This is a genomic window from Staphylococcus sp. MI 10-1553 (assembly GCF_010365305.1).
Classification (GTDB): Bacteria; Bacillota; Bacilli; order Staphylococcales; family Staphylococcaceae; genus Staphylococcus.
The window spans coordinates 1-57,671 of sequence record NZ_CP048279.1; the positions used below are offsets into that span (position 1 = coordinate 1).

Genomic DNA, 57,671 nt, shown 5'->3' on the forward strand with positions numbered 1-57,671 from the left:
ATGTCAGAACAAGAAATTTGGGATAACGTTCTCAACTTATGTAAAGAAAATGTCACTACTGTTTCATATGACACTTGGCTCAAAGACACAACACTCTATGCTCTATCTCATGATGAAGCTATCGTCATTGCAGCACAACCTTTTATTGCGAATTGGCTTACTACCAACTATACAAAGCTGATTAAGCAATATTTAGAAGCTGTCACGCAACAAACAATTAACAGCATTAAGTTCATTACTGAAGAAGATCTACAAGAACTTAATGTCGCTTCGTCATCTCATCAAGCAGGCCATACAACACCTGTTGAACCTGTTGTGTCTGGTGAGCAGTTCAATACAAACAACACTTTTGAAACGTTTGTTATTGGACCTGGTAACCGGTTCCCACATGCTGCAAGTCTTGCTGTTGCGGAATCACCAGCCAATGCCTACAATCCACTCTTTATCTATGGTGGCGTAGGTTTAGGAAAAACGCATCTCATGCACGCCATTGGGCATTACGTGTTAGAAAATAATCCAGATGCGAAAGTGCTTTACACATCAAGTGAAAAGTTTACGAACGAATTCATTCAATCCATTCGAAACAATGATACTGAGTCATTTCGCGAAAAGTATCGTAACATCGATATTCTATTGATTGATGATATTCAGTTCATCCAAAAGAAAGAACAAACGCAAGAAGAGTTTTTCCACACTTTCAACGATTTACATCAAAATAAGAAGCAAATCGTCATCTCTAGTGATCGCCCGCCAAAAGAAATTTCAACTTTAGAAGAACGTCTAAAATCACGCTTCCAATGGGGACTTATCGTGGACATTACACCACCTGATTTCGAAACACGTATGGCAATCTTACAGAAAAAAACTGAAGAAGAAAATCTCGATATTCCAATTGAGTCTTTAACTTATATTGCCAATCAGATTCAGACGAATATTCGTGAACTTGAAGGTGCTTTGACACGTGTCTTAGCCTATTCAAAACTTCAAGGAAAACCCATCACAACAGAACTGACTGCCGATGCATTAAAAGATATTATTCAAGTGACTAAAACTAAAAAAATCACAATTCAAGATATCCAAAAAGTTGTCGGCGAATATTATGGTGTGCGTATTGAAGACTTTGTAGCCAAGAAAAGAACGAAATCTATCGCATATCCGCGACAAATTGCAATGTATTTATCACGAGAGCTAACAGATTTTTCATTACCTAAAATTGGAGAAGAATTTGGTGGCCGTGACCATACAACAGTCATACATGCACATGATAAAATTAAAAAAGATATCGATAATGACCCAACTTTACGTCAAGAAATCGAAAGTTTGGAAAAAGATATCCGAAGTTAATTTGTGGATAACGTGGAAAAGTTGTACACATGATACACAGGTTATCCACATGTGAATAACCTTTATTTTCACGATTTTTTAAAGTTATCCACTAATCCACAGCACCTATGACTATTATTATGAATTTAATTAATAACTATTAACTATATAAACGACTGAAAGGAGTTTATAGATGATGGAGTTTTCTATTCAAAGAGATTATTTTATCACTCAATTAAATGACACATTAAAAGCTATTTCACCAAGAGCAACTTTACCCATTTTAACGGGGATTAAAATAGACGCGACGAATGAAGGTATTGTTTTAACAGGATCTGATTCTGAAATCTCAATCGAAATCACAATTCCTAATCAAGTCGATGGTCAAGAAATTATTAACGTGGTTGAACCTGGTTCAGTCGTGTTACCAGGCCGCTTCTTTGTAGATATTATTAAAAAGCTACCAGGTAAAGAAGTTAAACTTTCAACAAACGAACAATTTCAAACATTAATCACTTCAGCACATTCTGAATTTAACTTAAGTGGACTTGATCCAGATCAGTACCCACTTTTACCACAAGTTTCTAGTGATGATGCACTACAATTACCAGTAAAAGTACTGAAAAACATTATTGCACAAACGAATTTTGCAGTGTCCACCTCAGAAACACGTCCAGTACTCACAGGTGTGAACTGGCTTATACAACAAAATGAATTAATATGCACTGCGACCGATTCACACCGCTTAGCTGTAAGAAAGTTGAAGCTTGAAGAAGAAATTCAAGATAAAAATGTCATCATTCCTGGTAAAGCATTAGCTGAGTTAAACAAAATTATGACTGACAGTGAAGATCATATCGATATTTTCTTCGCATCGAATCAAGTTTTATTTAGAGTAGGCAATGTCAACTTTATTTCACGTTTATTAGAGGGACATTATCCAGATACATCTCGTTTATTCCCTGAAAACTATGAAATTAAGTTAGGGCTCAACAACTCTGATTTTTATCATGCGATTGATCGTGCGTCATTACTTGCGCGTGAAGGTGGCAATAATGTTATCAAATTAAGCACAGGTGACACGCAAATCGAATTGTCTTCTACATCACCAGAAATTGGTACGGTTAAAGAAGAAGTCACTGCCAATGATGTTGAAGGTGGCAACTTAAAGATTTCTTTCAACTCGAAATACATGATGGACGCACTTAAGGCCATCGATAACGAAGAAGTTGAAGTAGAATTTTTCGGAACGATGAAACCATTTATTTTAAAACCGAAAGATGATGACACTGTTACACAACTTATTTTACCTATCCGTACGTACTAAACCGCTACGACGTTATAAAAAAGCAGTTGGCTACCAAACCAACTGCTTTTTTTATGCTTAGCTAAACCATTAAGATTTTCCTAATAGTTTGCACAAAATATGTGAAAATTCTGCGGGACAAAGTCAAAAGCAAAATCCACCAACATTTCAACAGTGTCACCATTTCAATGCGTTGCAAAAAAATGACAAAATTTTAAAGTCATTTGCTGAACTTACACGTGTAATTATTCAAAGTGATTTAACTTTAGTATAATTAATATAACTAATGAATGGAGGAATGGACCTATGTTAAAGAAAAATAAATGGTTGATTGTATTCATTGTTGTCGCACTCGTTGCAGGTATCTTTTTAAGCTTTGCCACTTTTAAAACATTGAACAAAGGAAATAGCAGATCAGGAGAAACACTTGCAGCAGAGACTAAAAAGCAACCGACACAAGGTAAAAAAGATTCTAAAGTGTTACTTGTAGAATTTGGAGACTTTAAATGCCCGTATTGCGGAGCTTTTGAAAGTAAAATTAAACCTAAATTAGAAAAAGAATATATCGACAATAACAAAGTTGAATTTCGTTATGTCAACGTATTAATCCATGGGGACGAATCTGAACTTGGTGCCAAAGCAGCACTCGCAGTGAATCAATATGCCCCTGAGAAATATTGGCAATTTCATCATGCACTTTATGAACAGCAACCTAAAAATAAAGATGATGTCGGTAGTCAACATTGGTTAACAGACGATTTAATTCAAAAGCAATTACAAAAATTAGATTTGAGTGAGCAAGAACGTAAACAAATTACGACAGCTTATCGTGATAAAAATGGTGAGATTGCTAAACGCGCGCAACAAGATCATACATTAGCGAAAAAAGAGGAAGTCCCATACGTACCTGCACTATACGTGAACGGTAAACAGATTGAAGACGAGACAGATTTCGACGCGATTAAAGATGAAATCGATAAAGCGCTTGAAGAATAAAATTGATGTACATCCATTGAAACAGATTCAGATGTTCCACATGAAACTTTTACGTGAAAATTCCTTTCTAGAGCATGAAATTTTCGCAATAAAAATGTATAATATATAAGTGAGCAAATATGAATGGAGTGATGAATTTGGCTGAGGAAGTAATCGTTGATGGCGCACTAACTTTAGGACAATTTTTAAACTATGAAGGCATTATTGAATCTGGGGGCCAAGCGAAATGGTTCTTAAGTGAATATGAAGTCTTCTTAAATGGCGAATTGGAAACGCGTCGTGGCAAAAAACTGCAAGATGGCGATCAATTAGACATTCCTGAAGTAGGTTTATACATCATCAAATTCGGTGAGCAATGAAACTCAAAACACTCCAACTAGAAAATTATCGCAATTATGAACAGATAAGCCTGGATTGTCACCCAGAGGTCAATATCTTAATCGGAGAAAACGCACAAGGGAAAACCAATTTATTAGAATCGATTTATACTTTGGCACTCGCAAAAAGCCATCGTACAACGAATGACAGGGAATTAATTCGCTTTAATGCTGAGTATGCTAAAATAGAAGGTGAGCTTAATTTTCGTTATGGCATGATGCCGCTCACGATGTTTATTACGAAAAAAGGAAAAAAAGTCAAGGTGAATCATTTAGAACAGAGTCGTTTGACCCAGTATATTGGCCATTTGAATGTCGTCCTCTTTGCCCCGGAAGATTTAAGTATCGTCAAAGGTGCACCACAAGTGAGACGACGTTTTATTGATATGGAGCTCGGTCAAATTTCGCGCTTGTATTTGAATGATTTATCTCAATATCAACGCATTTTAAAACAACGTAACCATTATTTGAAGCAACTACAGCTTAAAAAGACACAAGATACGACGATGCTTGAAGTATTGAATCATCAATTTGTGGAATATGCGGTTAAAGTGACTCAGCGTAGGCAGCAATTCATTAAAGAGTTAGAATTGCTTGCCGCGCCGATTCATTCTGGCATTACGAATGAACGCGAAACTTTGACACTGCAATATTTACCAAGCATCAAAATAGAAGACGTCTCGCAGTCTGAGGACGTCTTAATTCAACAAGTGCTAGAAGATGTGCAACACCATATGGAACGTGAAATTGAGCGAGGTGTGAGTTTGTATGGACCGCACCGCGACGATTTAGCATTTCAAGTGAACGGCATGGATGCACAAACTTACGGCTCTCAAGGTCAACAACGCACGACGGCACTTTCGATAAAATTAGCAGAAATAGAATTAATGAATCAGGAAGTGGGGGAATACCCCATTTTATTACTTGATGACGTTTTAAGTGAGTTGGATGATGCACGTCAAACACATCTTTTGAGCACCATTCAACATAAAGTGCAAACTTTTGTCACAACCACGTCAGTAGATGGTATTGATCATGAAATTATGAAGGATGCAAAGGTATATCGGATTACACAAGGAAATATAAAGCAATAGGCAGAAAGTGAAGGTGGAAGTTTTGGCTGATGTGAACAACTCAGAAAACTATGGCGCAAGTCAGATTCAAGTATTGGAAGGTCTTGAAGCGGTACGTAAGCGACCAGGTATGTATATTGGTTCAACTTCAGAACGCGGTCTGCATCATCTCGTTTGGGAAATTGTCGATAACAGTATTGACGAAGCACTTGCAGGATATGCTGATAACATAGAAGTAGTCATTGAGAAGGATAATTGGATTAAAGTTACGGACAATGGACGTGGGATTCCTGTTGATATTCAAGAAAAGATGGGACGTCCTGCAGTCGAAGTTATTTTGACAGTATTACATGCCGGTGGTAAGTTCGGCGGCGGTGGATACAAAGTTTCAGGTGGTTTACACGGTGTGGGCTCATCAGTAGTAAACGCTTTAAGTGACACATTAGAAGTTTATGTGCACAGAGACGGTCGTATTCATCATCAAGCGTACCATAAAGGTGTCCCTGCTTTTGATTTAAAACAAGTGGGCGATACAGATCAAACGGGAACAGTCATCCGTTTCAAAGCGGACGGTACGATTTTCCAAGAGACAACAGTTTATAACTATGAAACATTGCAAAAACGTATTCGTGAATTGGCGTTTTTAAATAAAGGTATCCGTATTACGCTCACAGACGAACGTAACGAAGAAAACGTGCGTGAGGATAGTTACTACTATGAAGGTGGAATTAAGTCGTATGTGGAGCTTATAAACGAAAATAAAGAGCCTTTACATGATGAGCCGATTTATGTACACCAAACACGTGACGATATTGAAGTGGAAATCGCACTACAATACAACAGTGGCTTTGCGACAAATCTACTGACATATGCGAACAACATTCATACGTATGAAGGTGGGACGCACGAAGACGGCTTTAAACGTGCATTAACAAGGGTGTTGAACAATTATGGTGCACAAAGCAAGTTGATTAAAGAAGATAAAGATCGTTTATCAGGTGAAGATACACGCGAAGGCTTAACAGCAGTCGTGTCGATTAAACATGGCGATCCACAATTCGAAGGTCAAACGAAAACAAAATTAGGAAACTCTGAAGTCCGGCAAATTGTTGACCGTGTGTTCTCAGAGCTTTTTGAACGCTTTTTATTTGAACATCCACAAGTGGCACGCATCATTGTAGAAAAAGGAATTATGGCATCACGCGCACGTATTGCTGCTAAAAAAGCACGTGAAGTAACGCGCCGTAAATCTGCTTTGGACATTTCAAGTTTGCCAGGTAAATTAGCTGACTGTTCAAGTAAAGATCCGTCTGAAAGTGAGATTTTCTTAGTAGAGGGTGACTCTGCCGGGGGGTCTACAAAATCAGGGCGTGACTCACGTACACAAGCGATTTTACCGTTGCGTGGTAAAATTTTAAACGTTGAAAAAGCACGCTTAGATAAAATTTTAAACAACAATGAAATTCGTCAAATGGTAACCGCATTTGGTACAGGCATTGGCGGCGAATTCGATATTTCGAAAGCACGCTACCATAAGATTGTCATTATGACCGATGCGGATGTCGATGGTGCGCATATTCGTACGTTATTACTCACGTTCTTCTATCGCTTTATGCGTCCATTGATTGAAGCGGGTTACGTGTATATTGCACAGCCACCGTTGTACAAACTGACGCAAGGTAAACAAAAGTATTATGTGTTTAATGATCGTGAGCTTGATAAATTAAAAGAAAAACTGAATCCTACGCCAAAATGGTCTATTGCACGCTATAAAGGTTTAGGTGAGATGAATGCAGATCAGTTATGGGAGACAACAATGAATCCAGAAAACCGTGCGATGTTGCAAGTGACGTTGGATGATGCGATTGAAGCAGACCAAACTTTTGAAATGTTGATGGGCGATGTCGTTGAAAATCGTCGTCAGTTCATTGAAGATAACGCCGTATACGCTAACCTGGATTTCTAGAATGAGAATTGGAAAATGAGAAGGAGGATATCTTGATGGCTGAAACACCTGAATCAAGAATTAATGAACGTAATATCAGCAAAGAGATGCGCGAATCGTTTTTAGACTACGCGATGAGTGTTATCGTATCTCGTGCTTTGCCAGACGTAAGAGATGGTCTAAAACCTGTACATCGTCGTATTTTGTATGGCCTCAATGAACAAGGGATGACCCCTGACAAGCCGTATAAAAAATCTGCTCGTATCGTAGGGGATGTCATGGGGAAATACCATCCACATGGTGACTCGTCAATTTATGAAGCAATGGTACGTATGGCACAAGATTTCAGCTATCGTTATCCACTTGTAGATGGTCAAGGTAACTTCGGTTCGATGGATGGTGATGGTGCCGCGGCAATGCGTTATACAGAAGCACGTATGACGAAGCTTGCACTAGAATTATTACGCGACATCAATAAAGACACGATTGATTTTATCGACAACTATGACGGTAATGAGCGTGAACCGAGCGTCTTGCCATCACGTTTCCCTAACTTGCTCGTCAATGGTGCGTCAGGTATCGCGGTTGGAATGGCGACAAATATCCCACCACACAACATGCGTGAAGTGATTGATGGCGTGCTGAGTCTAAGTCATAATCCAGACATTACGATTAGTGAATTGATGGAAGACATTCAAGGCCCAGACTTCCCAACTGCCGGGTTGATTCTTGGTAAGAGTGGTATTCGACGTGCTTACGAAACAGGTCGCGGTTCTGTTATTATGAGAGCTAAAGCTGAAATTGAATCTCGTGGTGGCGGTCGTGATCGTATTGTCGTGACAGAAATTCCATTCCAAGTGAATAAAGCACGTATGATTGAAAAAATTGCGGAGTTAGTCCGTGATAAAAAAATCGATGGCATTACAGATTTACGTGATGAAACGAGTTTACGTACAGGTGTGCGTGTCGTGATCGATGTGCGTAAAGATGCGAATGCGAGCGTCATTTTAAATAATTTATATAAACAAACACCACTTCAAACATCATTTGGTGTGAACATGATTGCTTTAGTCAATGGACGCCCCCAATTGATTAACTTGAAGCAAGCACTTTATCATTACTTAGAGCATCAAAAAGAAGTTGTACGCCGTCGTACTGAATACAATTTACGTAAAGCGAAAGACCGTGCGCACATTCTTGAAGGCTTAAGAATTGCACTGGATCACATTGATGAAATCATTACAATCATTCGTGAATCAGATACAGATAAAGTTGCGATGGAAAGTTTACAGTCACGTTTTGCCCTTTCAGAACGCCAAGCACAAGCCATTTTAGACATGCGTTTAAGACGTCTGACAGGCTTAGAACGCGACAAAATTGAACAAGAATATAATGATTTAATTGCGTATATTGCTGAATTAGAAGCCATTTTAGCGGATCAAGAAAAGCTATTAGAACTTGTCCGAGAAGAATTGACTGAGATTAAAGAGAAGTTTGGCGATGATCGTCGTACTGAAATTCAACTCGGTGGTATTGATCAATTAGAAGATGAAGATTTAATCCCAGAAGAGCAAATCGTTATCACATTGAGTCATAACAACTATATTAAACGTCTGCCTGCTTCAACATATCGTGCACAAAATCGTGGTGGTCGAGGCGTGCAAGGCATGAATACACTTGATGACGATTTCGTAAGTCAGTTAGTGACGACAAGTACGCATGACCATGTGTTGTTCTTTACAAACAAAGGACGTGTCTACAAACTGAAAGGTTATGAAGTGCCGGAACTCTCCCGTCAGTCTAAAGGGATTCCAATTGTCAATGCGATTGAGCTGGATCAAGATGAAGTGATCAGTACAATGATTGCAGTGAAAGACATAGACTCTGAAGAAGACTTCCTCGTATTCGTAACGAAAAAAGGTTTAATCAAACGTTCAGCATTGAGCAACTTTAACCGTATTAATCGTAACGGTAAAATCGCGATTAAATTCCGTGATGACGATGAACTGATTGCGGTGCGTTTAACGGATGGTGAGAAACATATTCTTATCGGTACAGCCCAAGCGTCACTCATTCGTTTTAAAGAAACTGACGTACGTGCGATGAGCCGTATCGCTGCAGGGGTGAAAGGGATCCGTTTAAGAGACGGTGATGAAGTCATTGGTTTAGACGTTGCAGACGATGACAATCAAAATGAAATTCTAGTCGTGACAGAAAAAGGTTACGGTAAACGTACATCGATAGAAGACTACCGTCTGTCTAACCGTGGCGGTATGGGTGTGAAAACAGCGAAACTGACAGAGCGTAATGGTCGACTCGTATGTATTACAACTGTTGAAGGTGACGAAGATTTAATGGTTGTGACAAACCAAGGTGTTATCATTCGTATGGAAGTCTCTAATATTTCTGTCAATGGTCGTATGGCACAAGGTGTTCGTCTCATTCGATTAGATAATGAACAATATGTGTCGACAGTAGCGAAAGTGAAGAAAGAGCCAGAAGACATCGAAGCGGATGAACATACAACAGCGTCAGAGGCAAGCGATGATATAGAAGTTGTTGTAGATGATGCGACACCTGGCGATACGATTCACACGGAAGCACCAGAACCTGAAGCATCACCAGAACGTGAAACATTAAGAGAAGACTTTATGGATCGCGTGAATGAAGATATTGAAAATGAAGATGAATAATATATAATTTGAAAAGGCGATGGTCTCGTGTAATTTAGAGATCATCGCCTTTTTACTTGGCAACCGTGTTACCGTCAGATTATTGAACCATGCGGCGCGTTTCTAGGAGTCTCGTCTCAACTTGCCAACGCTTTGATTGAATCGTGCTTCTATGTGCCTCACCTCTTTATTACATGATTGGTGACGTTGATGGCTTTTCGGCAACTGCACAGTATGTATTTCCCAATTAAAACAAAAAGACTCGGATAACATTGAAGTTTCCAAGTCTTTCTTCCTACGATTCGTAAAAAATTATTATTCCTCTAATTGCTTCATTGCATAAGGAATTTCATCAATAATTTTTGATGGGGGTACGACATACATATCCTCTGACAACTTATCTCCAATGTAACTGTGTGTATAAGTCGCACTTGTAATTGCATCAATCACGTCGTCAAATTGCCCCACAAAACTTGTAATCATGCCGGCAAGTGTATCCCCCATGCCGCCTGTTGCCATCGCTGGGCTACCAACCTCAAGCTTGTATGCGTCATTTTCAAAGTATATTTCTGTACCGTGTTTTTTAAGCACGACCGTACCACCTAAACGATCAACTGCTGCACGGTTTGTTTCATACGTTTGTTCCTCAATCGGAATGCCACTCAAACGCTCCCACTCTTTTTGATGTGGTGTGTAAATGACATTGCAAGCTGGAATTTCAGGTTTAAGTTTGCTTACGATTGAAATCGCATCACCATCCACAATTAAAGTATGGTGGGGTTGAATATTTTGCAGTAAAAATGTCATTGCATTGTTACCTTTAAAATCTAACCCTAAACCTGGTCCGATTAAAATACAATCAGAAGCTTCAATCATTTTCGTTAGTTTTTTCGTATCATTAATGTCAATGACCATTGCTTCAGGACAACGAGAATGTAATGCGACATGATTTGTTGGATGCGTTGCGACTGTAATTAAGCCACTTCCGCTATATACACAAGCGCGCGCTGCTAACATGATTGCGCCACCTAAATTGGCATTGCCACCAATTAACAGAATACGTCCATAGTCACCTTTATGTGTGTCATCCTTACGTTTAGGAATGTGAACAGCTGACAATGTTTTCACGTTTGAGACCTCCTATCTGGAATTTCCATTATTACAACAAGATATATTATACCTGGTTTGCTTGTTCGTCAATAGGAATTCCAAGGTTTCAATGCGACCATTTGTAATAGCCCTATGCAAAAGTAGGCGACCATGCATGCTCCCCTATTTTGTAGCGCTTTTATTTTTTTGAAAAAGTATCTTAAATTTCTATATTTACTTAAGTGAATTCATTTAGTACGTTAAAAGGTTAATTTGATACCATATTACGAGTTTGGCTGAAAGTATTGTGAAAACGATTTCCTAAAACTATACTTGAAAGAAATAGACATTTTTTGTGTCACGTGATGAAAGATGGGAGGATTACAATGACATTACGTTTAACAGGTGAGCAGCTGACGATTGAGGCTATACGACAGTTTTTAGCATATGAGGATAAAGTAGAAGTGACTGAGGAAGCACAAGCGCGCGTTGAAAGAAGTCGTGCGATTGTAGAACGGATTATTGCGAATAAAGAGACCGTGTATGGGATAACAACAGGGTTTGGTTTATTTAGCGATGTACTCATTGATCAACAGAAGTATAATCAATTACAAGTCAATTTAATACGTTCACATGCGTGCGGTATCGGTGCCCCTTTTGCATCGAATGTTTCGCTCGTGATGATGGTTTTACGTTTAAACACTTTATTGAAAGGTCATTCAGGGGTGACGATGGATTTAGTAGATCAATTGGTGTTTTTCATCAATCAACGTATCATTCCTGTCATTCCACAACAAGGTTCTCTCGGTGCTTCGGGTGATTTAGCGCCACTGTCACACCTTGCACTAGCGTTAATTGGTGAAGGTAAAGTCGAGTACCAAGGTGAAGTTTTAGACAGCTCGGACATCTTAAAACAGTTAAACCGTAAGCCTTTAACGTTACAAGCGAAAGAAGGATTGGCACTGATTAATGGCACACAAGCGATGACAGCACAAGGGGTCATTTCATGGATAGAAACTGAAAATTTAGCATATCAAGCAGAATGGATTGCCGCGTTAACACATCAAGCGTTACATGGTATTACAGATGCTTATCATGAAGCGGTTCATCAAGTGCGTAATTTTGAAGAACAGACGGCTGTAGCAAGACGGATGTCAGACTGGCTTGAAGGGTCAAAACTTACAACACGCCAAGGGGAAATGCGTGTCCAAGATCCTTATACATTGCGTTGTATTCCGCAAATTCATGGGGCCAGCTTCCAAGTGTTTCAATACGTTCGTGAAAAGTTAGAATTTGAAATGAACGCAGCGAATGATAACCCACTTATTTTTAATGAAGGTGACGAGACATTAGTCATTTCTGGCGGTAACTTCCACGGTCAGCCTGTCGCATTTGCATTAGACTTCTTAAAGCTCGGGACAAGTGAATTGGCAAACGTGGCAGAACGTCGTCTTGAACGTTTGGTTAATCCACAATTAAACGGGGGTCTCCCTGCCTTTTTAAGCCCAGAACCAGGATTGCAAAGTGGTGCGATGATTATGCAGTATGCGGCAGCGAGTCTTGTATCAGAAAATAAAACATTGGCACATCCGGCGAGTGTCGATTCGATTCCTTCATCAGCCAATCAAGAGGATCACGTCTCAATGGGTACGATTGCATCACGTCATGGCTATCAAATTTTAGAAAATACACGTCGCGTCATTGCGATAGAAGCGATTATTGCGTCACAAGCGGTCGAAATAAGAGGGATAGAACAATTGTCACCAAAAACACGCGAACAGTACGAAGCGTTGCGTAAAATCGTGCCATCGATTCAAGAAGACCGACCATTTCATCAAGATATTGAAAATGTGGCGAAATATTTAAAGAATCTGGCGTATCAGAAATAAGCTTGCTATTCGAAATTTTCTTTGTTATATTAAATGTGAAATCGAAATAAATAATTGTTTGTGGATTAAGTAGTATAGCAATGGAATTAGAGAGTTTGTGGTCGGTGAGAACAAATGTACAGACCTATACGAAATCTACCCACATTTGAAAACAATTCGGGTGAAACCGTTAACTTTTGTGAGAGTGCAGGCATATTCTGTCTGTTAAATAGGGTGGCAACACGTCAAACCACGTCCCTTGTGTGAGGGATGTGGTTTTTTATTTTGAGTCATCCTCCTTAAATTTTAATTTACTTTATGAAAGGAAGTCGACTTATGTTAGACATTAAATTATTCAGAAATGAACCAGAGAGAGTTAAGGAGAAAATCGCGTTACGTCAAATGGATCCGTCAGTTGTAGATGAAGTGTTAGCGTTAGACCAACAACGCCGCGATTACATACAACAAACTGAAGAGTTAAAAGCAGAACGTAACAAGGCATCTCAACAAATTGCTGAAAAGAAACGTAATAAAGAAAATGCGGATGACGCGATTAAAGCGCAACGTGAAGTAGGCGAAAAAATTAAAAATATCGATGCACAGTTAAAAGAAGCGGATACGAAATTAAATGACATCTTATCACGTATTCCAAACCTTATTCACGATGATGTACCTGAAGGTGAAGATGATTCTGATAATGTAGAACTTAAAAGATGGGGTACACCACGTGAGTTCGACTTTGAAGCGAAAGCACACTGGGACTTAGTAGAATCATTAGAAATGGCAGACTTTGACCGTGCCGCACGTGTATCTGGTGCACGTTTCGTTTATTTAACAAATGACGGTGCTAAATTAGAGCGTGCGTTAATGAACTTTATGATTACGATGCATACGACACAACACGGTTACCGCGAAATGATGGTGCCTCAATTAGTCAATGCTAAAGCGATGTACGGTACAGGACAATTACCTAAATTTGAAGAAGATTTATTTAAAGTAGAAAAAGAAGGCTTATACACAATTCCAACTGCAGAAGTACCTTTGACAAACTACTATAGAGACGAAATTGTACAGCCGGGTGTCTTACCAGCTAAGTTTACAGGTCAATCAGCATGTTTCAGAAGTGAAGCGGGATCAGCAGGCCGTGATACACGTGGTTTAATCCGTCTTCACCAATTCAATAAAGTTGAAATGGTACGTATCGAAAAACCTGAAGATTCATGGGACGCTTTAGAAGAAATGACATCAAATGCAGAAGCGATTCTTGAAGCATTGAACTTACCATACCGTCGCGTGATTTTATGTACAGGCGATATTGGTTTCGGTGCAAGTAAAACATATGACTTAGAAGTATGGTTACCAAGCTACAATGACTACAAAGAAATCAGCTCATGTTCAAACTGTGTAGACTTCCAAGCGCGTCGTGCAAATATCCGTTTCAAACGTGATAAAGATGCCAAACCTGAATACGCACATACGTTAAATGGCTCTGGTTTAGCAGTAGGTCGTACATTTGCGGCGATTGTAGAGAACTATCAAAATGAAGACGGTACGATTACGGTGCCTGAACCGTTAGTGCCATTCATGGGTGGACAAACTGTCATTAAACCTCTATAAGATGAAAATGAAGTTACGAACAATTAAATAAAGGTGAGTTGAAATCAAATCAGGAGCTCGTATTTTTAATATGCGAACTTCTGATTTTTTACGTCTGAAGAGGGCAAGGGAGGGTAAAAAGTAATAAAAGTAAAAAATAAGACATACCTCATCAATTGTTATCTCAATATTATTAAATCTATATAAACTCCTTTATAAAAGTGTTTTTACACGGTAGGTTAGGCTGAGGTACGTATGAGGTAAGACTGACTTGATAGCGTAATGAGATAAGTTGTACTATAATAAGAAAAATTTTCAAGGGGGTGAGTCTCAATGTCTTATACTACATTTAAACAAGGTATCCAAGATTGTCTCCCAACTGTACTAGGATATGCTGGGGTAGGCTTTTCATTTGGAATTGTAAGTGTCACATCAGGATTCAACATTTTAGAAATATTACTGCTCTCTTTACTCGTTTATGCAGGGGCAGCACAATTTATTATTATCGCACTCATTGCCGTACAGACACCGATTTGGGTCATTGTGCTCACTGCAATGATTGTCAATAGTCGTATGTTTTTATTAAGTATGACATTGGCGCCGAATTTCAAACATGATCATTTGATACATAGGGTAGGTGTAGGGTCTTTGTTAACGGATGAAACATTTGCTGTTGCTATCACGCCTTATTCGAAAGGGCACACGATTACATATCAGTGGATGTATGGCTTAAATTTATTGGCCTACTTATTTTGGGCATTGGTCACTGTGCTCGGGGGATTGTTAGGTGATTTCTTCCAACATCCAGAAGTATTTGGCTTAGACTATGCGATTACAGCGATGTTTATCTTTTTAGCAATTTCACAATTTGAGGGCATTACGAAATCGAAGTTACGTGTGTATCTCTACTTAGTTGCAATTGTTATTGTTATGATGTTACTACTCAGTTTGTTTTTGCCTTCATATTTAGCAATTTTACTTGCATCGACTTTAAGTGCGACGATAGGGATGGTGATTGACCGATGAGCATGTACGTATTTTGGACGATCTTTTTAGCAGGACTTGGCACTTTACTCATCAGAATCACCCCTTTTGTCATGATTTCGCGTATGGAACTGTCTGAAAAGGTGCTCAAGTGGCTGACGTTTATTCCGATTACTTTATTTACTGCATTAGTGGTGGATGGATTCATTCAGCAACAAGGAGGTGTGATGGGTTATACATTGAATTGGAACTTTATCATCGCGCTCATTCCGACACTTATCATTGCTTTTTGGACAAGGAGTTTAACGATAACAGTCATTGTCGGTATGGTCAGTGTGGCATTGTTGAGAACTATCGGATTATTCTAACAATCATTTGCATACGTGATAGGTTTGCGGTATGATTAAAGACACAACATAACTTTAATTAAAAATAAGCTTATTAAGAGAAGTTGAGGGATTTGGCCCAGTGACACTTCAGCAACCACTTATCGTTATAAGTACGGTGCTACAACCAACCACGTCATGTGGATGATAAGTTCATTTAAAAACTGACTTACGAACGTTGTATAGCCGTCAAAGGTTGTACAACTTTTTTAATTTTTAGAGGGAGGGCAGACTAAAATGGTGAATTATCACGTGGACACATTAGCATTAGGTGCATTTACGACAGAATCCGGTGAAACGATTGAAAATTTGAAACTTCGGTATGAGTATGTAGGTTATCCTGGCCAACCACTCGTCGTCGTATGTCATGCGTTGACAGGCAACCATCTCACTTATGGTACAGAAGACAATCCAGGGTGGTGGCGAGAGATTATTGATGGGGGGTATATGCCAGTTCATGATTATCAATTTCTAACATTTAATGTGATTGGTAGTCCATTTGGGTCGAGTTCTCGTTTAACAGATCCAAACTTCCCAAAAAAGCTCACAATGCGAGATATTGTGCGTGCCCTTGAGAAAGGCATCGAAGCGTTAGGTCATCAAAAAATCGACATTCTCATCGGTGGCTCATTAGGTGGCATGCAAGTGATGGAGCTCCTCTACAATCAAAAATTCGAAGTGAAAAAGGCTGTCATTTTAGCAGCTACTGAAAAAACGTCTTCTTATAGTCGGGCGTTTAATGAAATTGCGAGACAAGCTATTCATTTAGCAGGAGAAGAAGGGTTAAGTATCGCGCGGCAACTCGGCTTTTTAACGTACCGGTCCTCTAAAAGTTATGATGCGCGCTTCACACCTGATGAAGTAGTGTTATACCAAAAGCATCAAGGCGACAAATTTAAAGAACAGTTTGATTTGCAATGTTATTTAACACTCCTCGATGTATTAGATAGTCATGACATTCACCATGGTAGAGATGATGTCGCAAACGTATTCCAATCATTAGACACGAAAGTACTCACGCTCGGCTTTACAGATGACTTGCTGTATCCAGATGACCAAGTCGCTGCGTTAGGCTGTTATTTCAAATATCACCGCCATTTCTTTGTGCCTGATAATGTAGGTCATGATGGCTTTTTATTGAATTTTAACGATTGGGCACCGTACCTTTATCATTTCCTAAAAGTTTCACGATTTAGACGCTAACTTTAGACGAAAACGTTACCTTTTTGTTATAATTGCGTCAACTAAGAATACTAGACAAGAAGCTATATTTTAGGGATAATAGCTAAAATATAGCTTTTCTAATGTGTTTAAGAAAAGTGACGTTTTGTAATTCAATTGTAAGACGCGTGAAATCATGTGGCGCAAATTGTATTCATATTACAAAGCCTGTAAAATAGAATTTATAGACTATAATAGTTTGGAAGTGGCGTCTTTGTTTTCGAAAATTAATCCTAAAGCAACCCTAATCAGCATTGTGGCGTTGTTAGCGGTGACTTTAGTTATACATGTTATGCCTGGATTAGCAATTATTTTGGCATGCTTTAGTTTAATCCCAGGTATCGTTTTATGGTACCAATCTAAGCATTCGTTTGGCTTAGTCGCACTCATCGCGATAATTCTCTCAACGCTCACAGGCAACGTTTTTGTGATGACATTTTTAATCATTATTTTAGTTTTAAGTATGGTTATTAGTCAGTTATTAGTCCAACGTGCTTCTAAAGAGCGCATCTTATATTCAGTGACATTCGTGGCAAGTGTTTTAACATTAAGTGCGATAATGATTTTACAAACTTTGAAAAAAATCCCGTATGCTGATGACTTATTGCAACCGTATCGTGCAATTGTGCATCAAACTGCAGAGTTAGAAAATTTGGATCAACAAGCACAAGAGATTTTAAACAATTCGCTTCAACAACTCGCAATACAGTTGCCGGGGATGATTGTAGTAGCGATTGCAATTTATGCTATCATCACATTGCTCATCATTTTCCCGATTTTACGTAAGTTCAAAGTGGCAACACCTGTATTTCGCCCACTTTTTTTCTGGCAAATGAAGCGTTCAGTTTTCATTATGTATGCATTGGCATTATTAACAACGATTACAACACAACCTGCCACTACGCCGAATAGCATTGGCATTAATTTCCAAATCGTTTTAGGTTTCTTATTGGTTATTCAAGGTTTAAGTTTTATTCATTTCTTTGCATCTATTAAAAAAATGCCCGGCGCGTTAAAAGTGATTTTAGTGATTGTCGGTGTGCTATTTTATCCAATGACACGCCTTATTGGTTTACTCGATTTGGGATTGAATTTAAAACGTATGATAAAAAATGATAAGAGGTGACAAGATGAATCGTCATTCAATGAAGAAAGCGTTGATCGTACCTTTCTTAGTGATTACCGTTACAGCAATCATCATTGTAGGTCTATCCTTTTTCTTTAATCAGTGGCTTGCGTTTATCGCTGCTATTCTGTTATTTGTCATGCTCATTATCAGTATCTTTATTTTTAGACGTTTCTATCGTTATTTAGATCGTTATTTAGATGATTTGAGTGGCAAAATATCAGTAGGTAGTGATCGTGCAGTTAAGACGATGCCACTAGGTTTAATTGTGTTAAATGAAAATGATCAAATTGAGTGGGTCAACCCTTTCATGTCAGAACGGATTGAAAGGAATGTTATTTCAGATCCGATCAATGAAGTGTACCCGAATATTTTAAAGCAACTCGAAAAAGCGAAAGAAATTGAAATAGCAGATGGTGCTTACGCCTATCGCGTCCGTTATTCAGAAAAAGAACATATTTTGTATTTTATAGATATTACGGAAGAAGCAACCATCCAACAAGCGTACGATGATCAACAGCCGATTATTGCGACACTTTTTTTAGATAACTATGATGAAATTACGCAAAATATGAACGATACGCAACGTTCTGAAATCAACTCGATGGTGACACGTGTCATTAGTCGTTGGGCACAAGAACATAATGTGTATTTCAAGCGTTACAGTTCTGATCAATTTATCGCATACTTGAATCGTCGTATTTTACGTGAATTAGAAGAGACAAAGTTTGATATTTTAAGCCAGCTTCGTGAAAAAAGTGTCGGTTATCGTACACAACTCACTTTAAGTATTGGTGTAGGTGAAGGCTCAGAAAACTTAATTGACTTAGGTGAATTGTCACAATCAGGTCTTGATCTCGCATTAGGCCGTGGTGGTGACCAAGTTGCGATTAAAAATATGAATGGCAACGTACGTTTTTACGGCGGTAAGACTGACCCGATGGAAAAACGTACCCGTGTAAGAGCGCGTGTGATTTCCCATGCATTGAAAGACATTTTGTTAGAAGGCGACAAAGTCATCGTTATGGGACATAAACGTCCAGACTTAGATGCGATTGGTGCGGCGATTGGTGTGACTCGATTTGCGATGATGAACAACTTGGAAGCGTACATCGTGTTAAATGAATCTGACATCGATCCTACATTACGTCGTGTGATGGATGAAATCGATGAAAAACCAGAATTGAAAGAGCGTTTTGTGACGTCCGATGATGCATGGAATATGATGACATCTCGTACAACACTTGTCGTCGTAGATACGCATAAACCGGAAATGGTTATTGATGAGAACATTTTAAATAAAGCCAATCGTAAAGTGGTTATTGATCATCACCGTCGTGGCGAAAGCTTTATTTCAAGTCCGTTACTCGTCTACATGGAGCCATATGCAAGCTCTACCGCAGAACTTGTGACAGAGCTACTCGAGTATCAACCGACTGAACAACGCTTAACACGCTTAGAATCAACTGTAATGTATGCAGGTATCATCGTCGATACACGTAACTTTACATTGCGTACAGGCTCTCGTACATTTGATGCAGCAAGTTATCTCCGTGCGCACGGGGCTGATACAATCTTGACGCAACATTTCTTAAAAGATGATATTGAGACGTATATTAACCGTTCAGAGTTGATTCGTACGGTGAAATTACAAGAGAATGGTATCGCAATCGCACATGGTCCGGATGACAAAATCTACCATCCTGTGACCGTGGCCCAAGCAGCCGATGAATTGTTGAGTCTCGATGGTGTCGAAGCGGCGTATGTCGTTGCGCGTCGTGAAGAAAATCTCGTCGGTATGTCTGCCCGCTCACTCGGCGAATTCAACGTCCAACTCACTATGGAAGCATTGGGCGGTGGCGGTCATCTCACAAACGCTGCAACACAACTAGAGGGCGTGAGTGTTGAAGCGGCTATCGAAAAATTACAACAAGCGATTAATGAACAATTGGATAGGAGTGACGAATCATGAAAGTGATTTTTACACAAGATGTTAAAGGTAAAGGGAAACAAGGTGAAGTTAAAGACGTACCAGTGGGTTATGCGAACAACTTCTTAATCAAAAATGGTTATGCTGTTGAAGCAACACCAGGGAACTTGAAACAATTAGAACAAAAAAATAAACGTATTGAAAAAGACAAACAACAAGAGCTTGAAGATGCGAAAGCGTTGAAAGAGCGTTTAGCAGAGCTTGAAGTTGAAGTCAAAGCGAAATCTGGTGAAGGCGGTAAATTGTTCGGTTCTATTATTACGAAACAAATCGCTGAAGCATTGAAAGCGCAACATGATATTAAGATTGATAAACGTAAAATGGAATTGCCACACGGTATTCATGCGTTAGGTTATACCAATGTGCCTGTGAAGCTTCATAAAGAGGTTGAAGGTACGATTCGTGTGCATACTGTAGAGCAATAATGATAAGGTTGTGAGGAAAGCTGGTGCAGAGGTCACCGGCTTTTTTCATTACACATTTGTAATATCATAGAGAAAAAGAGTTTAAAAGGATTTGATAAGATGGAAAATATAGAAAAAGAGTTAAAAAGATATGTGTGGGTTTATATCATATCCATGATTCCAATGTTTTTCATTATCAATGTTTTACCTAAAGACAATCTTTTTGAAATAATAATGTCTCTTATTATTGTTATGCTATCTTCTATTGGATTATCCACGGTTATTATTTACATCTTATATTAGAGAAAGAAAAGGAAGTAATAAAAATTATGATGAGTATGTTAATTCATGAATCTCAAGACATGTGAGTATAGAAGCGAGATGCATTTGTGAACATGCTTAATCGTGTATTGTGATTCGGTTTAGGTTATTATAGAATATGTTAAGTATATGTCATGAAAGTGAGGAGGTCATTGGCATGGATGAAATGTATGAACATAATCGAATGCCACACAGTCATGAGGCGGAACAATCTGTACTGGGGGCGATTTTTCTCGACCCAGAATTGATGTCGTCCACGCAAGAAATTTTGTTGCCTGAATCATTTTATCGTGGTGCGCATCAGCATATTTTCCGTGCGATGATGGACCTGAATGAAGATGGCAAAGATATTGATATTGTGACTGTTTTGGATCGACTCACACAAGAAGGGGTCGTGAATGAAGCGGGAGGTCCCCAATATCTTGCTGAAATTACATCGAATGTACCGACAACGCGAAATATTCAATACTACACAGACGTGGTGTTCAAAAATGCAGTCAAACGCAAGCTGATTCACACTGCGGATAGTATTGCGAATGATGGCTATAATGATGAATTAGATTTAGATACCGTGCTGAACGATGCAGAACGTCGTATTTTGGAGCTGTCTTCTACGCGTGAGAGTGATGGTTTTAAAGATATTCGTGATGTATTGGGGCAAGTTTACGATAATGCGGAACAATTGGATCAAAATAGTGGTCAAACGCCAGGGATTCCAACAGGCTACCGTGATCTAGACCAGATGACAGCAGGCTTTAACCGTAATGATCTCATTATTTTAGCGGCACGACCTTCTGTGGGTAAGACTGCCTTCGCTCTTAATATTGCGCAAAAAGTAGCAACCCATGAAGATCAATATACGGTCGGTATTTTCTCATTAGAGATGGGTGCAGACCAATTGGCGACACGTATGATTTGTAGTTCTGGAAATGTCGATTCGAACCGTTTACGTACGGGGACCATGACTGAAGAAGACTGGAATCGATTTACAGTCGCAGTCGGTAAATTGTCTCGGACGAAAATTTTTATTGATGATACACCGGGTGTGCGAATTACAGATATCCGTTCAAAATGTCGTCGTTTAAAGCAAGAACATGGACTTGATATGATTGTGATTGACTACTTGCAATTGATTCAAGGAAGCGGTTCACGTGCATCGGATAACCGTCAACAAGAAGTGTCAGAGATTTCGCGTATGCTTAAAGCGATTGCCCGTGAGTTAGAGTGTCCGGTGATTGCGTTAAGTCAGCTATCACGTGGTGTTGAACAACGACAAGATAAACGTCCAATGATGAGTGATATTCGTGAGTCAGGTTCGATTGAGCAAGACGCCGATATCGTTGCTTTCTTATATCGTGATGATTACTATAACCGTGGCGATGGGGATGATGATGAAGATGATGGCGGATTCGAACCACAAACGAATGATGAAAATGGTGAAATTGAAATCATTATCGCGAAGCAACGTAACGGCCCGACCGGTACAGTGAAGTTGCACTTTATGAAACAATATAATAAGTTTACAGATATCGATTATGCCCATGCGGATATGGGATAATTGAACGTGTGTTTTAAACGGTTGGTGACATCAATCATCAGCCGTTTTATTTGTGATATTGCATCGAATAACAGAAAAGCAAAAAATAATTCCAAGGATTAAACCCGTATGTTTCATGATAGTAACTAATTAATGTACGGTTTTTACTTTATATTAACTTATTGATTTTGATGTAAGTTAGGATTTTAGACATGAGCGAAAGTACCTAATAGCACTTGTATAACGCGTGGTTGTAAGAGCCAGGCTATTTTAGGAAGAATCGAATGGCGTGACGCTCCATTCAATTTTTAATGTTCGTTTTTTGATTTGCATTCATGATGTGATACTGGTAGAATACAGTTTGGTTAATTGAGAAAACTTGGAGGTGCTCTTATGTCATCAATTGTAGTAGTTGGGACACAATGGGGAGACGAAGGTAAAGGTAAAATTACAGACTTTTTAGCGGAACAAGCAGATGTGATTGCACGTTTTTCTGGTGGTAATAATGCAGGACATACGATTAAATTTGACGGTGAAACTTACAAATTACATTTAGTGCCATCTGGTATTTTTTATAAAGACAAACTGGCTGTCATCGGCAATGGTGTCGTGATTGATCCAGTTGCATTACTTAAAGAATTAGACGGTTTAAATGAAAGAGGCATTGCAACAGATAACTTACGCATCTCAAACCGCGCACACGTCATCCTACCTTATCACATTCAACAAGATGAACTTGAAGAAGCGCGTCGTGGCGACAACAAAATTGGTACGACGAAGAAAGGTATTGGCCCAGCATACGTAGATAAAGCACAAAGAATGGGTATTCGTGTAGCAGATTTATTAGACAAAGAAGTTTTCGAACAACGCTTAAAAGAAAATTTAGAATATAAAAATGATTACTTCCAAGGTATGTTTAAACAAGCTGCACCATCATTTGAAGACATTTTTGAAACATACTACGCAGCTGGTCAACGTCTTGCACCGTACGTAACAGATACTGCAAAAGTGTTAGACGATGCTTTTGTAGCAGATGAACGTGTATTATTTGAAGGTGCACAAGGTGTGATGTTAGATATCGATCATGGTACATATCCATTCGTTACATCAAGCAACCCTGTCGCAGGTAACGTCACTGTAGGTGCTGGTGTAGGACCAACAAACGTTTCAAAAGTTGTCGGTGTATGTAAAGCTTATACATCACGTGTAGGCGATGGTCCGTTCCCAACAGAGTTATTTGATGAAAAAGGTCATCACATTCGTGAAGTAGGTCGTGAATACGGTACAACAACAGGTCGTCCGCGTCGTGTCGGCTGGTTTGATTCAGTTGTGTTACGTCACTCTCGTCGTGTGAGTGGGATTACAGACTTATCTATTAACTCTATCGACGTGTTAACAGGCTTAGATGAAGTGAAAATCTGTACAGCTTATGAGTTAGACGGAAAAGAAATCACAGAATATCCAGCGAACTTAAATGACTTAAAACGTTGCGAACCTATTTTTGAAACATTACCAGGTTGGACAGAAGATATTACAGGCGTACGTACAATGGAAGAATTACCTGACAATGCGCGCCGTTACTTAGAGCGTATTTCTGAATTATGTAACGTACACATTTCTATCTTCTCAGTAGGTCCAGATCGTAATCAAACGAATGTTGTAGAAAAATTATGGTAATACAATAGAGATGGGAAGTCTTCCGGGAACACTTCGGTAAGACTGACCTAAAATAAAAAAGACTGCCAAAATGATTTGGTGGTCTTTTTTATTGGCCTCTCATGTTTTAATTCTTAATGTTGTTTTATGTTCAGCATGTGTGTTCGATGTCACAAACTGCTGGCACGTATCTAGACATCAACATATTGCATTCTAAAAAGATGAACAAATATGAAATCACTAATGAATATCTCTTTTACGATGGTTTCCGCCCCGTACTTCTGAAACGTTACCGATTGAGAGGAAGGCTTTTTCGTCGATTTCCATAACGATATCTTTCAATTTTGCTTCTTCAAGACGTGTGATTACGCAGAAAATGACACGTTTATCTTCTCCAGTATACGCGCCTTCACCTTTCAAATACGTCACACCACGACCGAGACGAGAATTGATCGCTTCACCAATATCTTTATAGGCATCACTAATAACCCATACCGCTTTGGATTCATCAAAACCTAAAAGGACGGTATCAATCATTTTTGAGGCGATGAAATAAGCTACAACACTAAATAATGCACTCTCCCACGTGAACACAAAGCCTGCAATTCCAAATATGAAGAAATTAATAAACATCACAATTTCGCCCACAGAAAAAGGTAGTTTTGAGTGAACGAGAATCGATAAAATTTCTGTACCGTCTAATGAACCGCCATAACGTAACACAATGCCGACACCGACACCTAGGACAGCACCGCCAAAAATCGTAACTAAAAATTTATCGTTAATGACTGGATCGATAGGATGTAACACAATAGTCGTAACGGATAAGATAAGGATGGCATACAAAGTAGAGATTGCAAAAGTTTTACCGATTTGTTTATAGCCTAAAAAGAAGAAAGGCAAATTAAGTATAAAGATGAATACCCCTAATTTGAATCCAAGTAAGTGTGAAAGAATAATAGAAATACCTACAATACCTCCATCGAGCAATTGATTCGGTACTAAGAAAAGCTCCAGTGCCGCTCCCATCAACACTGCGCCTAACGTAATAAAGAAAAATCTTTTGAAAAATTGACGTGGCTTTTTAGGTTTTTCTTTTATGTAAGCAACGTTCGATTCTGCTTGAATTTCCATAGATGACCTCCTGAACAACTTTATATGAAAAATTATACAAAAAAAACCGAAAAAAATCTTGTCAACCCGATTGGGTGATGCTATAATCAATCTTGTGTTTAAGAAAGGCTCCTTGGTCAAGCGGTTAAGACACCGCCCTTTCACGGCGGTAACACGGGTTCGAGTCCCGTAGGAGTCACCATGATATGGTCCCGTAGTGGAGCGGTTTAACACGCCTGCCTGTCACGCAGGAGATCGCGGGTTCGATTCCCGTCGGGACCGCTAACAGGGCTGGGACGTAATTCCTGCCCTCTTCGCTAAAAAAGCTCTGATTAGATGTAAAAAAACATTTAATCAGAGCTTTTTTAGATATTATTTCAAAAAAATAAAGCACTTCCTGTATAATTATTAATAACGACAAAAATAATAGACAGGGGTGCTTTATATGTATAAAAATTATAACATGTTTCAACTTACACTTCCAATAGAAACTGAGATGTCTTTTCCTGAAAATGATATTGTATTCATTATTAACAAACTTGTAGAATCTATCCCCCAAGAAGCTTTTAATCCATATTATAACCAAAGAGGTCCTTCATCTTATCACCCAAAAATGATGTTAAAAATCATACTGTATAGTTATGCCAATTCTGTGTTTTCAGGACGAAGAATCGAGCATCTGTTAAAAGATAGTTGCCGAATGATGTGGCTTGCGGAAGGTCAAACGCCAACTTATAGAACCATCAATCGCTTTAGAGTGAACCCCCATATGATGGAATTTCTACATATTTTATTTGTCGGTTTAAGAGCACAATTATTAGAAGATAAACTCATTACAGAGGACGTCATTTATATTGATGGCACAAAAATAGAAGCAAATGCGAATCAATACACATTCCAGTGGCTAGCTAATACGAAGCGTTTGAGTCAGTCTGTCATTGAAAAATCAACGTCATTATATGAGCAACTCGTTTCTGAAGAGATTATTCCTGAAATCAAGCGTGAATCTGGGCATGAATTAACAAGTGAAGAACTGAATCAAATAGAGACGCATTTTAGAACATAAAAATGATGCGCTTAATTCTGAAATTGAAACGACTCAAGATGTAGAGACAAGAAAAACCCTTAGAAAAGAAAGAAGTAAGGTGAGACAAAGTAAGAAAGCCATCCAAGATTTTAAAAACCGAAAAATCAAATATGACAAGCAAATGGAAATTTATGGTGACAGAAAAAGTTATTCAAAGATCGACCACGATGCGACCTTCATGAGAATGAAAGATGATCATATGAGAAACGGCCAATTGAAACCGGGTTATAACCTACAAATCGCAACCCATAATCAATTCGTTTTAGCTTTTGGTGTTTATAGTCATCCAGGTGACATAAGAACACTTGAACCACTTTTAAAATCCATCCACAATTTATATGGTGACATTCCAGAGTATATTGTGGCAGATGCGGGTTACGGAAGTGAATACAACTATACCATGATACTCGATGAATTTGAGAAAACACCTTTAATCACTTATAGTATGTATCTCAAAGAGAAGCAGCGCAAATATAAAAACAATCCATTTATTACTGCTAACTGGGAATACCGTGAGATAGATGATTACTATATATGTCCTAACAAAAAGGAATTACATTTCCAAAGTTACAGAAAGAAAAGAGATGGATACGGTATTCAAAGAGATTTTAAATTATATGCATGTGAAGCGTGTGTGGGCTGTCCATTACGAAGTCAATGTATGAAGCAAAGTACGAACCCCAACACAAATAAACGCTTATTTAAAAATTTAACTTGGGACTATTTTAAAGCCTTCACAAATCAACAGCTTTCAGATCCAAAGACGAAACACATTTATCAAAAGAGAAAGATAGATGTTGAATCAACTTTTGGAAATCTGAAGGCTAATTTGGGTTTCCAAAGATTATCGGTTCGCACAAAATCAAAGGTTGAGTGTGAACTTGGCATCGCACTCATGGCAGTAAATATACGAAAACTAGCTAAAATAAGTGCTCGTTTTCGAACGCTAATAAGAAAACAACCGTTAAATTCTAAAAAAATGAATTTTAACGGCTTTTTCTTAAAGGAGCTGAAGGTCTATGTCCCAGCCCCTTTCCTACGATTTGTCAAGGGTTCAATAAGTGAAATTGACATTACTGAACTAGACCGTCCAATTTTTACTTTTTTGAATAAGGTGTTATGATGTATATGATTATGTGGTTTCGTTAGTGTGGTGCTTTCTGATAATCATATAATTTATCATTGACTATCAAGTAGTGAATGGTCTTTAATAAGCGATTGATACTCGCTATTACGGCAGTCTTGTGGGGTTTCCCATGAGGCTGCTCTCTTAATTTATAATAATAATCCACAATATGGCTTTGATAATGATTTCTTCCCCTAAGAATGTTCATAGTGATTAAATACAATAAACGCCTTGCTTTTTTATTTCCTCTTTTATTAATCGTATCTCGACTCTTTGAAGTTCCTGATTGGTAACGTTTAATATCAATGCCTACAAATGCATTCAGTTGTTTATTTGTTTTGAATTCTCTAATATCTCCAAGTTCCCCAATAAGCAATGTAGCTGTGAGTTCTCCGATGCCAGGAATTGAAATAATATTTTCAAACTCAGTTGTATTTTTAGCTAAATCAATCATTTCCTGATTAAATGCTTTCATTTCTTCTATCCCAATAAGCAGTTTGTCGCATAAGTATTGGACTTTTTGTAGGAGGAAAGAAGACTTGCGCACATTCGGAAAACTATTATTCTTTATTTCAATTAATTTTTTGGCATACTTGTGCGCTTTTTTAATTGAAATGCCTTTATCAGTTGAATGAAGTACTTTTTCCACCAATTCATCATGAGTCAAAATACTTACATAATCAGGATGAGGAAATGCTTTAGCTATATTTAATGCGATTTTTGAATATCTGTTAGTAAATAACTTTTCTAACCCTGGAAATGTTTGATGTAGTGTTTCGACTAACTCAACTTTGAGACAATTTTGGTTGATCTCCATTTCTAAGTGAAAGCGCGCACGTTCTCTCAGTTCAAAGTAGATCTCTTCAGGATGACGTTGTACCTTTGAATCTTTCATTCTAAAGGCAAGAAGTGCGAGTTTATGTGCGTCTGACTTATCTGTTTTCCATGATCTTAACGAATTTGTTTTAAACTTGGCTTCTAGGGGGTTCATTTCTAAGTAATTTATTTTGTGAATTTCACAAAAGTGTTTCATACCTCTTGAATAAACACCTGTTGATTCAAAGAGGATAAACAGGGAATCAAGATGCTTGATATCATTTTTAAGATAACGATAGCCATTTTGATTATTTTGAATGACCAATTCTTTAACGAAAACTTCATCCTTATAATGTGCGACCACACTTTCTGACTTACTGATATCAATACCTAAACAGTTAATAAAAATCATACCTTTCTCTATTGAATTGAGAAGATTTCAACTTTACTTAGCCTTTTTCATTTCATTTTCCTATACACGGTTTCTAAAACCCAACATACTTCAATCAAATTTCAAAAGGAGAGTAAAGCTGATCAGTTTACATTACGGATTCAAAGATCCAAGGGACTGCGCGATCTACTTCTCTCTACAACTATAAAAAATAGCTGTGAAGAAATCTATCGTCATAAATTTCTTCACAGCTAATCTTAGTATGTTTGGTCTTTAAAACAGTTAGGCTTGCGTAACTGATGATTGTAATACGCTGTTATGACAACTATGCAGTGTTAATCATAATTTAAGCAAAATACCTCTTTATTACTGTCAACAGGCATATACTGAAAGTGTATAGAGGAGGTGTTTTTAATGGTTAAGGCTATTATTGAATTTATTAAATTATTACTCTCAATTTTCGTATCTGGTGGTAAGCACTAGTGTGAATCAACTCTTTACGTGTTGCGTATGTGGCATGTAAGGAGTCTTTTTATGCTTTCTTTGATGCTTTTCAGAAGTCATTCGAATCATGTAAGAGAATTTTCTGAACGATAATGTAGTCCCCCCATCTTTTTGCTCCCCAATAGTCCCCTATTTCTTCTTTAAAAGTGAGTGTAGCCGTTTGTCTATGATTATGGTACAACTGAACTAAAGAGGGAATAACACCAATGATACTGTTACCAAGTAGTTTGTTTTTATTCTTATTAGCGATTGTGTTCCAACATATTGTATCTCAAAAAATCAATTACTTTTTTGGGTTTCGGACTAGAAAAACGATGAAAAATCAAAAGAATTGGGAAATAGCTCAAGTCTCCTTTGTCCGTCAACTAAAGGTGATTTTGGATATACGGCTTTATATTCAATTCTATTATGCATTGCGGATATCGTGCTCATTGTTTTAGACAACGATGCGTTACTTGTAACTTCGATGTACAATCGATAGTTCTCGTAGGTATATAGTTGGCCGTTTACCTCAATGTCAATAAAAAGCTGGATGCATAAACTGAATGCATGGATTTTGTGCCTTATCATACAAATGAAAATGGGTTAAATAGATAGAATTCACTTGATATTAGTGATACATTATAAGGTATAGTATTATGCCAGTTAGCAACCGATATTATGTACTTATTAAGAAATGGGGTCATTTTTATGGCAAGAAAAGTAGTCGTAGTCGATGATGAAAAACCAATTGCGGATATATTAGAATTTAATTTGAAAAAAGAAGGTTATGAAGTATTTGTCGCATATGATGGCAACGATGCGGTCGACTTAATCTATGAAAAAGAACCTGACATCGTGTTACTCGATATTATGTTGCCTGGCCAAGACGGTATGGAAGTGTGCCGTGAAGTGCGTAAAAAATTCGAAATGCCAATTATTATGTTAACGGCTAAAGATTCAGAGATTGATAAAGTACTCGGTCTTGAGCTTGGGGCGGATGACTATGTGACAAAACCATTTAGTACGCGTGAATTGATTGCGCGTGTGAAGGCTAATTTACGCCGCCATTATACACAACCGAGTCAAGAAAATCACATGCAGACGAATGAAATTACAATTAAAGATATTGTGATTTATCCAGACGCTTATTCTATTAAAAAACGCGGTGAAGATATTGATTTGACGCATCGTGAATTTGAATTGTTCCATTATTTATCGAAACATATGGGACAAGTGATGACGCGTGAACATTTACTCCAAACGGTATGGGGTTATGATTATTTCGGTGATGTGCGTACTGTAGACGTCACGATTCGTCGTTTACGTGAAAAAATTGAAGATGATCCTTCTCATCCAGACTATATTGTGACGCGTCGTGGTGTTGGATATTTCTTACAACAACATGATTAGAGGATGGCAAATATGAAGTGGTTAAAACAATTTCAATCCCTTCACACGAAACTTGTTATTGTCTATGTCCTGTTGATTATTATTGGTATGCAAATTATTGGTCTGTACTTTACGAATAGCCTCGAAAAAGAAATGACTGAGACGTTTAAGACAAACATTTCTCAAAATGCGAAACAAATCGAGCTCGGAATTGAAAAAATATATGCAGATGGCAATGATTCAGGTAATACACAAAAAGATATTCAAAATTTACTCAACGAATATGCCAATCGTAATGAAATGATAGAAATTCGCTTTATTGATAAAGATCAAATCATTATTGCGACATCAAAGCAATCGAATCGTACGATTATTAACCAAAAAGCGAATGATAGTTCTATTCAAAAGGCATTGTCGCTTGGGCAAGAAAATTCGGATACGGTGCTGAAAGATTACGGTGAAGGTAAGCAGCGTGTATGGATTAAAAATATGCCGGTGGTGACTGGCGATGGCATGATTGGTGATATTTATATTGAGTCGAATATTAACCAAGTGTATGATCAGTTAAGTAGCATTAACCAAATTTTTATCGTAGGTACAGGGATTTCACTCATTATTACAGTGATTCTCGGTTTCTTTATTGCGCGTACGATTACGAAGCCGATTACTGATATGCGAAATCAGACAGTCGAGATGTCTAAAGGGAACTATACGCAACGTGTGAAAATTTATGGTAATGATGAAATTGGCGAATTGGCGCTAGCGTTTAATAACTTGTCGAAACGTGTTCAAGAAGCACAGGCGAATACGGAAAGTGAGAAGCGGCGTCTGGATTCTGTTATTACCCATATGAGTGACGGGGTTATTGCGACAGATAGACGTGGCCGTGTGCGCATTATTAATGATATGGCGCTGAAAATGCTAGGGAAGTCTAAAGAGGAAGTCTCCGGGTACTTTATTTTTGATGTATTAGATTTACAAGATGAGTTTTCACTTGAAGAATTAAATGAAAATAATGATAGTGTCCTCATTGATATTAATGAAGAAGAAGGTATTATTGCACGTGTCAACTTTAGTACGATTGTGCAAGATACTGGCTTTGTGACAGGTTACATTGCAGTGCTACATGATGTCACTGAGCAACAACAAATTGAACGAGAACGTCGCGAGTTTGTAGCGAATGTATCACACGAATTACGGACACCATTAACGTCTATGAACAGTTATATCGAGGCGTTGGAAGAGGGCGCATGGCGTGATGAATCGATTGCACCTCAATTTTTATCAGTCACTCGTGAGGAAACTGAGCGAATGATTCGTCTTGTCAATGACTTGTTACATCTGTCTAAAATGGACAATGAGTCTGAAACGATTACGAAAGAGATTGTCGACTTTAATATGTTTATCAATAAAATTATTAATCGACATGAGATGGCTGCGAAAGATACGACGTTCGTGCGTGATATTCCGCGAGAGACGATATTTACAGAAGTGGATCCGGACAAGATGACGCAAGTGTTCGACAACGTCATTACGAATGCGATGAAATATTCGCGCGGTGAGAAACGTGTCGAGTTCCACGTGAAACATAATCCCGTCCATAGTCGTTTAACGATTCGAATTAAAGATAACGGGATTGGGATTCCGATTAATAAAGTAGATAAGATTTTTGACCGCTTTTTCCGTGTGGATAAGGCACGTACGAGAAAGATGGGGGGTACAGGACTGGGTCTTGCCATCTCTAAAGAAATTGTCGAAGCCCATAACGGTCGTATTTGGGCCAATAGTGTAGAAGGACAAGGCACATCCATTTTCATCACATTACCTTGTGAGAAAATTGAGGAAGGTGATTGGGATGCGAATTAGAGAATTGATTAAGTCAATTGTGTTAGCCATCCTCGTCCTATCGAGTATTGTGTTGACGGTGATGATTTGGAACTTTTCGCCTGATTTAACCGATGCGGACAATGTGCATACGAAAGATGAGACAGAGGCAATCGGGACGCGTTACGATAAAGCGTTTAGTCAAGTGGTGACGCCTTTACAGCTTGTGCATATTGAAAATGACGATGTAAAAGGTATGCCAGCAAATAAAGATGTGAATACATTAATGACCGTATTTCAAAAACACCGCATTATTGAAGTAGAAGATATTCAAAATGATGACGTCGTGTTATTGCGTGATTTGAGCAATCATTTCGTCGTGTTAGACTACCCGTCAGACATCCCGCTGTCGATGTATTTGAATGAAGTCATTGAAATTCCTGCGAAAGTGCCGACAAACTTTAAATTTAACCGACTTATTTTAGATGTCGATGATTCCCAACATGTGATCATTTATGCCATGCAGCCGAATCATCAACGTGCGATTAAGTTAGAAACGAATTTGAATACGAAATATGTGCAGCAGCGCATTCAGAAAATGAAAGCGGACTTGGAACCGTACTCAGATGTTGTGACGAACCGCAGTACGATTAATAAGGCGACGTATATGTATGCCTTGAAAGCGCCGAAAAACTTAAAAGCATACCGAACTATTTTTAATCGTATTAACGTGGAAGATTTGAACGCGATTCTGTTTGATAACACGCCGATTGTGCGTACAACGAATAGTGGGAACACGACATACAACAACAATACGGGCGTCGTGAACTATAATGCGAATCGTGAAACGTATGACTATACCAATTTGTCAGAAGATGAGCATAGTACGCGTAATATGAACGTCAACTTGCCACGTGCGTTTGATTTTATTAATAAACATGGTGGGTTTACGGATGATTTTCGCTTATTTAGTACGGACAGTGACCATGGACATATTACTTATCAAATGTTTCTGAATGGACGTCCAATCTTTTATCCGGACCAATTAAACGAAATTCGCGTCTTGTGGGGTGAACGTGGCTTGTATGAATACAGTCGCGGTTTATTAAAAACGAACGTGACGATTGATAACGGTGAAAAGCCTGAGTCGTTACCGGATTTGGAAGATGTGCGTTCTGTATTAGCTAGCAAAGGTGATATTGATTTTACGAAAGTCGAACAAATGGTCATCGGTTATCGCATGAATCCGATTAAAGGACCGGAAAATAGTATCGAAATTCAAGAAGGCAGTCAGTTTATACCGACGTGGTACATTCAATATGATCACGAGTGGTACGAATATAAAGACGGGGAGTTGATTGAGACATGAACTGGAAACGTGCAAAATCATTGTTCATCGTCGTGTTTCTCCTCGTTAATATTTGTTTAATCTTTGTGTATAATGATAAAATTAGTAAATCGAAAATTAGTGATGCAGAACAGCAAAATTCGGTTAACTTTGAACAAGAAAATATCAAATTGCCGAAAAATATGCCTGATGTGAGCCACGTGAAAATGCAGCTCATTACAGCACGTTCGAAAGACTTTAAAGATGATGCGGAAAAAAATGATAAAGCAGAAGCACGAAATAACGGGCACACATTGGACAAAGAAATGAGTGAAAGTGTCAATGTGAAACTCGATCCTATTTCGCATTTGAAACCGTACATCGATCAAAATATTTATAAAGGCAACGAGTATCAATATCACGATACGAGCGATGGCAAAATTAAATATGAACAGACGTATAAAGGCTTCCCGATTATGAATAACAATCGTGCAGAACTGACATTTGATGTGAAAGACGATACAGTCAAAGCGTATGAGCAGTCTGCAATGGAAGACGTCCTTCCGTCTAAAGGGGCGAATAATGAACCACGACAAGTCATTAGTGCCCATAAAGCTGTCGAAGCACTTTATTATAATCAGTACTTAAAACATGACCAAGAAGTCGAAAACATCCGACTCGGTTATTATACGGTGGTCAAAGAGACGAATATTCAAGTCTTGCAAGCCAACTGGGAAATAAAAGTGAAAGACGCAAATGGCACACATACGTATTATGTAGAGGCAATTTCGTCCAATCCACAAATTATTGAACAATAGAAAGGGTGGTCTCTTGATACGAATGAGTGTACTCGCAAGCGGTAGTACCGGCAATGCGACATATGTAGAAAGCGATAAAGGCAGTTTGTTGATCGATGTAGGACTCACAGGTAAAAAAATGGAGACACTTTTCGATCAAATCGACCGGAAAATTTCAGATTTAAGCGGCATTCTCGTGACGCACGAGCATAGCGACCATATTAAGGGGCTCGGCGTCATTGCACGTAAGTTTGGTGTGCCGATTTATGCGAACGAAAAAACATGGACGTGTATTGATAAAAAGGATTCTAAAATTCCGTTAGATCAAAAGTTTGTATTCAATCCATATGAAACGAAGTCTATTGCAGGTTTTGATATAGAATCGTTCAATGTATCACACGATGCGATCGATCCACAGTTTTATATCTTCCATAATAACTATAAGAAGTTAACGATGATTACGGATACAGGTTACGTCTCTGATCGAATGAAAGGGATGATTCGGGGGAGTGATGCCTTTATATTTGAAAGTAATCATGACGTCGATATGTTAAGAATGTGTCGTTATCCGTGGAAGACGAAACAACGCATCTTGAGTGATATGGGACATGTGTCGAATGAAGACGCAGCTCACGCAATGAAAGATGTCATCACAGGCCAGACGAAGCGGATTTATTTATCGCATTTATCACAGGATAACAATATGAAAGACTTGGCCCGTATGAGTGTCGGTCAGATCTTGCAAGAACATGATATTGATACTGTGAATGAAGTGAAGTTGTGTGACACGGATAAAGCGATACCTACACCAATATATACGTTATAATGAAATAATTGATAGATAGAAGCACATGAATTTCAAGTAAAAGTCTTGAGGTTCATGTGTTTTTTATGATTATGCAAAATAATAGAAGCATCAGTAGCTTAATAATAAGATATCTCCCTGTTTTAACAAGGTGGATAAAAAATTATCTAAGTAAGATGTATAAAAGTGCAACAAATAGAGCACTTATCCCCAAATGTGTGCACAAAATAATGCACTTACACACAATTCACACGTTAATAACCTACTTACCAACAAACTTATCCACATATCAACAGTCTTATGCACAATTATCTTGATATTTTCTAAAAAACTGTGTACAAACTTTATACAAAAAACGTTATAATGGGTATAAACCTGTGAGTAACTGAATAACTTGTGGATAACTTTGCGTTTATTCACAATGGAGGTCAAAATGAAAATTACTGTTGTCGCAGTTGGAAAACTGAAAGAGAAATACTGGAAGCAAGCTATTGCAGAGTACAGCAAAAGACTAGGGGCATACACAAAATTAGAAATTATTGAAGTTCCAGATGAAAAAGCACCTGAAACAATGAGTGATAAAGAAGTCGAACAAGTGAAACAAAAAGAGGGCCAACGTATTTTAAGTAAAATCAAACCACAATCTACAGTCATCACATTGGAAATCGAAGGTAAGATGGTTAGCTCTGAAGCCTTATCTACAACATTAAATCAACGTATGACGCAAGGTGCGAGTGACTTTACCTTTGTGATAGGGGGATCTAATGGCTTACATCAAGACGTCTTAAACCGAAGCAACTTCGCATTGTCATTCAGCAAAATGACATTTCCTCATCAAATGATGCGCGTTATCTTGTTAGAGCAAGTATATCGGGCATTTAAAATAATGCGGGGAGAAGCATATCATAAGTGAAGTTAAAAATGATTGATTTATTCGACATTGGAATATAACATTGATTTCATTTATGCAGGTGTCATTTTTATTCTTAAATATGAATTGAAATAATAAAGTATTAGTGATTAAAGAAAAATATTGGATCTATGTCAAGAAACCGGACACAGAAAAAAGAGAATTCTACCGCGCTTCGCTTGCTTGCCTAGCTCATCATGTACTTTTGAAAATCAAAAAGTACATGATGAGCTAGGTTATTTTGTTGCGTATTTCTTCTCAAATTCAATGGGCTCATATCATTTAACGTTGAATGCATGCTTTTAGAATTGTAAAAAGTAAGGATATATTCCACAATACTAAACATCGCTTCATTCCTCGTTTGATAGTTCTTATGATGTATCAATTCCTTTTTAATGATACTATGAAAAGATGCTATACATGCGTTGTCGTAACAGTTTCCTTTACGACTCATACTGCTCTGAATCCCTTTTTCACGTAGTAAATTTTGATATTCTATTGAGGCATATTGACTTCCTTGGTCTGAGTGGTGGATTAACCCCTCTCTAGGTTCTTGAATTGTATATGCTTTGTTTAAAGCTGATATCACAAGTGCTTTAGTCATACGAGGTGCCATCGCCCAACCAATGATTCTACGAGAAAACAAATCCATGACAGTTGCTAAATAGAGCCATCCTTCTTTCGTGTATACATACGTGATGTCAGCTACCCAAACACTGCCAGGTTGCGATACTTTAAACTGTTGGTTCAACAAATTAGGGTATACAGGAAGATGATGCTTTGAATGGGTCGTTGCCTTGTATTTCTTTTTTGTGATAGACCTTATACCGAGTTCCTTCATCAATCTACTGACAGTTCTTTGGGTTACAGTATGTCCATGACGTCTTAGTATTTGTGTGATTTTGGGACTTCCATATCGTTTTTGACTTTTAATATAGATTTGATAAATCTGCTTCTTCAAACCTTCACGCTTCACTATGCGCGCACTTGGCTTGCGATTTTTCCAATCATAATAACCACTTCTCGAAACACCTAGAACTTGGCACATCTTTACGACACGAAATTCATGTCGGTGTTCATAGATAAACTTGTATATTACTTCTGGTCTTTGGCAAAGATGTGCATAGCCTTTTTTAAGATTTTATTCTCTTCTTCTAAATCTCTTAATCGCTTCTCTAAATCAGCTTCTGTTTGCTTCTTGGACGTCCGTTTACCGCTACCGACAAACCCTTTTTCACCGTCTTTACGGTATATACTCAGCCATCTTGTTAAGGTTTGAATAGGAATATCTAGATCTCTAGAAACTTCTGAGGCACGTCTCCCTGATTCTACTCATTGAATTGCTTCCATTTTAAAGCTATGATCGTATTTTCTTCTCGCCATCATTGATACTCCTATAAATTGATTTCTTTTATTATACATTAAATTCTTATCAATTTACTGTGTCCGTTTCTTAGTCTAGCATCACTCCTACTCGATTGCAGCTAATATTACGCTTGCTTAGCCAATGCGAAAATAGTGCAATAACACATCCACTGACAATGGTGACAGCTAGCTGTACAAGGATTTCCTGCATAAATTAGACTTCCTCTCAAAGTCGATTTGACGCTTTGAGAGATAAACGACCCTCATCTCATTTCCTCTTTTTTAATCTTTAAAAAATGTCCAAAAACAAAGAACTCCATACATGGGGCTGGGACGTAATTCCTGCCCTCTTCGCTAAAAAAGCTCTGATTAGATGTAAAAAAACATTTAATCAGAGCTTTTTTAGATATTATTTAAAAAAATAAAGCACTTCCTGTATAATTATTAATAACGACAAAAATAATAGACAGGGGTGCTTTATATGTATAAAAATTATAACATGTTTCAACTTACACTTCCAATAGAAACTGAGATGTCTTTTCCAGAAAATGATATTGTATTTATTATTAACAAACTTGTAGAATCTATCCCCCAAGAAGCGTTTAATCCATATTATAGCCAAAGAGGTCCTTCATCATACCATCCAAAAATGATGTTAAAAATCATACTTTATAGTTATGCCCATTCTGTTTTTTCAGGACGAAGAATCGAGCATCTGTTAAAAGATAGTTGCCGAATGATGTGGCTTGCGCAAGGTCAAACGCCAACTTATAGAACCATCAATCGCTTTAGAGTGAACCCCCATATGATGGAATTTCTACATATTTTATTTGTCGGTTTAAGAGCACAATTATTAGAAGATAAACTCATTACAGAGGACGTCATTTATATTGATGGCACAAAAATAGAAGTAAATGCGAATCAATACACATTCCAGTGGCTAGCTAATACGAAGCGTTTGAGTCAGTCTGTCATTGAAAAATCAACGTCATTATATGAGCAACTCGTTTCTGAAGAGATTATTCCTGAAATCAAGCGTGAATCTGGGCATGAATTAACAAGTGAAGAACTGAATCAAATAGAGACGCATTTTAGAACATAAAAATGATGCGCTTAATTCTGAAATTGAAACGACTCAAGATGTAGAGACAAGAAAAACCCTTAGAAAAGAAAGAAGTAAGGTGAGACAAAGTAAGAAAGCCATCCAAGATTTTAAAAACCGAAAAATCAAATATGACAAGCAAATGGAAATTTATGGTGACAGAAAAAGTTATTCAAAGATCGACCACGATGCGACCTTCATGAGAATGAAAGATGATCATATGAGAAACGGCCAATTGAAACCGGGTTATAACCTACAAATCGCAACCCATAATCAATTCGTTTTAGCTTTTGGTGTTTATAGTCATCCAGGTGACATAAGAACACTTGAACCACTTTTAAAATCCATCCACAATTTATATGGTGACATTCCAGAGTATATTGTGGCAGATGCGGGTTACGGAAGTGAATACAACTATACCATGATACTCGATGAATTTGAGAAAACACCTTTAATCACTTATAGTATGTATCTCAAAGAGAAGCAGCGCAAATATAAAAACAATCCATTTATTACTGCTAACTGGGAATACCGTGAGATAGATGATTACTATATATGTCCTAACAAAAAGGAATTACATTTCCAAAGTTACAGAAAGAAAAGAGATGGATACGGTATTCAAAGAGATTTTAAATTATATGCATGTGAAGCGTGTGTGGGCTGTCCATTACGAAGTCAATGTATGAAGCAAAGTACGAACCCCAACACAAATAAACGCTTATTTAAAAATTTAACTTGGGACTATTTTAAAGCCTTCACAAATCAACAGCTTTCAGATCCAAAGACGAAACACATTTATCAAAAGAGAAAGATAGATGTTGAATCAACTTTTGGAAATCTGAAGGCTAATTTGGGTTTCCAAAGATTATCGGTTCGCACAAAATCAAAGGTTGAGTGTGAACTTGGCATCGCACTCATGGCAGTAAATATACGAAAACTAGCTAAAATAAGTGCTCGTTTTCGTTCGTTAATAAGAAAAAAGCCGTCAAATTCTAAAAAAATGAATTTTGACGTCTTTTTCTTAAAGGAGCTGAAGGTCTATGTCCCAGCCCCATGTGTAAAAATGATTTATTTGTAATTCATACAGAAATTAATCCATTTCACTGGAATTCTCTAAACATACATGATAACGGTACAATTTGATTTGTAACATAATAGACATGAATGATTAATGTGTATTTGAAACTGTATTTTGAAACAAATACTTAGATATTATAAAGCCTGAAATGCTTAAAAGGATAAATAAGATTATGCCCATAATTTGTGAGGGTAAGATGATTCCTATTAATATTGACAATCTGCCAATGAGTTCTGCCCCGGTAATTGAGAGCGATCTAAAAGCATTGTAAGCACCTCTTTTATTTGAGGGAATCAAATTAAGAATTTGGGCATTATAAGAAGGAGCGTATATTATTTCACCTATAGTTGCAATGATTATAAATAATAACAACACCCACCATATATTAGAAAAGATATTAATAGCGTAACCAATACTGTATAAAAAAATACCTGCTAAGAAAACTAATTTTTCATTATATTTTTCTAAATATTTTCCTAATATTAATGTTAATAATACCACAACAATAGCATTTGTGAATTGCAAAATTGAAAATAAAGTGACACCATTCAATCTATAAGAAAATATATTTATAGGATTAAATTCATTATTGAGCCGTATTGCGACGAAACTACTCATTATTATTTCGGCTGAGAATATAAACATCATACCTATTGTTACATAGACAAATTTTTTATCTTTACATACTTCTAAATAAGAATTTAAAAGCTCAAAAAAAGGGTTGATTTTGTTTGTTTTTTTTATAGAAACTTTTATATCCCTTACAAAAAAAAGATAAGTACAGGTTAGAATTAAAGAGCAAATAGTTGCTAACAAAAATAGTGTGCTTTTATGGTTTGAATATAAAGCACCTCCTATTAAGAAACCTACTGACATAGTTAGGTTTGTTAACCAATAATTTAAACGGTAAGTCAATTTTCTAGACTCATTTGTCACTGAATCTTGCATTAGAACTTCTAGGGATGGTCTTCGAAAAGATCCAGAAGCCATTAATAATATATAAAATACACAAAACAAAACATTATAAGAGAGAAATAAAAAAATAGTCAAAAATACAAAGATAATAAATTCACTGAATGATGACAATATCAATAATTTCTTTCTGGGGAGTTTATCAATAATATAACCGGAATATATGTTTATAAAAAAGCTTAAAATTATTGAGAAAGACAAAAAAATGGATGCAAATGAATTTGAAAACATGTCGGATAAGTATAGAGCAATGAAAGGGAATATAGCACTTGTAATTAATCTGTTTAAATTACTACCAACTAATATTACTTTAATATTCATTGGTAAATTGTTGATTTCATTCATAATATCACCTATATCTTTTTTTTGTTAATTATACAGAAAATTATCAATACTTGAAATATTTATGTGTCTTATTGTATTATTACTTATATATTGACATATAGGAGGTGAAATTTATGAAAAAGACATATAAAGCACCAAAAGTGAAAAAAGGTAGCGCTAAAGCTAACGCAGCGGCTAACGTAGCAGTTTAGTAATGTAATGAATGAAGGCAAATATTTATTTGACCTTCATTCATTATTAATATTTTCATTATTCAGAGGTTTCTAAAAATGTTGTTTTTATTATTGTATATATCTGTATTTATAATATCTACTTTTGTGGTTAAAGTAGCACATAAATACATCAGAGGAGGAATGATTGCAAGGGTAATACGGATTATTATAATTAATTTACCTTTCCTCTCTATATTTATGTTTACAAACCTACCATCCATAGAACTAAAAGTAAGTTTGGATTTTTTAACACTATCTATAATAGCAGCAATTATAATGATAATTTTTGAAATACCCAAAATATATTATTCTAATAAAAAAATTATGTTAAAACTATCTTATGATGTAAAGTTAAAAAACTTATTTTCGAGATTTTCGGAGGTAACACTAGTACCTATTACTGAAGAATTATTTTATAGAGGGGTACTGAGTTTTTCTTTATTAAATGTAAAGGCCCAATTATTAATGATTGTTAGTGTCATATTATTTAATATTGCCCACTTTGTTGGAAGAGGTGTAAAAAATCCAATATACTATCTAAAGTTAACGCTTTTTTCCATAATAGCTATTTTTATATATTTAAAAACTAAAAACATAATATATCCTGTAATTTTTCATATATTATATAACATTCCTTATTTCATAACAGAAATGAGAATATACTTATATAAAAGGAGATTTCAAAATGAATAGCGATTTATTAGTTAAAGAAACCAAAGAGTTTTTTGAATGTTATAATGACATTGAATTTTTGAATAATGAAAATGTATCAACAGTTTTTATCTCAGGATCTTTGTTAGAAGGTTTTGGAAATGAAAACTCCGATATCGATATATTTGTCATATTGAAGAATTCTCATTTTTTGAAAGAATTTATAAATAGAGTTAAAAAGAATGAGCTAATAAATATAATCGAGCGAAGAAATAAAACAATAATAACAGCTACATATGAAGAAAGAAATTTCGACATTGAAATTCTTGAATCAGGTTATATTACGGAATATATTCAGCAAGTTAATGTACTAAATGCATACGCAGCTGATGAAAGATATGATTTACTTCACAGAATGAAATATGGAAAAGTTATTTACAACGAGGAAAACTTTTATAAAATCTTTGAGAGTATAAACCAAAACAAATTTAGAAGGATACATACGCAAACTCTTAACACCTATTATGCGGTGAAAATGCATGATATTCATGGTGCATTTAAAGAGAAAGAATTTGTCACAGGTTATTTTATGGGGATTGATTTATTGAATTTGTGTATAGATGCTTATTTATCGATTAGGGGAGAAACTAACCCTAGTAGTAAGTGGAGGTTAAAAAAAATAAATAGATATGATATGAATAAGAAGCATAATGATTTAGATATAAAAGACTTCATATATGATGTATATAAAGGTTTAGATTTAAGAAACGACTTAATTATGAAAAAAAAATTAAAAAATGTTATTACTCTTTGTCAAAAAATCAATACTGAAATAGAGGTGCATAACTATGATTTATAGTAAAAATCCGTTTACAACTTTAAAAAAATTTGAAGATGATTATGTTCTTGTATATGAAGGAGAAGTATATTTTTTAGAAGGCATAGGTATAGAATTTTGGAAAAAAATGGATGGTCAAAAAAATAAAAAGGAAATATATCAAGAAATTTGTTCGGAATTTGATGTTGATGAAAAAAAGGTAGAAAAAGATGGTGAAAAATTTTTAAAAAAAATGCTTAAATACGATTTGATAGAATTGAGTGAAGAATGAGATGATTAAGGGGTTTGTTTTGGATATAGATGATACCATTATACGCAATGGTATTGTTGACACTAAACTTATTAATTTGATGAATCTATATAAAAGTAAAGGTCATAGAATAATTATAGCTACAGGAAGGTCCTTAAATGAATCAAAAGATATTATAAGCTTGTTCAAAGAAGTGGATGCAGCTATTGTTTTACAAGGTGCTCAAACATATGCAGGAAATAAATTGTTGTATCATGACCCTATAGATAAGGGGATATGTTTAGATATTTTGAGTTATTGCCAAAAAAAGAATCTGGCTACTGAAATATACTATAAAAATACAAAAATATCTTTAAAAAAAGAATACGAGGTGATTACAGAAGATATTTACAATATAAAAATACATTTTTATAAAATTAAAAAAATAAAAAAAGAATTTATTAGATTGTTTGGGAATAACCAAAATATAATGATGAGGACGCATAATGATAATATTGTAATACATAGCATTAATACAGATAAAGGAAAGGCATTAAGTAAATTCTGTAAATATATTAATGAGAAAAGTGTAGATTTCATTGGTATAGGGAACTTTCCAAGTGATTCTACAATATTTGATGAAACTCTATTAAATATTGTTCTTAATAAATCTTATGAGAAAAATGATATGGGAATTTTGCAATACTATACAGTTTCAAAAACAGTAGACATATTAAAAGAAATAGTAGAAAAAGCTGAAATTTTTAAAATAAATTACATTAAGAATCAAAAAGTTAGTATAAGAAAATTTAAAGATGAATTTTACGTAATTAATGGAGGTGAAATAAAAAAAGTTGAAGAACTAGATTATATATTATATAAAAATTATATTGATTCAAATAGTCATTGGGACACAGTGAAAATTCTTTTGAACTTTTATAATTTTTCTGAAATATCAGAAAGCTTAAAAAAATTAGAAAAAATTGAATGTATATTGGAGGAATAACATGAAGGTCATTAATGTTGGTATTGCTGGAGTAGGAAATTGCGCATCAAGTTTTGTCCAATTAATCGAAGGTATTAAATCAGGAAAATTAAATAATCATGAAGGAATTATGTTTGAAAGTATAGGAGGCTATAAATGTGAAAATGTAAATTTTACTTCTGCATTTGATATAGACACTAACAAAATAAACAAAGATTTATCGGAGGCTATATATCAATCCCCTAATAACTCTGTAAACCACGTAGATGTGTCTAAAATTAACACAATTGTAACACCTGGTATTTTAAATAACAGGCTTCCATCTACTGTTCTTGAAAAAATAAATATTAACGAGGAATGTAATGAAGTAACGGTAGATGATATTGCTAAGTCACTTGTAGAATCTAAAACACAAGTACTAATATGTTATCTTCCAACAGGATCAGAAAAAGATGTTAAATCATATGCTCTAGCTGCAGCTAAAGCAAATACTGCTTTTATTAATTGCACGCCAGAATTAGTGAGTAGAGATACACAAATAAGAGATATATTCATAGAATCTAATATTCCATTATTAGGTGATGATATGAGGAGTCATATGGGAGCTACCACTTTGCATACAGCACTTATAGAATTACTTCATAGTAGAGGAATAGAGATTAATAATACTTACCAATTAAATTTTGGTGGGAATATGGATTTTTTAAATCTTTCTGATTCGTCCAGAAATAGAAGTAAACAGATTTCTAAAAAGAATGCTTTATTTTCTGCAGGAATAGATGCAACAAATGTATCTGCAGGACCTAATGGTTACATTGAATACTTAAACGATACAAAGGTATGTTATTTAAGAATTGAAGGGACTTCAATATTAGGGTCTAAAATCGCAATGGAAACTAAACTTGAAGTAGAAGATAGCCCTAATTCGGCGGGAGTAATTGCTAATGCTGTCAGAATAGCAAAGGTAGCTATTGATAAGAAGCTTGGTATTAATGAAGTGGAAGAAACATGCGCCTTTTTATTTAAAAGCCCTGTAAAAGGAAAAAAGGAATCAGAATCATTAGATGCTATAAGTAAATTTATAGAGAGAGTGGAGGAAAAAGATGAGTAATATTTTAATACAAAAAAAAGTACGAGAAGAAAATATCGAGTTTGTAGAAAGAAAAGGTGTAGGGCATCCTGATACGATTTGTGATGCTATCGCCGAAAAGTGCTCCCAGAAATACTCAAGATATTGCTATGAAAAATTTGGTAGATTTGCACATCATTGGTTTGATAAAGTTATTTTAATCGGTGGAGAATCTAATATTGACTATGGAAAAGGGGAGCTATTAAAACCTTATAAAATTATAATTGCAGGAAAATGTGTGAAAAAGGTAGGAGCTGACTCGATACCTTTGGATAGTATTTTTAGAAATGCTGTATTAGAAGTTTTAGAAAATGTGTTAACAAATTTCAACCCTGATAAGCATATAGAAATTATTGATGAGACTGTAGATCATCAAGGAGCAGGTAGAAGGAAGTCTAGATATCAGCCAGAAAGTATTGATGATTTAGTAAATATTAATACTGATAAGTTTGTTTCAAATGATTGTAACTTATTATCTAGTCACTACCCACTTACAGATTTAGAAAGCTTAGTTATTGAAGCTGAAAGATATATAAATAGTAATGAATTCAAAAAAAAACATCCTTATTCAGGGTGGGATGTAAAAATAATAGGAACTAGAAATGATGACTCCTTTAATTTATTAATAAACATACCTATCTTGTCTGTATGTTTAGTCGACAGAGAAGATTATAAGGAAAAAGTAGCTATGTGTAAAAAGGATATTCAAAACTATATTAAGAAGAATTTTAGCTTTAGTGTTGGATTAAATGTTAATCCTCAAGATAGTACAGGAAATCCATATATAACAGTATTAGGAAGTGCTGCAGATACTGGAGATGTTGGTGTTGTTGGAAGAGGTAATAGGATAAATGGCCTTATTACTCCTATGCAAAGTATGAGTATAGAGGCACCATGCGGAAAAAATCCATTAGATCATACAGGCAAAATTTATGGAGTTTTAGCAGAAAGATTAGCAAAATCTTTATATATGGATTTAGGTATTAGGGTGGAAATTCATATATATACATATAAAGAAGCACCTTTAAAATCGCCAGATAAAATTATTGTGAATATTTTAGAAGAGTATAAAGAAATTAATGAAGATATTATAAAGGGTATAATATCAGATCATCTAGAAAATATAGACAATCTTTTGAATGATTTAATTTTTAAAGACAATATTATGTGGTAAGGAATGGTTTGATGCAAAAACTAGCTATGTTTGGGGGACATCCTATATTTAATGAAAAAATTGGATATGTTTGGCCTGTATTTAACAATAAAACTAAAATAAAGGTTTTGGATATGATTGATAATAATGAAATTTCGTTTAATTACAAGGATGACGAAATTTATAAACTTGAACAAAACTTTAAGAATTTATTTGAGGTGCCATATTGTATAGCATTAAATTCAGGAACTTCTGCAATATATACTTTTTTTAAGGCTATCGATTTACAAGAAAACGATGAAGTTATTGCTCCAACATATACTTTTCCAGCAAGCATAATGCCGCTTTGTGATATGAAAGTAAATTTAAAATTAATAGATACAATACCTGACTTTCCTATTACTTCATTAGATAAAACATTAGAAGCTGTGAGTGAAAAAACAAAATTAATTATCGTAACTCATATGGATGGTTTTCCTTTTAGAGTGGATATCTTAAAAAGTAAACTAAACGAGTTAGGTCTCAATCCGTATATCTTAGAAGACTGTGCACAAAGCTTTGGTGCCAAAATAAATGATAGATATGTAGGGACGTTTGGAGATGCTTCTATATTTAGTCTACAGCAAAAAAAACTTTTATCAGGTGGCGAGGGAGGAGTCATTCTATTAAGAGATAGGTATTTATACGAAAAATCCATCTTAATTAGTTATTTACAAAAGAGAGCTTTTTCAGAAGTGAAAAATTCTTCTTTAAGCATGTATAGATATGTCGGTTTAGGTCATAACTTTCGTATACATCCCTTTAGCGCAGGCATAGTTAATACACAACTTTCTTCCTGGAAATATTATATTGAACTAAGAAAAAATAATTTAGAAAGATTATATAATATACTCTCTGATATTCCAGAAATTAAAGTTTTAAAAAGTTTGGATGATTCAACTGATCCATCTTATTTTACTTTTAAAATGCTATATACTGCTGAAAAAAAACTAAATATCGATAAATACGTTGAAGCATTAAATGCAGAAGGTCTAGACATATCAGCTTCATCCACTATACCTCTGCACACTGACGAAGGAATTATTAAAATATTTGATATAAAAAATGCAGAAGATTTAAAAAATAGTGAAAAATATTCGAAAAATATTTTGAGAATGCCTGCATATCACTCTTTAACAGAAAATGAATTACACCTTATATATAAAGCTTTTCTAAAAATATCTAAGAATATTGATATATTAAAAAGAAAGAAGTGAGAATACGGATATGGATTTTCAAAGAAAAGTAGTTGTCATTACTGGAGGAGGAAATGGCATAGGAGCAACAACAGCAATTAAGTTTGCTAAAAAGGGGGCTTTTGTGGTTATTTTAGAGAAAAATGTAAAAGATGGCCTTTCAATTGAAAAGAAAATTAACTCTATTACAAGAAAATGTCTATTTATACATACTGATATAAGTAGCGAAAATTCAGTTAAGAATGCTATTGATATAATCTATGATAATTATAAAAATATAGATATATTAATCAATAATGTTGGCGTCTTTAACGATTCGGGTTTAAATGCTAGTGTAGAAGAGTGGAGTCATATATTAAATGTTAATATTATTGGTACATTTTTGTGTACGAAATACTCTAGAAAATTAATGAAAGAAGATTCTAATATAGTTAATATATGTTCTATTTCTGGCATGGTGGCTCAAGAAAATTACCTACTTTATAATACTACAAAAGCTGCTTTGATTAATATGACTAAATGTCTTGCGATGGATTTAGGTAAGTACAACATTAGAGTTAATAGTGTTTCTCCTGGAACGGTGTGGACAAATAATAATGAATATCATATAAGAAAGTCACATGGGATATCTAAAAAAGAAGCTGATATTCATCCGGATTTTGGGGGAGGCAATTTTCTACAAAGAGTAGCTGAACCTTCAGAGATTGCAAATGCGATTTTATTTTTAGCGTCAGCAAAGTCATCTTTTATTACTGGAGAAAATTTAGTTGTAGATGGTGGGTACACAGCAAAGTAAAGGGGGGGGATTATGAATAACATAATCAGTATCAGCAGATTAAATTATAAGGTTTATTTAATATCAGATTTAGACATTTTTGATAAAATATTCAATATATTATATCCTTATTATACTATTGAAAAAGAGGAATCAATAAATAATGATTTATGGAAAATTTATATTAATGAAGTGACATTGAAAGACTTTGAAATAATAACTTCCGAAATGAACGCTCTAAGTGAACCATTAAAAAAATTCAAAGTATCTAAATCAGAAAGAGTAATTTCAATATGTGAGCCCTTTAATATGGAATGGAAAATACAACAAGCTGTTCGCTTCATAAGAGATATATTCAGAAACTATTTAAACTATCGAAACATGCTATTTTTCCATGGAGGCTTAGTTTACGATAAGATAAATAATGTAGGGATATCAATTATGGGGGAAAAAATGTCTGGAAAAACGTCGACTATTTTATCTTGGCTTAACAAAAGTAGTTATTACGTAACAAATGATGACATTTCTGTCAAAAAAGAAGGCACCAATATAATGGGGTATGGATGGCCGAGAGCTGTTTCTGTAAGAAATGATACTTTTGATATGTTGGAAATGGATAAAGTGTCTATAGTTAAAAATTTAACTCATCCTTCAAATAAAACTAAATTAAAGAAGTCTGCTACTTTTCTATATCCTTATGAGCTTGCCAATGTTACTAATAGTATGATAAAAGATGAGTGTAGAATTAATTATATTATTTTTCCTAAGTTTGATGATGCCATTACAGATCCTCAAATCACAAGATTATCAAAAAGTGAATTTAAACAGAATCTATTAACAAATATAGAGCCTGATATTAATAAGCATTTTAAAGAATTTGAAAAATTTTTTCTTTTCAGTTCAATTCAATCGTCACCAGTAATTGACGAAATCTTAGAAAAAACAATTGGTTTAGAATTACGACAAAATTTTTTCTATATAAAAAAAACGCCACATTATATTAGGGGATATATTGAAAAATATGGAAAATAGAAAGATATGGATTGTAGGATCTCCGGGTTCAGGAAAAACAGTTCTTTCAAAAAAACTATCTCTAGAGACTGGAATTCCTGTATTTAGCCTTGATGAAATAAGGTGGGAAACTGGTTGGAAAATTAAAGATATAGACGTTTATAAGGAAGAATTAAAAGAAATTTTGAAACTTGATAGCTGGATAATTGATGGTTATTACAATGAAAAAGAAGATTTATTACAATTTTCTGAAGTAATAATTTATATAGAAATTCCATTAAGGAAGAAAATATTTAGAGTAATCAGAAGAACATATAAAAGAATAAAACTTAATATTGCTGTTTGTAACGGAAATATAGAAAGTTGGTCATTCTTTTGGTCAATTAATGGTATGTTTTTATATACGATAAAAATGCACTATTTATATAAATATAAATTAAAAAAGTATTTCAATGAGAATTATAATACTAAAATAAAGGGTTTATAATTATGGTTAATATTAATGAGCTAATAAAAGGGGTATATAGGTTAAAAAAGTCGAAAAGTTATAATAAGTATATACACGAAGAATTCAGAATAAGTAAAGATACTTATCAAAATATTTTTTCAATAATAATTAAGCCTGAATGTTTAAATGGGCGAATTGAAGAGATAATTCCGTTCATTTTTAATCATCTGAGTAATCATTCTATTAAAGTGCATTCAATTTCTGCATTTAAAGGTTCATATATTAGAGAAAATTATATAATAGAACAACAATACAATACTCTAAATAAATATTCGAAAATGAAAGAAATAAAATCATTTTCAAAACATATCATAGGATCGTATGAATTTCTAAGAAAATATAAAAGTAATTTTAATTCGTATAAACTTGAAAAATTGGCACATAAACTTGGCTCTAAAAAGGTATCCAATGGTATATATTCTCTTAACATAAAACACGATGATATTGAGTATGAGGTATTGAATGCTTTTCACCCATATCAAAAGCAACATTTTTGTTTACCTAATAACATTTCTATTTTTATGGAATGCAGCAGTAACCAAAATATGCCTTACTTAGCCGATAAAGTGATTGGTAATTTCGATCCTCATAATGCTCATAAGCAAAGTTTGCGTCATTCCCTTTTAAAAAAGTCTGACTATTTTAATGTAAAAATAAATACAATTTACAATGGAGTCCATATTTCTCCTAGCCCATTCGAGGCAGTAAAATCAATTATTTTATTTTCAGAAAAGCATAATGGTGAGAAGCCAAAATTAACAGATTTCATTATCATTCAACACTTGTTAAAACGAGGATTTACCTTATCTTGTATAAAACGCATGTTTGAAAACCCTGTCATCACTTTGAATAATAACAATATGTATTTATTTGAAATGCTTGAGGGGCTAAATACAGACGAAATTATAGAAAAGCTTTGTGAAATGGAGTGGATAAATGAATATATTAATTACTAACGATGACGGATATAACTCAGAACTTTTATACATTTTAATAGATAGCTTAAAAGAGAATAACAACTTATATATTTACGTTCCTAAAACTAATCAATCGGGACAATCTTCAAAAGTAAGTTTAGAAAAAAAAGTTTTTGTTGAAAAGCTCAATAACAATATTAAAATAATTCAGGGCTCTCCTTTAGATTGTGTTCTTTTTGGAATGGAAGACTTGGAAAGATCAAATATTTCTTTAGACCTTATAATATCTGGAATAAATAAAGGATTGAACTACGGAAACACAATATATTACAGTGGAACATTTGGGGCAGCATTAGAGGCAACTATTAAAAATATCCCTAGTATTGCCATATCATTCGAAGGTAATGTTATTTTTTTAAGAAACAAAATAAACATTAATAAAATGGTGAACGAATTTAAAGTGAATAAAAAATATAAGTGTTTGATAAACATTAATATTAAGTTGATGTCAAAAAAGATGCCGATAAAGTTGATTTCTGAATATAGAAGTATTGATGAAAACTATCAAGCTTTTAAAGTAGAATATAATAATAAGAAAAGCTTTACTTTAAAGAGTAATACGGCATCAATAAATTCAAACATTTCATCCCAAAATTTTATTATGGTTGGATGTTTCAATAGATACAAAGGATATTTGAAAGGTTATCATGAAAGTATCACGTTAAATAAATTTTTATACTCTAACAACAAAAAGGAGTAAACAATGAAAATAACACAAGTTGCAAGTTTATATAATATTGAAATTGATTCTATAAAAATAGTCAATGGAAATGTATCTTATCCTATAGTTCTAATCAATAAGAAATATATAATTAAAAGAGTAGCGAGTGAAATGTCTATTAATGAAGTTCTATTTAATACTATGAGAGAAAGAGGTGTCTTGCAAAACATTGTTCTAAATAAATATGGGCGCATGTTTACATATTTTGATAGTTGCTTTTGGATGGTATATATATATCATGAAGGGGAACTCTTTGACCACCATAATTCGAATCATATGATGAAAAGTATGTACTTCTTAAAAAGGATTGTTAATATGACTCCTAATGTAGGAGAGATAAAGTTTCATGATAACTTTTATGTTTCAGAGTGGTATGTAGATTCTAAAAAAATGTTTTTAAAGACATTAGAGCTAATTAATCGCTACTATGGCAGTATTGAAAATGATTATATAGAAAAATTAAAAATGTTAATTGGATACACCTCATTTTCTTCAGAGGAATTCGATAGACTTCAGAAAACTATTTCACATGGTGAGTATCAAAATACTAATATTTTATTTTCTCAAGATTCTATAGATATTATAGATTGGGATTCATTATCAATCCGTCCTAGAATTTTTGATATATCTACGTATTTAATATATTTATGTAGAAAAAAACGTGGCTCTTTCAAATTAGATAATATAAAGATAAAAATGTTATTAGATTATTTTGAATTAACAGATATTGAATACAAAAATCTAATTAACATGGTATTTGTCAATCTAGTTCCTAGAGAAGATAAAATAGAAATTTTTTCCGTATATAGTCGAGGAAAATTAGAGTGGTATCTCAAGTGGACAGTAGAGTTCATGGAAGAGGTAATATACACCTTAAATAAGGAGGATTTATGAGAGTTAGAAAAAGTTCTAGAGCCTTTATAATTAATGAAAAAAATGAAGTTTTATTACAACAGTTTATTTTTAAAGAGGTTATTGGTGAAAGGATTTTATGGGTTACTCCAGGAGGTGGGGTTGAAATAGGGGAAAATTCTGAAGATGCATTGAAAAGAGAAATATATGAAGAGTTAGGAATAGTGATAGTTCCAGAAAAATCTGATATAAAATTAGAACTAGATGTTACAATTTATGGAAAAAATGAAACATTTATTAGTAGAGAAACATATTATAAGTTTTTTTTGAACTCAGATACACCTATCAATATAGATTTAATGTCTCAAAATGAAAAAAATTCTTTTAAAGGTTGGAAGTGGTTTAATAAAAATGAAGTATATGAACTAGAACGCAAAGATATAGTAGCACCTAAAAATATAAGTAAGTATATTTGGAAATAATTTTAGAGCTTTATTAAAATGAAGTATTCTGTTGTGAAGTGTAAAAAACACGTACAGAGTTGACAACTTAAACGGATATTTGGATTAAATCGCTAACGTAACATCTATTTCATAACATAGAGAAAGGCAACCTAAACTTCATCCCAAACGAATAAAGAATTGAAAATAACACAAGAACAAGTAAATAGAGATTTAAAATTACATAGAACGTGGTTATCAGCATTTGAGAACGGAAAATGTAGAGTCATAAGATAGAGTTAACGCGATATAGAAGGTATCATTGATTTGAATGATAAATTAAGTTCAGTAAAGCGATCTTTTGATAGGTCGCTTTTTATTTTTTTAGAACAATGCCACCAAAGAGGGGGTGGAGTGTAATTCCTAGCCTCCTCTTAAAATATAAATAAATATAGCTCAAATTTAGTAAATAAGTATAATATGAACAAAGCTTTATTTTATGTGTTAAATAGTGTGGGGATTTATCAGCAAAGATTAACTCAAATGTTGCAAATGAAAAAATTAATATTTTTACGATTGAATGAATATGCAGATTGAGAAGCGAGCTATTGTGTCTCTATTTTAAATCAAAGTAGTAAATGGAGGATAGAAATAGTCTCAAAGGTAGTGTTTATGTAATTGATAGTTGCATACGACGCGCTAATAGAACCATAAAAACGCGATTTACGGGACCATGTAAATCGCGTTTTTCAGTACCACATAAATCGGCCATTTGGTACCAGTACTACTATTTAATTTTTCTCAATGATTCACCCTCTAAAAATATTTTATATGACTTTGATACAGCTCTATCTAAAATCGCATCTGCGATGGCTCCACCGCCTAATTTCTTATGCCATTCTACAGAAGTCATTTGCGAACAAAGTATTAATGACTTTTCGCGGCTTCTTATTTCAAACACTTCCATTAAATACTTTTGTTCTTGTTCAGTTGTATTAGTTAATAAGAAATCATCAATTACTAAAATATCAGCTCTTCCAAGTTTCTTTAATAATCTATCCAACGTATTATTATATTCAGCTTGTTGTAATTTACTTAGTAAATCAGTCATTCTAAAAAATAACCCTGTATGTCCATTGTCAATTGCGTGGTTGATTAATGCGCAGGCTAGATAGCTTTTGCCAGTGCCGGTGGCGCCCTGAATAATGACATTATTATTGTAAAGAATATAGTCATTAGTAGATAGCTGTTCAATCGTTTCAGGTTTCAATTTTCTTTTGGATGAATAGATTAAATTCTCTAATCTTGCATTAATCACAGATAAATTCGCAGCTTTTCTATATCTCTCTTTTTTATTCCTTAATCTAGTATCTGATTCTTCTATTATTATTTTTTCTAATATATCTAAAGTGGATAGGTTTTGATTACTTTGATTAGTATAGATATCACTTAAATGATCTGCCATAACAGACATTTTCATTTCTCTTAATAATCTTGTTAGGTTACTTAATCTTTCTTTATTATTTATCATAGTAATTAGCTCCTCTTAAAAATGATTGTTCAGGAGCATTACCGCTGTTAGAATTTAATTGGAAAGCTCCACTTGATAATATATTTTTTATTAAGTTAAATCCAGGATTCATTGATTTCTCTAAGGAGATTAGGCAGGCATTATCCAGAGTGCGATCTGTATATTTGTCTGCCAATTTTAATAAGGAATGAACTCTTTTATAGTGACGCTGCTCAGGACCTTCCTCGAACATTTTCTCCACAACAATTCTTGTATTAGGTCCGATTCTAGATGCCCATTTTAAATATCTCTTACTGTTCCACTCACCATGTGTGCTACTATTAGTAGGAAAGTGGTCGTTAATAGAAGTATAGCCACCAGGATGTTTATATAGAGTTGAATGTTCGCATAATAATGTTTCATTTTTATATATCTTAATAGTATTTTTTGAAATTTTAAGTTGAACAGTATCGCCAATATATTGATGAGGAACAGAATAGTTATGCTTCTTATATGTTATATGTGAGTTAGCAAAAACTTTAGCTGTTTTATACTCACAGAATTCATATTTACAGGCTGGTAAACTCTGAAGTGCACTGCGTTCATGTTCTTCGAACAAGGAAAATCTAGATCCTTTTTTCTTTTGAAAAGGTTTCTTATTGAATTTCTCTAATTCTGCTAGCAGGAGATTGTTATATTGTTCTATACTGAAACATTGATAGTTTCTCATCTTGGCAATGATATAAGTTGTTAATTGCTTAACAGTATTTTCTACTGTAGCTTTATCTTTTGGTTTACGAACGCGTGTTGGCATTATGATTGTTCTAAAGTGAGTGGCTAAATCCTCATAACTACGGTTAAGTATGATACCTGTTTTTGAGTTTTTAATCACTCCTGTTTTTAAGTTATCTGATACAAGTAAAGTAGGAACACCTCTAAAATAATTAAACATTTCCACATGTGCATTTATCCAATTTTCTTGTTTCATATCGGTACAACCATAGGCGAATGCATATCCACTGAAAGGTAAGACAGCAACGAACAAATACCCATAAATAACTTCACCTGTTGTAGGATCAATCCAACGGATTTTAGAACCAGCCCAATCAACTTCAACTCTTTCTCCAGCTTTATGACGAATTATTTCTGAAAAAGATTGTTTTGATAAGTATTCATTAAAGTACTTTCTGAACTGAGTTAATTGATAGTAAGCCCTATTATTTAAACGACAAGCATGCACATACTCCTCCCAAAGTAATTTCATAGTAACACCAGGTTGGGATAATGATTTTGAAAGCTCTTTATAGTCAGGCATCGTAAAATCATTATCTTTAAATTTCATTTTTGATTGATTTTTTCTAACATCAAACATATCTGATATTCTTCCTATGTCCCAATTTCTTAATATCTGATACGATAATTGATTTTCCTTAGCAATATCAATTGTTCGTTTTACCAAAGTCCTACCTGAACCCACGCTTTCACAAATCTTCCTTTGACTAAATGACAACTCATGTAGTCTAATAATTTCTAAATAATTAGGCATAAAATCCCTCCAAAAAAAATTTGTACAAAGTGTACAAGTATTTTTATATCATTAAAAAGTAGTAATAAGCGTAAAAAAATAAACTCCAGTAAGGAGTTTATTCAGGTGGTATCAAATTAGCGTTTTTAATGCGACTGGAAAATGCGATTTGGGTGGTCTCATTTACTGCGTTTTTATGGTACTGTTAGAGCGTTGTTTTCATGATAGTTTTCTAAAGGCTATTTCTCTAGTGTATTTTATCTATTATTTAATGTGATTATGTATCTTTAATAAAGGAGGAAGAATTTTGACATTCGGAAATTATAAAATAGCCTCATTTTGGTTAGTTATGATATTGGTGTTTTTAATTGGATCACTTTTTCTACCCATTTTGCTACCAGTTGTAATTGGGTTATTAATATTTGGGTTAGAAAAAAATAATTAAAAATTTTATTGCAAATAGTTACTAAATAGGATAGGGAAATGGACAAATAAAAGTGCTGTTTTCCTACATTTTTAATTACCTTAACTAATTACTATACCGTACAATCTCCAGCCCTTTAAAATAGTATAAAGCCTTAAAGAAATAGATAGCACAGCAACCTCATAACTACAATACTCCGTAAATGCCACCTCTCTGCATCATCTAAATTTAAGGCGCTCTGTCAACAATAATAAATAACCAATAATACATATTAGATATTAGAGAATAATTGACTTTAAAGCAATGTTTAATGATAGATTTTAAAATAAGGGGGTTGAGTTAGATGAGAATTGATGAAGTTTCTAAAAAACTAAATATCGCTAAATCACAAATCAGATACTATGAAAAAATTGGCTTAATCAAAATACCGAGAGACACAAACCAATATCGGTATTTCGACGATACGACTATGATAAATTTGAAAATGATTATGGATTTAAAAGCATTAGATATAGAATTAAAGGATATGAAATATATCATTGAATTGTTTCACAAGCCGACAACACAAGGATGTAACAACGATTCTGTAGAGTATATAAATAAAATGATTCAAGAAAAAGAAGATGAGTTGAATAACCAAATATTTATATTGAATAAGCTTAAAAAAATTCATGAATTAACTAAAGATTACCAATATGAACTAAATAAAGAAACAATTTTAAAAGAACTCAATCAAAGGAGAGAACATAATGATTAGTATCATATACGGAGGTAATCAGTCAGGAGTATGCTTTGAGTTATATCAGGCAATTTTAAGGAAGTTAGATAAAAATGATTTACATATATTTAATTTGCAAAAAATGGAAATTCCAATAGTATTGGAAAATGGTTACTATTCAGAACCCACAAAACAGCAACAATATATAATTAATGCTTTAAATGAATCAGAGACATTAATTTTTATTTATCCACTATATTGGTTCAATGTGCCCCCGATAATGAAAAGCTTTATAGACCAAGCATTTTGGCCAGAAAATGAATTTAGCTTTAAGCGTAAGAAGTATTTTAAAAAGGGATTATGGAAAGATAAAACGGCAATAATATTGTATACACAAGGCGGTCCAGAAATATTCCATAGATTAAAAAAACGAATGGGATACCATGTACTTAAATATCCATTAAACCTTGCTGGAATATATAAAATTTCAACATACCATCTTGATAATTTAAATAGAAGTAAAAATACAATCGAAAATAATGATAAAAAAATTAATATTATAGTTCGAAATTTAAGTTGAAGGAGATAAGTAATGATATGTAATTGTGAAAATCCAAAAAATTTAAACTGAGCTAGTTTCTTATCAAAACTGAATTTTCATTGTATATGTAGTAATAAAGATATAAGCATTGTTAAAAACCGCACTCTTAAACGATACGCAGAAGTATATCATAATTGATAGAGAGTTACTTCTTAAGAATTTTCGTTTAAATACTTCCGTTGTATCGACAAAGCTGTTTGATCGAATAAATTTAATCTTCACATAAGTCATCTCTTAATACGTAAAGCTAAGTAAATCCTTAATTCTTATTTGTATCACTATCTAATCTGCTCTTTTTAGGAGATTAATATATCGTATCAAATAAGTGTGATTGTGAGATAATAGAATTGAAAATAATTGATACAAATAATAAT

Annotated in this window: 48 protein-coding genes, 2 tRNA genes, 3 pseudogenes, 1 riboswitch and 1 other annotated feature; of the genes and pseudogenes, 45 read left to right on the forward strand and 8 right to left on the reverse strand. The window is 34.8% G+C overall.

The features are described 5' to 3' along the window. The 7 genes from dnaA (at position 1) to gyrA (ending at position 9,713) form a co-directional block, all read left to right on the forward strand. Positions 1–1,344 (forward strand): chromosomal replication initiator protein DnaA, encoded by a 1,344-nt coding sequence (gene dnaA / locus GZH82_RS00005; RefSeq protein WP_162680751.1) that lies wholly within the window; start codon positions 1–3, stop codon positions 1,342–1,344. Between the two features lie 172 nt (positions 1,345–1,516). Continuing rightward, positions 1,517–2,650 (forward strand): DNA polymerase III subunit beta, encoded by a 1,134-nt coding sequence (gene dnaN, locus GZH82_RS00010; RefSeq protein WP_162680752.1) that lies wholly within the window; start codon positions 1,517–1,519, stop codon positions 2,648–2,650. Between the two features lie 285 nt (positions 2,651–2,935). Beyond that, on the forward strand, positions 2,936–3,625 hold the full coding sequence (locus tag GZH82_RS00015) for a DsbA family protein (RefSeq protein WP_162680753.1): 690 nt from the start codon (positions 2,936–2,938) through the stop codon (positions 3,623–3,625). A 119-nt stretch (positions 3,626–3,744) separates the two neighbouring features. Then, the gene (locus GZH82_RS00020) at positions 3,745–3,984 is read left to right on the forward strand and encodes an RNA-binding S4 domain-containing protein (RefSeq protein ID WP_162680754.1); all 240 of its coding nucleotides are present in this window, start codon (positions 3,745–3,747) and stop codon (positions 3,982–3,984) included. Next, the gene (gene recF / locus GZH82_RS00025) at positions 3,981–5,096 is read left to right on the forward strand and encodes a DNA replication/repair protein RecF (protein WP_162680755.1); all 1,116 of its coding nucleotides are present in this window, start codon (positions 3,981–3,983) and stop codon (positions 5,094–5,096) included. The genes GZH82_RS00020 and recF overlap by 4 nt, the downstream gene beginning before the upstream one ends. A gap of 13 nt (positions 5,097–5,109) precedes the next feature. Next, complete coding sequence (gene gyrB / locus GZH82_RS00030; RefSeq protein ID WP_457853130.1) at positions 5,110–7,041, forward strand: DNA topoisomerase (ATP-hydrolyzing) subunit B; 1,932 nt, start codon at positions 5,110–5,112, stop codon at positions 7,039–7,041. 35 nt (positions 7,042–7,076) lie between these two features. Continuing rightward, positions 7,077–9,713, forward strand: a complete 2,637-nt coding sequence (gyrA, locus tag GZH82_RS00035) for a DNA gyrase subunit A (RefSeq protein ID WP_162680757.1) — start codon at positions 7,077–7,079, stop codon at positions 9,711–9,713. A 294-nt stretch (positions 9,714–10,007) separates the two neighbouring features. On the opposite strand, the gene GZH82_RS00040 is transcribed toward gyrA, so the two are convergent. Further along, the gene (locus GZH82_RS00040; RefSeq protein ID WP_162680758.1) at positions 10,008–10,820 is read right to left on the reverse strand and encodes an NAD(P)H-hydrate dehydratase; all 813 of its coding nucleotides are present in this window, start codon (positions 10,818–10,820) and stop codon (positions 10,008–10,010) included. A gap of 347 nt (positions 10,821–11,167) precedes the next feature. Here GZH82_RS00040 and hutH point away from each other — a divergent pair, with 347 nt between their 5' ends. From hutH to GZH82_RS00090, 11 genes are all read left to right on the forward strand, one after another. Then, a complete protein-coding gene (gene hutH / locus GZH82_RS00045) occupies positions 11,168–12,670 on the forward strand; it encodes a histidine ammonia-lyase (protein WP_162680759.1) in 1,503 nt (500 codons plus the stop codon). A gap of 49 nt (positions 12,671–12,719) precedes the next feature. Next, positions 12,720–12,912, forward strand: a binding site (T-box leader). 73 nt (positions 12,913–12,985) lie between these two features. After that, entirely contained in the window at positions 12,986–14,266 is a 1,281-nt protein-coding gene (gene serS, locus GZH82_RS00050; protein ID WP_162680760.1) for a serine--tRNA ligase, read from the forward strand. 312 nt (positions 14,267–14,578) lie between these two features. Continuing rightward, entirely contained in the window at positions 14,579–15,271 is a 693-nt protein-coding gene (locus GZH82_RS00055) for an AzlC family ABC transporter permease (RefSeq protein ID WP_162680761.1), read from the forward strand. Next, the gene (locus GZH82_RS00060; RefSeq protein WP_162680762.1) at positions 15,268–15,597 is read left to right on the forward strand and encodes an AzlD domain-containing protein; all 330 of its coding nucleotides are present in this window, start codon (positions 15,268–15,270) and stop codon (positions 15,595–15,597) included. The genes GZH82_RS00055 and GZH82_RS00060 overlap by 4 nt, the downstream gene beginning before the upstream one ends. Before the next feature lie 67 nt (positions 15,598–15,664). Beyond that, positions 15,665–15,769: riboswitch (SAM riboswitch) on the forward strand. 83 nt (positions 15,770–15,852) lie between these two features. Continuing rightward, entirely contained in the window at positions 15,853–16,818 is a 966-nt protein-coding gene (metX, locus tag GZH82_RS00065; RefSeq protein ID WP_162680763.1) for a homoserine O-acetyltransferase MetX, read from the forward strand. Positions 16,819–17,128: 310 nt separating this feature from the next. Beyond that, a complete protein-coding gene (locus GZH82_RS00070; RefSeq protein WP_238989590.1) occupies positions 17,129–17,962 on the forward strand; it encodes a DUF2232 domain-containing protein in 834 nt (277 codons plus the stop codon). A 4-nt stretch (positions 17,963–17,966) separates the two neighbouring features. After that, positions 17,967–19,934, forward strand: a complete 1,968-nt coding sequence (locus GZH82_RS00075; RefSeq protein ID WP_162680765.1) for a DHH family phosphoesterase — start codon at positions 17,967–17,969, stop codon at positions 19,932–19,934. Continuing rightward, positions 19,931–20,377, forward strand: coding sequence for a 50S ribosomal protein L9 (rplI, locus tag GZH82_RS00080; protein ID WP_162680766.1), 447 nt, complete (start codon positions 19,931–19,933; stop codon positions 20,375–20,377). The genes GZH82_RS00075 and rplI overlap by 4 nt, the downstream gene beginning before the upstream one ends. A gap of 153 nt (positions 20,378–20,530) precedes the next feature. After that, positions 20,531–20,659 (forward strand): DUF6007 family protein, encoded by a 129-nt coding sequence (locus tag GZH82_RS14010; RefSeq protein WP_238989674.1) that lies wholly within the window; start codon positions 20,531–20,533, stop codon positions 20,657–20,659. A gap of 175 nt (positions 20,660–20,834) precedes the next feature. Beyond that, a complete protein-coding gene (gene dnaB / locus GZH82_RS00085; protein ID WP_162680767.1) occupies positions 20,835–22,235 on the forward strand; it encodes a replicative DNA helicase in 1,401 nt (466 codons plus the stop codon). Positions 22,236–22,607: 372 nt separating this feature from the next. Then, positions 22,608–23,891 (forward strand): adenylosuccinate synthase, encoded by a 1,284-nt coding sequence (locus GZH82_RS00090; RefSeq protein WP_162680768.1) that lies wholly within the window; start codon positions 22,608–22,610, stop codon positions 23,889–23,891. 219 nt (positions 23,892–24,110) lie between these two features. Here the strand turns inward: GZH82_RS00090 and GZH82_RS00095 are convergent, their stop codons facing one another. Continuing rightward, positions 24,111–25,004 carry a YitT family protein gene (locus tag GZH82_RS00095; RefSeq protein WP_162680769.1) on the reverse strand — a complete coding sequence of 298 codons (894 nt, stop codon included), beginning with the start codon at positions 25,002–25,004 and terminating at the stop codon, positions 24,111–24,113. A 106-nt stretch (positions 25,005–25,110) separates the two neighbouring features. Between GZH82_RS00095 and GZH82_RS00100 the strand changes: the two genes are divergently transcribed. The 3 genes and pseudogenes from GZH82_RS00100 (at position 25,111) to GZH82_RS00110 (ending at position 27,193) form a co-directional block, all read left to right on the forward strand. Beyond that, positions 25,111–25,185, forward strand: a tRNA-Glu gene (locus GZH82_RS00100). Between the two features lie 6 nt (positions 25,186–25,191). Further along, positions 25,192–25,265 (forward strand) — tRNA-Asp (locus GZH82_RS00105). 163 nt (positions 25,266–25,428) lie between these two features. Then, positions 25,429–27,193: pseudogene (locus tag GZH82_RS00110) on the forward strand (IS1182 family transposase). A gap of 22 nt (positions 27,194–27,215) precedes the next feature. Here the strand turns inward: GZH82_RS00110 and GZH82_RS00115 are convergent. Then, a complete protein-coding gene (locus GZH82_RS00115; RefSeq protein WP_343236276.1) occupies positions 27,216–28,415 on the reverse strand; it encodes an IS110 family RNA-guided transposase in 1,200 nt (399 codons plus the stop codon). 698 nt (positions 28,416–29,113) lie between these two features. Here GZH82_RS00115 and GZH82_RS00120 point away from each other — a divergent pair. The 7 genes from GZH82_RS00120 (at position 29,114) to rlmH (ending at position 35,944) form a co-directional block, all read left to right on the forward strand. Beyond that, on the forward strand, positions 29,114–29,347 hold the full coding sequence (locus tag GZH82_RS00120) for an SdpI family protein (protein WP_238989591.1): 234 nt from the start codon (positions 29,114–29,116) through the stop codon (positions 29,345–29,347). Positions 29,348–29,597: 250 nt separating this feature from the next. After that, on the forward strand, positions 29,598–30,299 hold the full coding sequence (gene yycF / locus GZH82_RS00125) for a response regulator YycF (RefSeq protein ID WP_014612681.1): 702 nt from the start codon (positions 29,598–29,600) through the stop codon (positions 30,297–30,299). Positions 30,300–30,311: 12 nt separating this feature from the next. Next, entirely contained in the window at positions 30,312–32,144 is a 1,833-nt protein-coding gene (walK, locus tag GZH82_RS00130; RefSeq protein ID WP_162680771.1) for a cell wall metabolism sensor histidine kinase WalK, read from the forward strand. Continuing rightward, entirely contained in the window at positions 32,134–33,471 is a 1,338-nt protein-coding gene (locus tag GZH82_RS00135) for a YycH family regulatory protein (protein ID WP_162680772.1), read from the forward strand. The genes walK and GZH82_RS00135 overlap by 11 nt, the downstream gene beginning before the upstream one ends. Beyond that, complete coding sequence (locus GZH82_RS00140; RefSeq protein ID WP_162680773.1) at positions 33,468–34,247, forward strand: two-component system regulatory protein YycI; 780 nt, start codon at positions 33,468–33,470, stop codon at positions 34,245–34,247. The genes GZH82_RS00135 and GZH82_RS00140 overlap by 4 nt, the downstream gene beginning before the upstream one ends. A 22-nt stretch (positions 34,248–34,269) precedes the next feature. Continuing rightward, positions 34,270–35,052: an MBL fold metallo-hydrolase gene (locus tag GZH82_RS00145; protein ID WP_162680774.1), complete on the forward strand. Its 783-nt coding sequence runs from the start codon at positions 34,270–34,272 to the stop codon at positions 35,050–35,052. Between the two features lie 412 nt (positions 35,053–35,464). Then, a complete protein-coding gene (rlmH, locus tag GZH82_RS00150; RefSeq protein WP_162680775.1) occupies positions 35,465–35,944 on the forward strand; it encodes a 23S rRNA (pseudouridine(1915)-N(3))-methyltransferase RlmH in 480 nt (159 codons plus the stop codon). 233 nt (positions 35,945–36,177) lie between these two features. Here rlmH and GZH82_RS00155 read toward each other — a convergent pair. Both GZH82_RS00155 and GZH82_RS00165 read right to left on the reverse strand, forming a co-directional pair. Next, positions 36,178–37,327, reverse strand: a pseudogene (locus GZH82_RS00155) (IS3 family transposase). Between the two features lie 67 nt (positions 37,328–37,394). After that, entirely contained in the window at positions 37,395–37,517 is a 123-nt protein-coding gene (locus GZH82_RS00165) for a type I toxin-antitoxin system Fst family toxin (RefSeq protein WP_162680776.1), read from the reverse strand. 270 nt (positions 37,518–37,787) lie between these two features. Here GZH82_RS00165 and GZH82_RS00170 point away from each other — a divergent pair. Further along, positions 37,788–39,486, forward strand: a pseudogene (locus tag GZH82_RS00170) (IS1182 family transposase). A gap of 90 nt (positions 39,487–39,576) precedes the next feature. On the opposite strand, the gene GZH82_RS00175 reads toward GZH82_RS00170, so the two are convergent. After that, on the reverse strand, positions 39,577–40,803 hold the full coding sequence (locus tag GZH82_RS00175) for an MFS transporter (RefSeq protein ID WP_162680777.1): 1,227 nt from the start codon (positions 40,801–40,803) through the stop codon (positions 39,577–39,579). Between the two features lie 317 nt (positions 40,804–41,120). On the opposite strand from GZH82_RS00175, the gene GZH82_RS00180 reads away from it, so the two are divergent. The 14 genes from GZH82_RS00180 to GZH82_RS00245 are packed head-to-tail and all read left to right on the forward strand — an operon-like array spanning position 41,121 to position 52,561. Beyond that, positions 41,121–41,708 carry a CPBP family intramembrane glutamic endopeptidase gene (locus tag GZH82_RS00180; protein WP_162680778.1) on the forward strand — a complete coding sequence of 196 codons (588 nt, stop codon included), beginning with the start codon at positions 41,121–41,123 and terminating at the stop codon, positions 41,706–41,708. Then, entirely contained in the window at positions 41,701–42,525 is an 825-nt protein-coding gene (locus tag GZH82_RS00185) for a nucleotidyltransferase domain-containing protein (RefSeq protein WP_162680779.1), read from the forward strand. Before GZH82_RS00180 ends, GZH82_RS00185 begins: the two co-directional genes overlap by 8 nt. Then, positions 42,515–42,775 (forward strand): PqqD family protein, encoded by a 261-nt coding sequence (locus GZH82_RS00190; protein WP_162680780.1) that lies wholly within the window; start codon positions 42,515–42,517, stop codon positions 42,773–42,775. The genes GZH82_RS00185 and GZH82_RS00190 overlap by 11 nt, the downstream gene beginning before the upstream one ends. Positions 42,776–42,794: 19 nt before the next feature. Continuing rightward, complete coding sequence (locus GZH82_RS00195) at positions 42,795–43,739, forward strand: HAD hydrolase family protein (protein ID WP_162680781.1); 945 nt, start codon at positions 42,795–42,797, stop codon at positions 43,737–43,739. A 1-nt stretch (position 43,740) separates the two neighbouring features. Then, positions 43,741–44,829 (forward strand): inositol-3-phosphate synthase, encoded by a 1,089-nt coding sequence (locus tag GZH82_RS00200; protein WP_162680782.1) that lies wholly within the window; start codon positions 43,741–43,743, stop codon positions 44,827–44,829. Then, positions 44,822–46,021 (forward strand): methionine adenosyltransferase, encoded by a 1,200-nt coding sequence (locus GZH82_RS00205; protein WP_162680783.1) that lies wholly within the window; start codon positions 44,822–44,824, stop codon positions 46,019–46,021. Before GZH82_RS00200 ends, GZH82_RS00205 begins: the two co-directional genes overlap by 8 nt. Before the next feature lie 11 nt (positions 46,022–46,032). After that, positions 46,033–47,256, forward strand: a complete 1,224-nt coding sequence (locus GZH82_RS00210; RefSeq protein WP_162680784.1) for a DegT/DnrJ/EryC1/StrS family aminotransferase — start codon at positions 46,033–46,035, stop codon at positions 47,254–47,256. A 10-nt stretch (positions 47,257–47,266) separates the two neighbouring features. Beyond that, entirely contained in the window at positions 47,267–48,031 is a 765-nt protein-coding gene (locus GZH82_RS00215; protein WP_162680785.1) for an SDR family NAD(P)-dependent oxidoreductase, read from the forward strand. Between the two features lie 12 nt (positions 48,032–48,043). Next, complete coding sequence (locus GZH82_RS00220; protein ID WP_162680786.1) at positions 48,044–49,042, forward strand: hypothetical protein; 999 nt, start codon at positions 48,044–48,046, stop codon at positions 49,040–49,042. Further along, positions 49,023–49,508 carry a P-loop NTPase family protein gene (locus tag GZH82_RS00225; RefSeq protein ID WP_457853063.1) on the forward strand — a complete coding sequence of 162 codons (486 nt, stop codon included), beginning with the start codon at positions 49,023–49,025 and terminating at the stop codon, positions 49,506–49,508. The genes GZH82_RS00220 and GZH82_RS00225 overlap by 20 nt, the downstream gene beginning before the upstream one ends. Before the next feature lie 2 nt (positions 49,509–49,510). Further along, a complete protein-coding gene (locus tag GZH82_RS00230; protein ID WP_162680787.1) occupies positions 49,511–50,485 on the forward strand; it encodes a hypothetical protein in 975 nt (324 codons plus the stop codon). Beyond that, positions 50,466–51,206 (forward strand): 5'/3'-nucleotidase SurE, encoded by a 741-nt coding sequence (locus tag GZH82_RS00235; RefSeq protein ID WP_162680788.1) that lies wholly within the window; start codon positions 50,466–50,468, stop codon positions 51,204–51,206. The genes GZH82_RS00230 and GZH82_RS00235 overlap by 20 nt, the downstream gene beginning before the upstream one ends. A gap of 3 nt (positions 51,207–51,209) precedes the next feature. Then, the gene (locus tag GZH82_RS00240; RefSeq protein ID WP_162680789.1) at positions 51,210–52,121 is read left to right on the forward strand and encodes a protein kinase family protein; all 912 of its coding nucleotides are present in this window, start codon (positions 51,210–51,212) and stop codon (positions 52,119–52,121) included. Next, the gene (locus GZH82_RS00245) at positions 52,118–52,561 is read left to right on the forward strand and encodes an NUDIX domain-containing protein (RefSeq protein ID WP_162680790.1); all 444 of its coding nucleotides are present in this window, start codon (positions 52,118–52,120) and stop codon (positions 52,559–52,561) included. The genes GZH82_RS00240 and GZH82_RS00245 overlap by 4 nt, the downstream gene beginning before the upstream one ends. Positions 52,562–53,306: 745 nt before the next feature. Here GZH82_RS00245 and GZH82_RS00250 read toward each other — a convergent pair. Next, on the reverse strand, positions 53,307–54,050 hold the full coding sequence (locus GZH82_RS00250) for an ATP-binding protein (RefSeq protein WP_162680791.1): 744 nt from the start codon (positions 54,048–54,050) through the stop codon (positions 53,307–53,309). Continuing rightward, positions 54,040–55,575 carry an IS21 family transposase gene (gene istA, locus GZH82_RS00255; RefSeq protein WP_162680792.1) on the reverse strand — a complete coding sequence of 512 codons (1,536 nt, stop codon included), beginning with the start codon at positions 55,573–55,575 and terminating at the stop codon, positions 54,040–54,042. The genes GZH82_RS00250 and istA overlap by 11 nt, the downstream gene beginning before the upstream one ends. A 746-nt stretch (positions 55,576–56,321) precedes the next feature. Here istA and GZH82_RS00260 point away from each other — a divergent pair. After that, the gene (locus tag GZH82_RS00260; protein WP_162680793.1) at positions 56,322–56,735 is read left to right on the forward strand and encodes a MerR family transcriptional regulator; all 414 of its coding nucleotides are present in this window, start codon (positions 56,322–56,324) and stop codon (positions 56,733–56,735) included. Next, positions 56,728–57,276 carry an NAD(P)H-dependent oxidoreductase gene (locus GZH82_RS00265; protein WP_162680794.1) on the forward strand — a complete coding sequence of 183 codons (549 nt, stop codon included), beginning with the start codon at positions 56,728–56,730 and terminating at the stop codon, positions 57,274–57,276. The genes GZH82_RS00260 and GZH82_RS00265 overlap by 8 nt, the downstream gene beginning before the upstream one ends. The last annotated feature ends 395 nt before the right edge of the window (positions 57,277–57,671 follow it).

Bases quoted from the DNA above. Each gene is read 5' to 3' on its own strand.
- gyrA (WP_162680757.1), top strand. From the start codon at position 7,077: ATGGCTGAAACACCTGAATCAAGAATTAATGAACGTAATATCAGCAAA.
- GZH82_RS00060 (WP_162680762.1), top strand. From the start codon at position 15,268: ATGAGCATGTACGTATTTTGGACGATCTTTTTAGCAGGACTTGGCACT.
- rlmH (WP_162680775.1), top strand. From the start codon at position 35,465: ATGAAAATTACTGTTGTCGCAGTTGGAAAACTGAAAGAGAAATACTGG.
- GZH82_RS00205 (WP_162680783.1), top strand. From the start codon at position 44,822: ATGAGTAATATTTTAATACAAAAAAAAGTACGAGAAGAAAATATCGAG.
- rplI (WP_162680766.1), top strand. From the start codon at position 19,931: ATGAAAGTGATTTTTACACAAGATGTTAAAGGTAAAGGGAAACAAGGT.
- GZH82_RS00095 (WP_162680769.1), bottom strand. From the start codon at position 25,004: ATGGAAATTCAAGCAGAATCGAACGTTGCTTACATAAAAGAAAAACCT.
- GZH82_RS00120 (WP_238989591.1), top strand. From the start codon at position 29,114: ATGATACTGTTACCAAGTAGTTTGTTTTTATTCTTATTAGCGATTGTG.
- recF (WP_162680755.1), top strand. From the start codon at position 3,981: ATGAAACTCAAAACACTCCAACTAGAAAATTATCGCAATTATGAACAG.
- metX (WP_162680763.1), top strand. From the start codon at position 15,853: ATGGTGAATTATCACGTGGACACATTAGCATTAGGTGCATTTACGACA.
- GZH82_RS00190 (WP_162680780.1), top strand. From the start codon at position 42,515: ATGATTTATAGTAAAAATCCGTTTACAACTTTAAAAAAATTTGAAGAT.
- hutH (WP_162680759.1), top strand. From the start codon at position 11,168: ATGACATTACGTTTAACAGGTGAGCAGCTGACGATTGAGGCTATACGA.
- GZH82_RS00175 (WP_162680777.1), bottom strand. From the start codon at position 40,803: ATGAATGAAATCAACAATTTACCAATGAATATTAAAGTAATATTAGTT.
- GZH82_RS00090 (WP_162680768.1), top strand. From the start codon at position 22,608: ATGTCATCAATTGTAGTAGTTGGGACACAATGGGGAGACGAAGGTAAA.
- GZH82_RS00140 (WP_162680773.1), top strand. From the start codon at position 33,468: ATGAACTGGAAACGTGCAAAATCATTGTTCATCGTCGTGTTTCTCCTC.
- GZH82_RS00235 (WP_162680788.1), top strand. From the start codon at position 50,466: ATGAATATATTAATTACTAACGATGACGGATATAACTCAGAACTTTTA.
- dnaA (WP_162680751.1), top strand. From the start codon at position 1: ATGTCAGAACAAGAAATTTGGGATAACGTTCTCAACTTATGTAAAGAA.
- dnaB (WP_162680767.1), top strand. From the start codon at position 20,835: ATGGATGAAATGTATGAACATAATCGAATGCCACACAGTCATGAGGCG.
- GZH82_RS14010 (WP_238989674.1), top strand. From the start codon at position 20,531: ATGATTCCAATGTTTTTCATTATCAATGTTTTACCTAAAGACAATCTT.
- GZH82_RS00230 (WP_162680787.1), top strand. From the start codon at position 49,511: ATGGTTAATATTAATGAGCTAATAAAAGGGGTATATAGGTTAAAAAAG.
- dnaN (WP_162680752.1), top strand. From the start codon at position 1,517: ATGATGGAGTTTTCTATTCAAAGAGATTATTTTATCACTCAATTAAAT.
- GZH82_RS00015 (WP_162680753.1), top strand. From the start codon at position 2,936: ATGTTAAAGAAAAATAAATGGTTGATTGTATTCATTGTTGTCGCACTC.
- GZH82_RS00165 (WP_162680776.1), bottom strand. From the start codon at position 37,517: ATGCAGGAAATCCTTGTACAGCTAGCTGTCACCATTGTCAGTGGATGT.
- GZH82_RS00135 (WP_162680772.1), top strand. From the start codon at position 32,134: ATGCGAATTAGAGAATTGATTAAGTCAATTGTGTTAGCCATCCTCGTC.
- GZH82_RS00185 (WP_162680779.1), top strand. From the start codon at position 41,701: ATGAATAGCGATTTATTAGTTAAAGAAACCAAAGAGTTTTTTGAATGT.
- GZH82_RS00250 (WP_162680791.1), bottom strand. From the start codon at position 54,050: ATGATAAATAATAAAGAAAGATTAAGTAACCTAACAAGATTATTAAGA.
- GZH82_RS00020 (WP_162680754.1), top strand. From the start codon at position 3,745: ATGAATGGAGTGATGAATTTGGCTGAGGAAGTAATCGTTGATGGCGCA.
- GZH82_RS00200 (WP_162680782.1), top strand. From the start codon at position 43,741: ATGAAGGTCATTAATGTTGGTATTGCTGGAGTAGGAAATTGCGCATCA.
- GZH82_RS00265 (WP_162680794.1), top strand. From the start codon at position 56,728: ATGATTAGTATCATATACGGAGGTAATCAGTCAGGAGTATGCTTTGAG.
- GZH82_RS00220 (WP_162680786.1), top strand. From the start codon at position 48,044: ATGAATAACATAATCAGTATCAGCAGATTAAATTATAAGGTTTATTTA.
- GZH82_RS00145 (WP_162680774.1), top strand. From the start codon at position 34,270: ATGAGTGTACTCGCAAGCGGTAGTACCGGCAATGCGACATATGTAGAA.
- GZH82_RS00210 (WP_162680784.1), top strand. From the start codon at position 46,033: ATGCAAAAACTAGCTATGTTTGGGGGACATCCTATATTTAATGAAAAA.
- GZH82_RS00245 (WP_162680790.1), top strand. From the start codon at position 52,118: ATGAGAGTTAGAAAAAGTTCTAGAGCCTTTATAATTAATGAAAAAAAT.
- yycF (WP_014612681.1), top strand. From the start codon at position 29,598: ATGGCAAGAAAAGTAGTCGTAGTCGATGATGAAAAACCAATTGCGGAT.
- GZH82_RS00075 (WP_162680765.1), top strand. From the start codon at position 17,967: ATGAATCGTCATTCAATGAAGAAAGCGTTGATCGTACCTTTCTTAGTG.
- istA (WP_162680792.1), bottom strand. From the start codon at position 55,575: ATGCCTAATTATTTAGAAATTATTAGACTACATGAGTTGTCATTTAGT.
- GZH82_RS00240 (WP_162680789.1), top strand. From the start codon at position 51,210: ATGAAAATAACACAAGTTGCAAGTTTATATAATATTGAAATTGATTCT.
- GZH82_RS00070 (WP_238989590.1), top strand. From the start codon at position 17,129: ATGCCTGGATTAGCAATTATTTTGGCATGCTTTAGTTTAATCCCAGGT.
- GZH82_RS00055 (WP_162680761.1), top strand. From the start codon at position 14,579: ATGTCTTATACTACATTTAAACAAGGTATCCAAGATTGTCTCCCAACT.
- GZH82_RS00260 (WP_162680793.1), top strand. From the start codon at position 56,322: ATGAGAATTGATGAAGTTTCTAAAAAACTAAATATCGCTAAATCACAA.
- walK (WP_162680771.1), top strand. From the start codon at position 30,312: ATGAAGTGGTTAAAACAATTTCAATCCCTTCACACGAAACTTGTTATT.
- GZH82_RS00215 (WP_162680785.1), top strand. From the start codon at position 47,267: ATGGATTTTCAAAGAAAAGTAGTTGTCATTACTGGAGGAGGAAATGGC.
- serS (WP_162680760.1), top strand. From the start codon at position 12,986: ATGTTAGACATTAAATTATTCAGAAATGAACCAGAGAGAGTTAAGGAG.